This is a genomic window from Flavobacterium sp., from assembly GCF_004211145.1.
GTDB lineage: Bacteria > Bacteroidota > Bacteroidia > Flavobacteriales > Flavobacteriaceae > Flavobacterium.
The window spans coordinates 1-57,671 of record NZ_SEBS01000030.1; the positions used below are offsets into that span (position 1 = coordinate 1).

Annotated in this window: 48 protein-coding genes (1 of these 48 running past the window's edge); 24 read left to right on the plus strand and 24 right to left on the minus strand. The window is 47.4% G+C overall.

What is annotated here, in order from left to right:
• Window positions 1–127: 127 nt before the first annotated feature.
• The 3 genes from EOO50_RS13110 to EOO50_RS13120 form a co-directional block, all read right to left on the minus strand.
• Window positions 128–493, minus strand: coding sequence for a hypothetical protein (locus EOO50_RS13110; RefSeq protein ID WP_290840726.1), 366 nt, complete (start codon window positions 491–493; stop codon window positions 128–130).
• 303 nt (window positions 494–796) lie between these two features.
• Window positions 797–1,096, minus strand: a complete 300-nt coding sequence (locus tag EOO50_RS13115) for an Imm27 family immunity protein (protein WP_290840727.1) — start codon at window positions 1,094–1,096, stop codon at window positions 797–799.
• A 126-nt stretch (window positions 1,097–1,222) separates the two neighbouring features.
• A complete protein-coding gene (locus tag EOO50_RS13120; RefSeq protein ID WP_290840728.1) occupies window positions 1,223–2,335 on the minus strand; it encodes a tyrosine-type recombinase/integrase in 1,113 nt (370 codons plus the stop codon).
• A 294-nt stretch (window positions 2,336–2,629) separates the two neighbouring features.
• Here EOO50_RS13120 and EOO50_RS13125 point away from each other — a divergent pair, with 294 nt between their 5' ends.
• Both EOO50_RS13125 and EOO50_RS13130 read left to right on the plus strand, forming a co-directional pair.
• Window positions 2,630–3,652 carry a quinone-dependent dihydroorotate dehydrogenase gene (locus tag EOO50_RS13125; protein WP_290840787.1) on the plus strand — a complete coding sequence of 341 codons (1,023 nt, stop codon included), beginning with the start codon at window positions 2,630–2,632 and terminating at the stop codon, window positions 3,650–3,652.
• 37 nt (window positions 3,653–3,689) lie between these two features.
• On the plus strand, window positions 3,690–4,553 hold the full coding sequence (locus EOO50_RS13130) for a hydroxymethylglutaryl-CoA lyase (RefSeq protein WP_290840729.1): 864 nt from the start codon (window positions 3,690–3,692) through the stop codon (window positions 4,551–4,553).
• A gap of 415 nt (window positions 4,554–4,968) precedes the next feature.
• Here the strand turns inward: EOO50_RS13130 and EOO50_RS13135 are convergent, their stop codons facing one another.
• Together EOO50_RS13135 and EOO50_RS13140 are read right to left on the minus strand one after the other, a co-directional pair.
• The gene (locus tag EOO50_RS13135; RefSeq protein ID WP_290840730.1) at window positions 4,969–5,628 is read right to left on the minus strand and encodes an endonuclease/exonuclease/phosphatase family protein; all 660 of its coding nucleotides are present in this window, start codon (window positions 5,626–5,628) and stop codon (window positions 4,969–4,971) included.
• 82 nt (window positions 5,629–5,710) lie between these two features.
• The gene (locus EOO50_RS13140; protein ID WP_290840731.1) at window positions 5,711–6,805 is read right to left on the minus strand and encodes an MBL fold metallo-hydrolase; all 1,095 of its coding nucleotides are present in this window, start codon (window positions 6,803–6,805) and stop codon (window positions 5,711–5,713) included.
• Window positions 6,806–7,111: 306 nt separating this feature from the next.
• Here EOO50_RS13140 and guaB point away from each other — a divergent pair, with 306 nt between their 5' ends.
• Window positions 7,112–8,584, plus strand: coding sequence for an IMP dehydrogenase (gene guaB / locus EOO50_RS13145; protein ID WP_290840732.1), 1,473 nt, complete (start codon window positions 7,112–7,114; stop codon window positions 8,582–8,584).
• A 91-nt stretch (window positions 8,585–8,675) separates the two neighbouring features.
• Here the strand turns inward: guaB and EOO50_RS13150 are convergent, their stop codons facing one another.
• The 4 genes from EOO50_RS13150 to purB all read right to left on the minus strand — a co-directional run bounded on the left by EOO50_RS13150 (window position 8,676) and on the right by purB (window position 14,576).
• The gene (locus EOO50_RS13150; protein WP_290840733.1) at window positions 8,676–9,368 is read right to left on the minus strand and encodes a hypothetical protein; all 693 of its coding nucleotides are present in this window, start codon (window positions 9,366–9,368) and stop codon (window positions 8,676–8,678) included.
• Between the two features lie 144 nt (window positions 9,369–9,512).
• A complete protein-coding gene (locus EOO50_RS13155) occupies window positions 9,513–10,490 on the minus strand; it encodes a DUF6624 domain-containing protein (protein ID WP_290840734.1) in 978 nt (325 codons plus the stop codon).
• Between the two features lie 380 nt (window positions 10,491–10,870).
• A complete protein-coding gene (locus EOO50_RS13160) occupies window positions 10,871–13,108 on the minus strand; it encodes a cation:proton antiporter (RefSeq protein ID WP_290840735.1) in 2,238 nt (745 codons plus the stop codon).
• Between the two features lie 127 nt (window positions 13,109–13,235).
• Window positions 13,236–14,576: an adenylosuccinate lyase gene (gene purB, locus EOO50_RS13165; RefSeq protein ID WP_290840736.1), complete on the minus strand. Its 1,341-nt coding sequence runs from the start codon at window positions 14,574–14,576 to the stop codon at window positions 13,236–13,238.
• A gap of 326 nt (window positions 14,577–14,902) precedes the next feature.
• On the opposite strand from purB, the gene EOO50_RS13170 reads away from it, so the two are divergent.
• Entirely contained in the window at window positions 14,903–17,614 is a 2,712-nt protein-coding gene (locus EOO50_RS13170) for a gliding motility-associated C-terminal domain-containing protein (RefSeq protein ID WP_290840737.1), read from the plus strand.
• Window positions 17,615–17,685: 71 nt separating this feature from the next.
• On the plus strand, window positions 17,686–22,377 hold the full coding sequence (locus tag EOO50_RS13175; protein ID WP_290840738.1) for a T9SS type B sorting domain-containing protein: 4,692 nt from the start codon (window positions 17,686–17,688) through the stop codon (window positions 22,375–22,377).
• A 3-nt stretch (window positions 22,378–22,380) separates the two neighbouring features.
• Here EOO50_RS13175 and EOO50_RS13180 read toward each other — a convergent pair whose 3' ends face one another.
• The gene (locus EOO50_RS13180; protein WP_290840739.1) at window positions 22,381–23,004 is read right to left on the minus strand and encodes a peptidylprolyl isomerase; all 624 of its coding nucleotides are present in this window, start codon (window positions 23,002–23,004) and stop codon (window positions 22,381–22,383) included.
• Between the two features lies 1 nt (window position 23,005).
• Window positions 23,006–23,773, minus strand: a complete 768-nt coding sequence (locus EOO50_RS13185; protein WP_290840740.1) for a LexA family transcriptional regulator — start codon at window positions 23,771–23,773, stop codon at window positions 23,006–23,008.
• An 80-nt stretch (window positions 23,774–23,853) separates the two neighbouring features.
• On the opposite strand from EOO50_RS13185, the gene EOO50_RS17715 reads away from it, so the two are divergent.
• The 5 genes from EOO50_RS17715 to EOO50_RS13205 all read left to right on the plus strand — a co-directional run bounded on the left by EOO50_RS17715 (window position 23,854) and on the right by EOO50_RS13205 (window position 27,460).
• A complete protein-coding gene (locus EOO50_RS17715; RefSeq protein ID WP_363331756.1) occupies window positions 23,854–24,252 on the plus strand; it encodes a hypothetical protein in 399 nt (132 codons plus the stop codon).
• A complete protein-coding gene (locus EOO50_RS17720) occupies window positions 24,212–24,475 on the plus strand; it encodes an alpha-ketoglutarate-dependent dioxygenase AlkB (protein ID WP_363331758.1) in 264 nt (87 codons plus the stop codon). The genes EOO50_RS17715 and EOO50_RS17720 overlap by 41 nt, the downstream gene beginning before the upstream one ends.
• 401 nt (window positions 24,476–24,876) lie before the next feature.
• Window positions 24,877–25,860 (plus strand): bifunctional methionine sulfoxide reductase B/A protein, encoded by a 984-nt coding sequence (locus EOO50_RS13195; RefSeq protein ID WP_290840741.1) that lies wholly within the window; start codon window positions 24,877–24,879, stop codon window positions 25,858–25,860.
• Window positions 25,857–26,360 carry a peptide-methionine (S)-S-oxide reductase gene (locus tag EOO50_RS13200; RefSeq protein WP_290840742.1) on the plus strand — a complete coding sequence of 168 codons (504 nt, stop codon included), beginning with the start codon at window positions 25,857–25,859 and terminating at the stop codon, window positions 26,358–26,360. The genes EOO50_RS13195 and EOO50_RS13200 overlap by 4 nt, the downstream gene beginning before the upstream one ends.
• Before the next feature lie 284 nt (window positions 26,361–26,644).
• Complete coding sequence (locus tag EOO50_RS13205; RefSeq protein ID WP_290840743.1) at window positions 26,645–27,460, plus strand: mechanosensitive ion channel domain-containing protein; 816 nt, start codon at window positions 26,645–26,647, stop codon at window positions 27,458–27,460.
• A gap of 565 nt (window positions 27,461–28,025) precedes the next feature.
• Here EOO50_RS13205 and EOO50_RS13210 read toward each other — a convergent pair.
• The gene (locus tag EOO50_RS13210) at window positions 28,026–28,718 is read right to left on the minus strand and encodes an NAD-dependent deacylase (protein ID WP_290840744.1); all 693 of its coding nucleotides are present in this window, start codon (window positions 28,716–28,718) and stop codon (window positions 28,026–28,028) included.
• A gap of 58 nt (window positions 28,719–28,776) precedes the next feature.
• Here EOO50_RS13210 and EOO50_RS13215 point away from each other — a divergent pair, with 58 nt between their 5' ends.
• A complete protein-coding gene (locus tag EOO50_RS13215; protein ID WP_290840745.1) occupies window positions 28,777–29,430 on the plus strand; it encodes an RNA methyltransferase in 654 nt (217 codons plus the stop codon).
• A 220-nt stretch (window positions 29,431–29,650) separates the two neighbouring features.
• On the opposite strand, the gene EOO50_RS13220 is transcribed toward EOO50_RS13215, so the two are convergent.
• The 4 genes from EOO50_RS13220 to EOO50_RS13235 form a co-directional block, all read right to left on the minus strand.
• Complete coding sequence (locus EOO50_RS13220; RefSeq protein ID WP_290840746.1) at window positions 29,651–30,418, minus strand: carboxypeptidase-like regulatory domain-containing protein; 768 nt, start codon at window positions 30,416–30,418, stop codon at window positions 29,651–29,653.
• Window positions 30,419–30,595: 177 nt separating this feature from the next.
• Entirely contained in the window at window positions 30,596–32,437 is a 1,842-nt protein-coding gene (locus tag EOO50_RS13225; RefSeq protein ID WP_290840747.1) for a DEAD/DEAH box helicase, read from the minus strand.
• A 164-nt stretch (window positions 32,438–32,601) separates the two neighbouring features.
• Window positions 32,602–33,174, minus strand: coding sequence for a non-canonical purine NTP diphosphatase (locus tag EOO50_RS13230; RefSeq protein WP_290840748.1), 573 nt, complete (start codon window positions 33,172–33,174; stop codon window positions 32,602–32,604).
• Window positions 33,175–33,446: 272 nt separating this feature from the next.
• Window positions 33,447–34,547, minus strand: coding sequence for a fatty acid desaturase (locus EOO50_RS13235; protein WP_290840749.1), 1,101 nt, complete (start codon window positions 34,545–34,547; stop codon window positions 33,447–33,449).
• A 239-nt stretch (window positions 34,548–34,786) separates the two neighbouring features.
• On the opposite strand from EOO50_RS13235, the gene EOO50_RS13240 reads away from it, so the two are divergent.
• On the plus strand, window positions 34,787–35,461 hold the full coding sequence (locus tag EOO50_RS13240) for an OmpW family outer membrane protein (RefSeq protein ID WP_290840750.1): 675 nt from the start codon (window positions 34,787–34,789) through the stop codon (window positions 35,459–35,461).
• A 50-nt stretch (window positions 35,462–35,511) separates the two neighbouring features.
• On the opposite strand, the gene EOO50_RS13245 is transcribed toward EOO50_RS13240, so the two are convergent.
• Both EOO50_RS13245 and EOO50_RS13250 read right to left on the minus strand, forming a co-directional pair.
• Entirely contained in the window at window positions 35,512–35,958 is a 447-nt protein-coding gene (locus EOO50_RS13245) for a response regulator (protein WP_290840751.1), read from the minus strand.
• A 243-nt stretch (window positions 35,959–36,201) separates the two neighbouring features.
• Window positions 36,202–37,119, minus strand: a complete 918-nt coding sequence (locus tag EOO50_RS13250) for a T9SS type A sorting domain-containing protein (RefSeq protein WP_290840752.1) — start codon at window positions 37,117–37,119, stop codon at window positions 36,202–36,204.
• Window positions 37,120–37,413: 294 nt separating this feature from the next.
• On the opposite strand from EOO50_RS13250, the gene EOO50_RS13255 reads away from it, so the two are divergent.
• On the plus strand, window positions 37,414–38,682 hold the full coding sequence (locus tag EOO50_RS13255; RefSeq protein WP_290840753.1) for an aminotransferase class I/II-fold pyridoxal phosphate-dependent enzyme: 1,269 nt from the start codon (window positions 37,414–37,416) through the stop codon (window positions 38,680–38,682).
• Window positions 38,683–38,845: 163 nt separating this feature from the next.
• Complete coding sequence (locus EOO50_RS13260) at window positions 38,846–39,322, plus strand: hypothetical protein (RefSeq protein ID WP_290840754.1); 477 nt, start codon at window positions 38,846–38,848, stop codon at window positions 39,320–39,322.
• A 384-nt stretch (window positions 39,323–39,706) separates the two neighbouring features.
• On the opposite strand, the gene EOO50_RS13265 is transcribed toward EOO50_RS13260, so the two are convergent.
• A complete protein-coding gene (locus EOO50_RS13265) occupies window positions 39,707–40,828 on the minus strand; it encodes a GNAT family N-acetyltransferase (protein ID WP_290840755.1) in 1,122 nt (373 codons plus the stop codon).
• Complete coding sequence (locus EOO50_RS13270; protein WP_290840756.1) at window positions 40,828–41,820, minus strand: transporter; 993 nt, start codon at window positions 41,818–41,820, stop codon at window positions 40,828–40,830. Before EOO50_RS13270 ends, EOO50_RS13265 begins: the two co-directional genes overlap by 1 nt.
• Window positions 41,821–41,927: 107 nt before the next feature.
• Between EOO50_RS13270 and EOO50_RS13275 the strand changes: the two genes are divergently transcribed.
• The 4 genes from EOO50_RS13275 to EOO50_RS13290 are packed head-to-tail and all read left to right on the plus strand — an operon-like array spanning window position 41,928 to window position 47,415.
• Window positions 41,928–42,200: a DUF4834 family protein gene (locus tag EOO50_RS13275; RefSeq protein WP_290840757.1), complete on the plus strand. Its 273-nt coding sequence runs from the start codon at window positions 41,928–41,930 to the stop codon at window positions 42,198–42,200.
• A gap of 48 nt (window positions 42,201–42,248) precedes the next feature.
• The gene (locus EOO50_RS13280) at window positions 42,249–44,669 is read left to right on the plus strand and encodes a YfhO family protein (protein WP_290840758.1); all 2,421 of its coding nucleotides are present in this window, start codon (window positions 42,249–42,251) and stop codon (window positions 44,667–44,669) included.
• Window positions 44,670–45,947, plus strand: coding sequence for a glycosyltransferase family 4 protein (locus tag EOO50_RS13285; RefSeq protein ID WP_290840759.1), 1,278 nt, complete (start codon window positions 44,670–44,672; stop codon window positions 45,945–45,947). It abuts the gene before it with no gap.
• Window position 45,948: 1 nt separating this feature from the next.
• The gene (locus EOO50_RS13290; RefSeq protein WP_290840760.1) at window positions 45,949–47,415 is read left to right on the plus strand and encodes a lipopolysaccharide biosynthesis protein; all 1,467 of its coding nucleotides are present in this window, start codon (window positions 45,949–45,951) and stop codon (window positions 47,413–47,415) included.
• Between the two features lie 194 nt (window positions 47,416–47,609).
• On the opposite strand, the gene EOO50_RS13295 is transcribed toward EOO50_RS13290, so the two are convergent.
• Window positions 47,610–48,245, minus strand: coding sequence for a hypothetical protein (locus tag EOO50_RS13295; RefSeq protein ID WP_290840761.1), 636 nt, complete (start codon window positions 48,243–48,245; stop codon window positions 47,610–47,612).
• 248 nt (window positions 48,246–48,493) lie between these two features.
• On the opposite strand from EOO50_RS13295, the gene EOO50_RS13300 reads away from it, so the two are divergent.
• Both EOO50_RS13300 and EOO50_RS13305 read left to right on the plus strand, forming a co-directional pair.
• A complete protein-coding gene (locus EOO50_RS13300; protein ID WP_290840762.1) occupies window positions 48,494–49,681 on the plus strand; it encodes a M28 family peptidase in 1,188 nt (395 codons plus the stop codon).
• Window positions 49,682–49,773: 92 nt separating this feature from the next.
• Entirely contained in the window at window positions 49,774–50,256 is a 483-nt protein-coding gene (locus tag EOO50_RS13305; RefSeq protein ID WP_290840763.1) for a low affinity iron permease family protein, read from the plus strand.
• A gap of 165 nt (window positions 50,257–50,421) precedes the next feature.
• Here the strand turns inward: EOO50_RS13305 and uvrA are convergent, their stop codons facing one another.
• Complete coding sequence (gene uvrA / locus EOO50_RS13310; protein WP_290840764.1) at window positions 50,422–53,208, minus strand: excinuclease ABC subunit UvrA; 2,787 nt, start codon at window positions 53,206–53,208, stop codon at window positions 50,422–50,424.
• Between the two features lie 326 nt (window positions 53,209–53,534).
• On the opposite strand from uvrA, the gene EOO50_RS13315 reads away from it, so the two are divergent.
• From EOO50_RS13315 to EOO50_RS13325, 3 genes are all read left to right on the plus strand, one after another.
• Entirely contained in the window at window positions 53,535–54,119 is a 585-nt protein-coding gene (locus tag EOO50_RS13315) for a sigma-70 family RNA polymerase sigma factor (RefSeq protein ID WP_290840765.1), read from the plus strand.
• Between the two features lie 48 nt (window positions 54,120–54,167).
• Window positions 54,168–54,311 (plus strand): hypothetical protein, encoded by a 144-nt coding sequence (locus EOO50_RS13320; RefSeq protein WP_290840766.1) that lies wholly within the window; start codon window positions 54,168–54,170, stop codon window positions 54,309–54,311.
• 64 nt (window positions 54,312–54,375) lie between these two features.
• Window positions 54,376–55,005 carry a hypothetical protein gene (locus EOO50_RS13325; RefSeq protein WP_290840767.1) on the plus strand — a complete coding sequence of 210 codons (630 nt, stop codon included), beginning with the start codon at window positions 54,376–54,378 and terminating at the stop codon, window positions 55,003–55,005.
• On the opposite strand, the gene nth is transcribed toward EOO50_RS13325, so the two are convergent.
• Window positions 55,002–55,664, minus strand: a complete 663-nt coding sequence (gene nth / locus EOO50_RS13330) for an endonuclease III (RefSeq protein WP_290840768.1) — start codon at window positions 55,662–55,664, stop codon at window positions 55,002–55,004. The two genes, EOO50_RS13325 and nth, sit on opposite strands and share 4 nt — an antisense overlap.
• A 135-nt stretch (window positions 55,665–55,799) precedes the next feature.
• Between nth and bcp the strand changes: the two genes are divergently transcribed.
• Complete coding sequence (gene bcp, locus EOO50_RS13335; protein ID WP_290840769.1) at window positions 55,800–56,252, plus strand: thioredoxin-dependent thiol peroxidase; 453 nt, start codon at window positions 55,800–55,802, stop codon at window positions 56,250–56,252.
• A gap of 152 nt (window positions 56,253–56,404) precedes the next feature.
• Here bcp and EOO50_RS13340 read toward each other — a convergent pair whose 3' ends face one another.
• Window positions 56,405–57,671, minus strand: the 3' portion of a protein-coding gene (locus EOO50_RS13340) for a TonB-dependent receptor (RefSeq protein ID WP_290840770.1). It continues 200 nt past the right edge of the window; only the last 1,267 of its 1,467 coding nucleotides appear in the window; its start codon lies off the right edge, out of view; it ends in the stop codon at window positions 56,405–56,407.

Consider the following 57,671-nt stretch of genomic DNA (forward strand, 5'->3'; position numbering starts at 1 on the left):
TAACAAAACTGATGTATTTTTCAAGCTTGACAAAGCAGAAAAATTCATAGTTTTGTGACTTGTGGAAATGAGAATTTCACGCTAACGTATTGCGGCAATGGCGATTAGCGGCGGTTACCTGCAGGTTCTATCTTAATTTAATAAACTTCCCTGTATTTGGAACCACGGTCAAATCATTCGATTTTGGAATTGTTATATCTTCCACACCGAAATTTATAGTGTCATTTTTTAATTGACTTTTTGAAATTAGGATTCGATATTTGGAATTTTCGTCTTGAAGGAAAAACACAAATTTTTTGTCATCAATTTTTCCCATAATTGTTTTTCCGCTTGGTGAATATTTACTATAGCTGCTTCCAGTTATCGTTAAAATTCCATCGAGTTCTTTATGTTCTTTATTATTTAACATCATGTATTTTCCTTGCAAAGTATTTTGAGGAGTTGAGAAAGCGCAAACTACAATAAACAAGAAGGAAACGGTGATTATTTTCATTTTTTTGGTTTGTTTGAATGGTCGAATTTGATTCGATTTTTTTTTCGGAACTTGCAGGTAACGTTAGGCGTGTGACGGCCGTTGCGGAAATTCGGAGAGAGTTCTCTCTGCCGAACGAAAGCGAAGTTAAGGAAAATGGCGTTCACACTACCGAAAACCAGCAATGGCTCGCCACACGCGGTTACCAGCGGTGTTTGTTTTTTAACATTTTGGCCCTTTTCGAAATATTTTTAAAAAATAATGAATCACTGTTTACTTCCTCTGATGATTTTCCTAAAATTTCTCTTCTATTAAATTCTGAAGTTAGAATTGTAAACTTAATAATTTGACTGACCCTTTCCATGCAGCTTCACATTCATCTTCGTAATCTGAATTAATAGCTAATATTATCAAATTTTCTGTTGTTGGAATTGGAGATTTATATAGAATTTTATTTCCTCCACCGTGATATTCAGTGTTTGGATGAAAAGTTATCCATTCATTTGATTCTGAGTCTATAAAAATTTCGGTCCAATTTTCACGTTTAACTAATGATAATTTTGATTGAAGTTCAATAATCTTAGTCTGATCAGAAATTATATATTGATTTTTTAAGATTGTCATTTTATGGATTTTGTGTTTCAACATCGCTGGTAACTTGTATATCCCAGCCAAAAACACCCCCAAACCATCCCAATAAAGCAGGATAACGGAAGTTTCACCAAAATATAAAACAATAATACCCAATAATCAGATCATATCCAAAGGGTTCCGAATGTTCTGTACGGATGAATCCGAAACATGCGTATAAATCATCGTAGTTTTTGGGCTGCTGTGTCCAAGGAGATCCTGGATATAGCGTATGTCGGTACCGTGTTCAAGCAGGTGAGTGGCGAAACTATGCCGTAAGGTGTGAAGGGAAATAGACTTTTTAATTCCGGCGCGAGCAGCCGCATTTTGCAAAACCGATTGGGCGGCGCGCGAAGAATATTGCCCTCCCGACGGTCCTTCAAACAAAAAAACCTTCGGTTGGTAAACCACAAAATACTCGCGCAACAACACCAACGCCTTCTGCGACAGCAACGTATATCGGTCTTTTCGTCCCTTCGCGTTTCGCACATGGATCAACATTCGGTCACTGTCGATATCGGCCATCTTCAAATTCAAAACCTCGCTGATCCGGAAACCGCCCGAATAAATCAAACTCAAAAGCGCCTTGTGTTTCAGGCTAACCGCCGCCATCATGATCCGGCCGACTTCATCCATACTCAGCACCGTCGGCAATTTTTTCTCTTTTCTCGGGCGTTCGATGTCTTGGATGTCGATATCAATCTGCTTGTAATTTACGAACTGCTTAATCGCATTTATCGCCTGATTCTGATACGAAATCGACTTTTTCGGCAATACGATAAATTCATAATTAAACTGGGCGACAGTACGCGGATTTATTTCCGTTAGCCCTCTTCTTCGTAGGTATTTCAGAAAGAATTCGGCTAAACCGCAATAGGTGTTGATCGTCGCATCACTGTATCGCCGAGTCTGCATCCAACGCCTGAATTTCTGCAAATCGGCATATTCAGTTTGAGAAAGCATGATCTCATTGAAATTCTCTTTCATTCTTTTCTCTTTGGCATCAAGCCTCGTTCTATCCACAAAAGCAATTTTTCCGAGTAACATCTGCGCGTGTGCTGCGTTTTCCAACGAATATGAAACATACCAAAACTCGCGCGACTGGCTCCAGGTCGCGTCGATTTCATGACTCACGACATGTCGAAGGGTTGTTTCATTTTCAAATTTCAGGGAAAGGACATCCATGTTTCGGTGCCAGACAATGTCCAAAATAACGGTAGGTAAAGGCTGCATATTCTAACTATTTGGCGTGTATAAAGCATAAATATAACAATTATTTTTTGAAGCTGATCCTGCTGTCCGCTTTTACTCCTCGCAATCCACGCCGTTTTTGCACGCGTCTCGTCGGGCTTCCTATGGTCGCCGCGCGCCGTCGGCAAAAACTGGCGTCGCTTGCTGTGGGGTAACCGCTTCCATCAGGGCTAGGCGGAATTTTCAAAACAACGCATTCGTTAAAAACCATACATGAACTTGCATCCAAATCCACTATTTTTGCAAAAGGCAATGCCGATCCAACAACAACACAGCATGTACAAATCGATTATCCGACCGCTGCTCTTTCGTCTCGATGCTGAAGAAGCGCACCATTTCACCTTTTCCTGGGTTCGAAAACTCTCCAAGATTCCCGGATTTCTCTCCATTGCGCGCTCACTCTACAATGTGAACGACAAACGCCTGGAACGCGAAGTCTTCGGCCTGAAGTTCAAAAATCCCGTCGGTTTAGCCGCAGGATTCGACAAAGACGCCAAACTCTACAACGAGCTTTCAAATTTCGGGTTCGGGTTTATCGAAATCGGAACCTTGACCCCGAAACCACAAGACGGCAATCCCAAGAAACGCTTGTTCCGACTGCGTGAAGACTCGGCCATCATTAACAGAATGGGCTTTAATAACGGCGGAGTCGATGCCGCTGTCGAACGATTGAAAAAAAATAAAAACGTGCTCATCGGCGGAAACATCGGCAAGAATAAAATCACGCCGAACGAAGATGCGGTTTCAGATTACGAAATCTGCTTCGACGCGCTTTTCGATCACGTCGACTATTTCGTCGTCAACGTAAGTTCGCCAAACACGCCCAACCTGCGCGCGCTTCAGGACAAAGAACCGCTTACGGCATTGCTACAAACGCTGCAGGATCGCAATTCGGCGCGTCCAAAATCAAAACCGATTCTCTTAAAAATCGCACCCGACTTGACCGACGACCAACTGCTCGACATCATCGACATCGTCAACCAAACCAAAATCGCGGGCGTCATCGCCACGAACACGACCATTTCCCGCGACGGATTGCTGTCGGAAAATAAAGGCGAAATGGGCGGATTGTCGGGAAAACCATTAACGCAGCGTTCCACCGAGGTCATTCGATTCCTCTCGCAAAAAAGCAACGAAAGCTTCCCGATCATCGGCGTCGGAGGAATCCATACCGCCCAAGATGCGCTCGACAAACTCGAAGCCGGAGCCAGCCTCGTGCAATTGTACACGGGATTCATTTACGAAGGCCCGGATTTGATCAGACAAATCAACAAAGCCATTCTCGCCAAAAAAGTCTAAGAAAACGTTTTCGTAAAAACTGTATCTTTGCCCACCTATGAACACGGTCAAGATCATCGAATGTCCGCGCGACGCCATGCAAGGCATCAAAACCTTTATCCCGACGGAGCGCAAGATCGCGTATCTTCAATCGTTGTTGCGCGTCGGTTTTGACACGCTCGACTTCGGGAGTTTCGTGTCGGCCAAGGCGATTCCGCAAATGCAGGACACGGCTGAAGTCTTGGCGAACCTCGATTTGTCGGCCACCAAAACCAAACTGCTCGCCATCGTTGCCAACACCCAAGGCGCGCAATCGGCGTCGCAGCACAATGAAATTCGATATTTGGGTTACCCGTTTTCGATTTCCGAAAACTTCCAGATGCGAAATACCCACAAAACCATCGCTGAATCGCTCGTCACGTTGCAGGAAATCCTCGACATCGCCGATCAATCGAACAAAGAAGTCGTCGCTTATCTTTCGATGGGATTCGGAAATCCGTACGGTGATCCGTGGAACGTCGAAGTGGTAGGCGAGTGGACGGAGAAACTCGCGGGAATGGGCGTGAAAATCCTGTCGTTGTCAGACACGATCGGCAGTTCGACGCCCGACGTAATCGAATATCTGTTCTCGAATTTGATCCCGAAATATCCGCAAATCGAATTCGGAGCGCACCTGCACACGACGCCCGACAAATGGTTCGAGAAGGTCGACGCGGCCTACAAAGCGGGTTGCCATCGTTTTGACGGCGCGATCCAGGGTTTCGGCGGCTGTCCGATGGCAAAAGACGAACTCACCGGGAACATGCCGACCGAGAAATTATTGTCGTATTTCACCCAACAAAAAGCCGCGACGGGAACAAGCCCGATGAGTTTCGAAAGCGCGTACAACGAAGCGACGAGAGTTTTTGGGGAGTTTCATTGAAGGTACAAGGTGCAGGGCGCAAGGCTCAGGGCACTAGATCGCGGTAGCCTGATGAGTCGTCATGGGATTTGTGTCTGCCAATCTGCTATCTGTAAATCTGCCATCTTTTTAGAAGCTGATCCGGCTGTCCGCTTTTAGCTTTCTTCAAAACGCCATTTTTGCCGGGTTTCCCAAGAGCTTCCTTTGGTCGCTTCGGCAAACCTGCAAAAAGAGCCGTTCTGTGTGAAAGGCTAACCGCTTCCATCCGGGCTAGGGAGTCCGTTAGAGGTAATAAATCATCGTTAAGGAGGCATAGTAAGTTATAGCAATCCGCACAAAGCACTTCCTTGCCAAATTGCGAAATAAGTTACCGAGAGAAGATCTCGAATCTCCATGAAACAGCGACATTTTGTATGTTCTGGCGCCGGCTGGGCAATCAGATTATTTCTATTGCGATTCCTATGTGGTCACTCAATTTTTTATCCAGATTCCAAACGGTTTCGTTCGTCTTTCTGTCTTTTAAAATTGATTTTGAAATAACGATATGATCGATGTTTTCAGGAATGTTTTCAGTTGTAATTTCTAAATCCAAATTTTGAAATGTTCTGCAGAAATTCTCGCGTCCTGATTTTGTAAAATAATAATTATCGCAAAATGAAATATTCAAATCTCCCGCATATATAATTGGAAGATTTACCTCAAATAATGTGGTTAAATCTTCTAGTTGTTGTTGCTGGTCAACTAAAAAATCATCACGCCTGTTTCCAAAAATTCCTACAATCGTCGCATAAACAATAAGATTTCCCAGCGGTGTTTCAAATTCAATTGATAAACTTGTTTTGTCATCACGCGTTTGAAAAGATCTTACGATTCGATATTTCGACAAAATGCTCGTTCTTCTTTCTCCTGATAAATAAAAATCTTCGGGTAGTTCTGCGGAATGCGAATAATTATATTCTTCGCCAATGTATATTGATCGGTTAGTCTCGGTTAGAATAATTATATCCGCGTCGATACTTTTAAGGATTTCTACAATCTTCGAAATCCGTGAAGAATTTGATTTAGGCCTTTCGAGATTCCAAGTCGCAATTTTCATTCTCGTTCTTATTATTTTGATTAGGCAGATAACGCACCTGTGGTTCTGAAACTCATTAATCTGAATTGTAAAATCCCTAAATCTAAACTATGCCAATCCACCACTGATGAAACGCCCCTGGATTATCGACAAAAACCTTTTCCCCAATCATCGGCGTCCATAAATCAATCCCGCTGCCTTTCACTGATTCCGAAACCTTGAGGATCGGTTCGTCCCAGGCGTGAGGCGCGAGCGAGAATTTGCCCCAATGGACGGGCAAAAGCGCTTTCGTATTTAAATTTTTTGCAGCCGGGATGATTTCCGACGGCAACATGTGAATGTACCGCCAGTCGGGATTGTATTGGCCGCATTCCAAAATCGCGAGATCGAACGGCCCGAATTTTTCCCCGATTTCGGCGAAATGCGTATCGAACCCGCTGTCGCCGCCCAAATAGATTTTTCTGTTTCCGATTTCTAATACGAACGAAACCCAGATCGCGCCGTTGCGTTTGAAACCTCGGCCCGAAAAATGACGCGCAGGCGTGATGTGGAAACGCGCATTTTTGAATTCAAATGATTCATTCCAATCTTTCTCGATGATTTTTTCAGGGTCGTAACCCCAGGATTTCAAATGAGCGCCCGTTCCCAGGCCGGTCAAAACGGTATCAATTTTCGGTCGCAACTTCGCAACGGTCTTGTAATCCAAATGATCCCAATGGTCGTGAGAGATCAGCAGCAGATCGATGTCGGGAAAATCCTCGACCGCATACACGTCGCTTCCCGCAAAACTGTTCGTCGTGCCGTTTACAGGCGATGCCGAACCGCTGAAAACCGGATCGACCAAAATTTTCAGGCCGTCGATTTGCATGAAATACGACGAATGTCCAAACCAGACCAACACGTTTTCGTTCGGATCGAGACGTTTCAAATCGGTTTTTTGCGATGGGATCCTGTGTTTTGGCTTCGTCCGCGGATTTTTATTGAACAGGAATTTATAAAGTACTTTGGGCATCGTCGAACCCTCGGTCAATTGAGGCGTGAACGAAAGATTCTGGAACTGTCCGTCGCGAAAATTCGGAGATTTTTTGATTCGCTCAAGGGTTTCCGCTGACGGTTTTTTCCCGAATTCGGCGCGCTGCATGAACGCGTAGACAGCCAAAATGAAAAGCAAAATCAACGATAGCAAAGCGTAAAGCATGGAAAATTGTGTTTGTTCGGCTAAAGATAGAACGAAACGAAAACGTGTTCGTCGCTTTAACGTAAATTTCTGATTACCGCTCCAAATTTTGTGTTGTTAAAAAACGTATATTTGCACGCAATTTAACCGAGAACTTGTTTAACCTTTCACGATTGGCTGCAAAATAATCTTTTTCGTTCCTTTCCCACATTTTTCTCGACCCATAGCGCTGCTATGAATCTCAAAAAATCTGGAAAATGAACAAAAAATCTTTATTTTTCGCTTCAACCGCAAAAGACCAAACCAGTTCGACAACCTTAATTGCAAATGAACGCACACACAACTAAAATCATCGGCGAAGGTCTTACTTACGATGATGTCCTGCTGGTTCCCAATTATTCTTCAGTACTTCCGCGCGAAGTCAGCATACAGTCAAAATTTTCACGCAACATCACGCTCAACGTTCCCATTGTTTCGGCGGCGATGGATACCGTAACTGAAAGCGCCATGGCGATCGCAATGGCACAGGAAGGCGGAATCGGCGTATTGCACAAAAATATGACGATCGAGCAACAGGCCGCGAAAGTGCGTAAAGTAAAGCGAGCCGAGTCGGGCATGATCATCGATCCCGTCACGCTGCCGCTCACTTCTACGGTCGCCGACGCGAAAGCCGCGATGCGTGAATTCGGAATCGGGGGAATTCCCATCGTCGACGAAGACAAACAACTCAAAGGAATCGTGACCAACCGCGATTTGCGTTTCGAGAAAAACCAGCAACGCGATATCGTCGAGGTCATGACCGCGATGCCACTCGTTACGGTTGCCGAAGGAACGTCGCTTCAAGAGGCCGAAGTCATCCTTCAAGGCCATAAAATCGAAAAACTTCCAGTCGTCAATTCCCACAATACGTTGGTCGGTTTGATCACGTTTCGGGATATCACGAAACTCACGCAAAAACCGATCGCGAACAAAGATTCACTCGGGCGTTTGCGCGTCGCGGCTGCCATCGGTGTTACGGGCGACGCGGTCCTGAGAGCCGAAGCACTTGTAAACGCAGGTGTCGACGCGATCATCATCGACACGGCTCACGGACACACGAAAGGCGTCGTCGAGATTCTGCAGCAAGTGAAAGAGCGTTTCAAACAAGTCGACGTGATCGTCGGCAATATCGCGACGCCTGAAGCCGCAAGATATCTGGTAAACAATGGTGCCGACGGTGTAAAAGTCGGTATCGGACCGGGTTCGATCTGTACGACACGTGTCGTGGCCGGAGTCGGGTTTCCACAATTCTCGGCCGTGCTTGAAGTCGCCGCCGAACTCAGAGGTTCAGGTGTTCCGGTCATCGCCGACGGAGGAATCCGTTACACAGGCGACATCCCGAAAGCACTCGCAGCCGGAGCCGACAGCGTCATGATGGGATCGCTTCTCGCGGGAACGAAAGAATCTCCGGGCGAAACGATCATCTTCGAAGGCCGAAAATTCAAGTCCTACCGAGGAATGGGTTCGGTCGAAGCGATGAAAGAAGGCTCGAAAGACCGCTATTTCCAGGACGTAGAAGACGATATCAAAAAATTGGTTCCTGAAGGAATCGTCGGGCGCGTGCCGTACAAAGGCGAACTCAACGAAAGCATGCAGCAATTCATCGGCGGGCTTCGTGCCGGAATGGGATATTGCGGTGCGAAAGACATTCCGACGTTGCAGGAAACCGGGCGTTTCGTCCGCATCACATCGAGCGGAATCACTGAAAGCCATCCGCATAATGTTACGATTACGAAGGAAGCTCCGAATTACTCACGATAATTGGCTTTAGGCTTTAGGCTTTAAGCTTTAGGCTGTAAGCAACGCGATGGGAAACCGTCGCGTTTTTTGTTTTATGGAAACTGTGATAACGTCAATTGATAAGGGTTCGTTTTACGATTTGCCAGATCAGGAATACGACGATGAGGGCGATGTAGAACGGCCATCGCGATTTTTTCTCGAGCGTGGATTTCAGCATATCCGATTCGTCGGATTCAAAAGTGTATGAATAGCCCTGCAATTTCGTATCGAACAGGTCATCGCGGGCTTCGTCCAACGGTTTGCCCAAGAAGCGCGAGCAAAATGCAAACGTGATGCTTTCCCCGTCGAATTCGTTTTCTTCATGGTCATGAGCCGGACCTTCGTAGAATTTCGTCTCTTCCATGAGCGGTTTTCCTTCATCGGCGAAAATTCCTTCGTCGGACGTGCCACCGAAACAACGGATTTTCTCACGATTTTTTACAAGCGAGAATCCCCACAGATCAACGACGCTGTGTAAAACGACCGACCCGATTTCAGCAGTCGGAAAACTGTCGCACAAAAACGATTCGGCTGTCGTCAATTTTGTAGGCATCGACAAACTTTCCATCGGCAAATCGTGTGTGCAAATGATAAGATTGTTTCTGTATGTTCCAATGTAAACTTCGCCTTTGAGAGGATTGATTACCGATTCGAATGCTTTTGACCCGATTTTTTCCACGCCTGAAAACCCGAGTCCCGACAAGAGTTGTTCGTGGTTTTTGGAGCCTGAATCCGATATCGCGATGAATGATGCTTTCCAACCCATTTTTGAAGTTTAGATTTTAGATTTTAGACTTGGGCGATGATGAATTGATACCTATTTTCGAAAACAAAACGCAAACTAATTCAGTAACATTTAGTGTGTAAATTTCGGAGATTTGACGTTGGTTAATTCGCGGTCGAACAAAAATCATTTCCCTTTAAATTGCTTGTTTTCGTAGGCTTCGATTTCGGGCAAATCCAAAATATACTGCTTTGAATCCCAATCGATACCAAAGCCTTTCAAATATATTTTCAATGGTTCGAGTCCGACCGATTCTCGTCTTTTGTCCACGTTTTCGGGATCTTCGAGCGGACGGAGGTAATTCTTTTGAGTCTCCGAATTCGTCCCGATCTGGCTTCCGTATATTTGTTTCCGACCATTTTCAAGTGCCGTGCGATCTTCGAGAAGTGCGAGGCTCGAGGCTTCGGCATTTCCTTTTTTGACGGCGTCGCGCATGATGGGTAAATACTTTTCGTGGGTTTTCCTGTCGGCGTGCTGGATTACGAGAAATAGGGCCGAACTACCGCGAACGGACTCACGACTCGGCCAGCCAAATTCGTCGATTATCTTGGTAACTTCAATCAAATTGATCGAATCGGTCTTTTTGATGCGTTCCCAAAGTGCGTCGATCTCGGGCGAATTTTTTCCATATTTGGTTTCGACGCTGGAAATCAGCTTGCGATATCGCTGGTCTTCGCTATGAATTCTCTCGAGTTTTTCGACAAGCGGCCAATTGATTTTGGCTTTGGAAATCTCGCCGTTCCTGCGTGCGTTCTCGAGAAAATTTTGCCAGCGCACGTCGTTTTTGAGATTCGCCATATCGGCATCGGTCGAGGCGTGGAAAGAATCGGTAAAACCATCGCTTATTATTTTGTCCAATTGAACGAACGCCGAATCCGGAATATTGGCCAAAGCCCAGGAACAGGCGGCGTTATAACGGTCAGAAGATATGCTTTTGGTTTTCAACGCGAATGCTTCCGAATATGCGACTGCCGATTCGCGGAACGATTTCGCCTCATAAAGCGAGTCGGCTTTTTTGACCAACGTCGAATATGTTGACGATTTGGGTTGCGCCAAGGTGAATGTGGCGCACATGCAAAAAGCGAAGATTGGAAATCGGTTCATAAGGTTTGTTTCGGGCAGGCTGTTCCGGCAGAAGCGTGCGAGAGTTCATTGCCGAGATTTAAAAATTATACAATATACGATTGTCCTTTGCGATATAAATGAGAATTTTATTTATTGATTCTCGAGTACGCAAACTCATGGCGCAACTAACCGCTGGCCGCTATTTTTCCAATTGAACGAACGACGAATCGGAAAAATTGGCGAGCGACCAAGAAAAGCGGAAATTGTAAGGCGCCATTCCGTTGGTTTTCGGACATAATTGGAATGCTTTCGACTACGTCAGTCCCAAATTCTTATTGTGCTTATTACGAAACCACTGCGCAGATCGAAGTGGCGAACAATAATCTGTTTTTCATGTGTTGAAGCCGGGTTATCGACCGCTATTCATGCTCGAGAAGCAGCGTCGCAAGCAATTTCTTATCGCCCACGATCCAAAGGATGTCGTCCTTTTCGAGAATGAGATGCGAATCGGGATTCAAGATGCGATTTCCTTTTCGTTCGATGCCAACGACGAGACCTTTCGTTTTTTCGCGGATCTGCGACTGTCGGATGCTGTGCCCGATGTAATCCTGATTGTGCAATTCGAGTTGCTGTAACGCGATGTCCGGCAACGTCCCGGCTTCAGGCAAATCCATTTCATTTCGGTCGAGATACGCCTTGAATTCCAAAACTTGTGCGTCGGTGCCGATCACGCAGATCTCGTCCCCGGGAAACAACCTTTCGTTTCGGCTCGGGATGTTTATGTTGATCTCGCCTCGTTTTATGAACGCGACGTTGATTCCCATTTGTTCGCGCAACTGCAATTCCTCGAGCGTCTTGCCCGCGATGTTCGATTCCTTGGCGATATCGAAAATCGTCATGTGGCCTTCCCAAGGCGTCAAATCGCTGCGTTGGCGTTTGCTCCTGATAATTTCGCGAGCGTTGAGGTTTTTCATGAAACGCGTCTCGATCTTATGGTATTGCCTGTTGAGCTGTTTCGGGAAAATCGAATAGATGATGATGACGGCGCAGAACGCTACGAACGCGATTTCAGGCGAAAAAAAGTTGTCGAGCAAAAATCCGATGTAGAACAATGCGAGCACGAATCGGAACAATACCATCATCACGATCGGGCCGCGGTATTTGCGTTCTTCCATGAGTTGCTGCACTTCCTCGACGGCGACGCGACGCAGCGACAACGCCCAAAAGAAAGGCGCGAGGATGAACAGCGTGATCAACGCCGCCAAGCCGTGTCCGAAACGATATTCGCCGACCAAAGGCAATAAGTAATTCGCCGACAATAAAATCCCGCCGATGATGATGAACGAATGGATCACGACTTGGACAAGATATGCGCGGATCACGATCTGCCAATTGCTCGCCGACTTGATCGACTGGGCATTCGCGCTGTAACGTTCGATGCGCTTGATCCATTTACGCGGCAGCTTCCGTTGCAGGAAAGCGGCCGTCGGAGTGGAAAGTTTTACCATAAATGGCGTCGTGAACGTCGTGATGGCCGAAACCGCGACGACGATCGGATACAGGAATTTACTCGTCACGCTTAACGAAGCGCCCAATGTCGCGATGATGAACGAGAATTCCCCGATCTGCGACAAGCTCATGCCCGTCTGCACCGATTGTTTCAAAGGTTGTCCGGCGAGCAAGGCACCGAGCGTCGAGGTCAACGGTTGGCAAATGATCACGACGAAGGTCAGGATTGCGACGGGCCACGCGTGTTCGATCAAAGCGTCGGGATTGATCAACATTCCTACCGATACGAAGAAAACCGCGGCGAACAAATCCTTCACGGGTTTCACGAGGTGTTCGATGTGTTCGGCCTGGGTCGTTTCGGCGATTATCGAACCCATGATGAACGCCCCCAAAGCAGGCGAGAAGCCAACGTTCGATGCGAGCATGACCATTCCGAGGCACAATGCGATCGATATGATCAACAGCATTTCGTCGGATATCAGATGTTTGGCGCGCTTTAGTAACGTCGGGATGAAAAATATGCCGCCCACGAACCAGATCGTGAGGAAGAACGCAAGTTTGCAGACCGACATGATCAATTCGCTGCCCGAGAATTGTCGGCTCACGGCAAGCGTCGAAAGCAAGACCATCATCAAGATCGCCACGATGTCCTGCACGATCAACGAACCTATTACGATTCCCGCGAATTTCTGCGCTTTCACGCCGAGTTCCTCGAACGTCTTGAGAATGATTGTCGTCGAAGAGATCGACAGGATCACGCCCAGGAAAATACTGTCCATTTGTCCCCAATCCATGAGTCGGCCGGCTCCGTAACCCACGCAGATCATGAGCACGATTTGCGTGATGGCCGTGATCGATGCGGTTCCTCCGACCTTCATGAGTTTCTTGAAACTGAATTCGAGCCCGAGGCTGAACAACAGGAAGATGATCCCGATCTGCGCCCAGACCTCGACGCTGTGCATGTCGGTCACACTCGGAAAAAAGTCAAAATGATTGCCTGCCAAGAAACCCGCGATCAGATAACCCAGAACGAGCGGCTGCTTGATTCTTTTAAACAGCAAAACGGCGATTCCGGCTGTCATCAGGATCAGTCCGAGGTCGCTGATAAGCGGGAAAATCTGTTGTGTGGTTTGGGCTGCGGCACTCATTTCGGCGGATATGATTTAATGGAAACGTGAATATAGAAAAAATAAAAAACACTAAAAGCATTACGTCCATCAAGAGTATGATTTCTTAATGAGCTTAACGCTTTTAATGCCAAAAATGTTCTAAAAATTAGATGCCGATGTAGTTCGAAGGTGTGATTTTCATCAACTCCGCTTTTATTTCGTCTGAAACCTCAAGCGTTCCGATAAAATCATGGATGGCTTTCTTGTCGATTACGGTATTCGTTCGCGTGAGGCCTTTGAGCGCTTCGTAAGGATTCGGGTAAGCTTCGCGGCGCAGGATCGTTTGGATCGCTTCGGCCACGACGGCCCAGTTTTTCTCGAGGTCTTCGGCGAATTTGCCTTCGTTGAGCAACAGTTTGTTAAGTCCTTTCAATGTCGCCTCGAATGCGATCAACGTATGTCCGAAAGGAACGCCGATATTGCGCAACACCGTACTGTCGGTCAAATCACGCTGCAGACGCGAGATCGGTAATTTGGCCGAAAGGTGTTCGAAGATGGCATTCGCGATTCCAAGATTTCCCTCGGAGTTCTCGAAATCGATAGGATTCACTTTATGCGGCATCGCGCTCGATCCGACTTCGCCTTCCTTGATCTTCTGCTTGAAATAATCCATGGAGACGTACGTCCAGATATCGCGGTCCAAATCGATCAAGATCGTATTGATGCGTTTCAAGGCGTCGAAAAAAGCTGCGAAATGGTCGTAGTGTTCGATTTGTGTGGTCGGAAATGAATGTTTCAATCCGAGTGTTTCCTCTACGAAATCACGCCCGAATTTCTGCCAGTCGGTGTTCGGATACGCGACGTGGTGTGCGTTGAAATTCCCCGTCGCACCGCCGAATTTGGCAGCGAACGGCACGTTGAACAACAAACGCATCTGCTCTTCCAGACGCTCTACGAAAACGAGGATTTCCTTACCCAAACGCGTCGGGGAAGCGGGTTGGCCGTGCGTTCTGGCGAGCATCGGGATGTGTGCCCATTCCACGCTGAGCTCTTTTAGTTTCGCGATGACTTGGATCAGCAATTTGAGATATACATTCTCGAACGCTTCTTTCGTCGAAAGCGGGATCGCGGTATTGTTGATGTCCTGTGAGGTTAATCCGAAGTGGATGAATTCCTTGAAGTCCTGCAATCCGAGCGCGTCGAATTCTTTCTTGATGAAATATTCCACGGCTTTCACGTCGTGGTTCGTGGTCTTTTCGATTTCCTTTATCGACTTGGCGTCATCGGCTGAAAAGTTCGTATAGATGTCGCGCAACTTCGCGAAGAGGTTCTTGTCGACGCCTGCCAACTGCGGCAATGGCAGCTCGCACAATGCTATGAAATATTCGATTTCGACCAGAACGCGGTAGCGGATAAGCGCTTCCTCAGAAAAATAAGGCGATAGAGAAGCGGTTTTGCTGCGGTAGCGACCGTCGATTGGCGAAATGGCGTTTAATTCGGTGAGCATGTCGTTTTGTTTAGAAGTTGGCAAAGATAGGGTTTCAGGGGTTAATTTGAAAATGAATATTCTGCGGTGTTCCGATCGTTCTTGGATTTTTCGATACTCATTTGCGCAAGAACACAAGTACACGAAACGAGCATGAATTGTTAAAATACCGCTTCATAATGTTTTCATAAACCGCCAACAGCTGTTCAAAAATAAAATTGATGTAATTTGCGCCGCTTTTCAAAATCGATATGCGACTAAAAAACACCTGTATTGCCGTTCTTATTTTATTTTTCAGCGTTGTTTCGACACCTGTTTTTTCCCAATGTTTCCAAATAGAAAGTATTTTGGTCGACGCTTGCGGACCGCAGGAAGGCTTGAATGAAATGGTGCGTTTTAAAGTCGGCGCGACCGCGGTCAACACGTCGAATCTTAGCGTGGATTGGCCCAACAACAACTGGCAGGGATTGATCCAGAACGCCGTGACGAACCAAAAAGTCGCGACGCTCAACGCCGACATCCTTGACGCCGGAGGTTGCGGACAACTCATCCAGCCGACCGGAGGCGTTTTGCCGGCCAACGCGAGAGTGATTTTAGTGACGAGCCATCTGTTCGATACGGCGCTCAATCAATTCGGTCCGATTACCGAAGATATCTATATTCTTTTCCAAAATAACACGAATGTTACGTCAGGTCATTTCGCCAATTCGGGAACGGGTTTGCGCACTCTCGAGATTTCATTCGGAAGTTGCTCCGATTCGGTCACCTACGACCGCGAATTGCTTATCGATGAAAATGGTGTGACAACCGCAGGCGATGGCGCGACCGTGGAATTTACTGCGGCCGGCGTAGCGACATACACGAATTACGGCTGTTCGGCCCCGGTTCCTCCGTTTACGGTTCAGGCGGGGTCGAATTTGAACGCTTGCGCAGGAAGTACGATTTCGCTCGTCGGGCAGGCGCAAGGCCAGCAAAGTGTGAGTTGGGGCGCGGCTTCGGGGAGTTTTTCCTCGGGATCGGCTTTGACTACGAATTATACGATTCCGGCGAACGCGACGGGTTCGGTCGTGTTGACGTTGTCGGCGACCAATACGTGCGGCGCCGTGATCTCGGATACTGTGACGATTACGATTACGTCGGCAATCACGCCGAATTTCGCGACAACATTGACGCTTTGCCAAAACGCGACGGCTCCGGTTTTAGCGACGACTTCCCCGAACGGAATCGTCGGAACTTGGAATCCATCGGCAATTAACAATACGGCAAGCGCAACCTATGTTTTCACTCCGACCGCGAACCAATGCGCGTCTCCGATTACATTATCGGTCACAGTTACGAATTCGATCGTTCCTGATTTCGCGACGACATTGACGCTTTGCCAAAACGCGACGGCTCCGGTTTTAGCGACGACTTCCCCGAACGGAATTGTCGGAACTTGGAATCCGTCGACAATAAATAACACGGCGAGCGGAACGTATATTTTCACTCCGACCGCGAACCAGTGTGCGGCTCCAATTACGTTGTCGGTCACCGTTACGAATTCGATCGTTCCTGATTTCGCGACGACGTTGACGCTTTGCCAAAACGCGACGGCTCCGGTTTTAGCGACGACTTCTCCTAATGGAATTGTCGGAACTTGGAATCCGTCGGCAATAAACAACACGGCGAGCGGAACGTATGTTTTCACTCCGAACGCGAACCAATGCGCGTCTCCAATTACGTTGTCGGTCACAATTACGAATTCGATAGTTCCCGATTTCGCGCCGACATTGACGTTGTGCCAGAATGCGACGGCACCGGTTTTAGCGACGACTTCCCCGAACGGAATTATCGGAACTTGGAATCCGTCGACAATAAACAATACGGCGAGCGCGACGTATATTTTCACTCCGAATGCAAACCAATGCGCGGCTCCAATTACATTGTCGGTCACAGTTACGAATTCGATCGTTCCTGATTTTGCGACGACGTTGACGCTTTGCCAAAACGCGACGGCTCCGGTTTTAGCGACGACTTCCCCTAATGGAATATCGGGAACTTGGAATCCATCGGCAATAAACAACACGGTGAGCGGAACGTATATTTTCACTCCGACCGCGAACCAATGCGCGGCTCCAATTACGCTGTCGGTCACAATTACGAATTCGATCGTTCCTGATTTCGCGCCGACATTGACGCTGTGCCAAAACGCGACCGCTCCGGTTTTAGCGACGACTTCACCGAACGGAATTATCGGAACTTGGAATCCATCGGCAATAAACAACACGGCGAGCGCGACGTATATTTTCACTCCAACCGCAAACCAATGCGCGTCTCCGATTACATTGTCGGTCACAATTACAAATTCGATCGTTCCTGATTTCGCGACGACATTGACGCTTTGCCAAAATGCAGCGGCTCCGGTTTTAGCGACGACTTCCCCGAACGGAATTACGGGAACATGGAATCCGTCGACCATCGACAACCAAAATAATGCGACGTACGAATTTACTCCTGATGCGGGACAATGTGCGCAAAACGTGACCTTGACGGTAGCAGTTGGAATTCTTTCGTTTGAAATCGAAGGCAATTGCCAAAATGGGGATTTCGTGCTTTTGCCGACGAGTTTGACACTTGGCGCGCAAAACGTTTCGTATGAATGGACCGATGCTTCGGGCGCCGTCGTCGGACAGGAGGAAACCCTAAACATAACGGATCTCGTAAATGGCACGAATGCCGAATTCCCGATGCAGTTTACGCTGACGGTCGAATTGGCGTCGGGTTGTTCGGCCTTCCGAAATTACACTGTGGAAAGTATTTTCTGCACGGTTCCGAAAGGTGTTTCGGCGAACGGCGACGGGCTCAACGACAGTTTCGATCTGACCGGCCTGAACGTGAAAGAGCTAAAGATCTATAACCGATTCGGGGCCGAAGTGTATAGCCGACGCGATTATACGAACCAATGGGTCGGACAATCGAGCAACGGAAACGAATTGCCCGACGCCACGTATTTCTATGTGATGACGACCACCGACGGAAAATCCCGCACCGGTTGGGTGTACTTGATACGACGTTCGTAGATTTTGATATTTTTGTAAGCTAATTTTTTGATATAATGCCGATTGCCACAATGGATGTACGCTTTACTTACTTGAAAACTCTTTTTTGCCTGCTCGTATTCTCGTCGATTTTCACGACCGATGCAAACGCCCAGGTTTATCGACACGAATTCGGTACGACCGCGATCAATGCGCATCCATATACCGCGGCTCCGAACGCAATCGACACCAACCTATCGACTTCAGGTTGGAGCAACTCGACAGGCGTGTGGACGAGTGCTGCGGGCAATGCAGGGCAAGCCATACGGCTTACATCTACGGGTTCGGCGACGATAACTTTGGCACTCAATGTGGCGCCGAATTACGCGCTCAACGTTACGTCTTTCGATTTTTGGAGAATGCGTAGCAATACGGGCGCGACGAACTTTACCCTCGCGATAAACGGTACGCCGATAGGAGCGGGCACGATCGGAACTACCGGAGCCGCTTTGGGAAACACACCGGTGTCGAACACCGCATCAGGATTTACGGGCGCGGTGACGGTAACTTTGACGGTTACGGGTGCGACGGGCGGTACGTTCCGGCTTGACGATTTTACGTTGTACGGAAGTGTCGTGACGACGTGTACGGGCTCGACAGTCACATCGATTTTTCCGACGACTGGCCCCGAACATACTTTGGTCAATATTTCAGGCAACGGGTTCCAATCGGGAAGCGGCACGACATCGGTAACTTTCAATGGAGTCGCGGCCGCGTTCACCGTCATCTCGAACATGTTGATACAAGCGTACGTTCCGGCCGGAAACGCTACGGGATTGATTGGCGTGGTTACGAATGCGTGCCCGGCTTTTTCAATTCAACCTTTTACGGAGATCGTTTCGGTGGCCTTGCCCAATTATTCGACCGACATTTACATCTCTGAGGTGTACGATGCGCAGGCCGGCGACGGAGGCGTGATCGAAATTTACAACGGCACCAACGCCACGGTGAATCTTTCTAATTATTCGATCCGACGATACGGCGATGTAGGCGGATCAACTTTTTACGAATTCAACCTTGTGGGAACGCTCGCGCCGGGCGGCATTCATCTGGTTGGCATCGGAGTGGGAACGGCGCCTTGCAGCATCGTCGAAGGCACGCATTACGACACTGGTTTCAACGCCGACGATGATTTGCAGTTGCTGAAAAACGGGTCGATAATAGACGACGTGCACGCGCCCAACAACGTTGGTTTTTCAATCTTGAGAAATCCCGACGCGATTGCGCCGAAAGTGATTTTCGATGCCGCCGACTGGACGATCAACGATACCGAAAGTTGTACCGATATCGGGCAATTCAGTCCACCGTTGGCGCAACTTCCCGCGAGTCCGCAACCAGCCAGCGTCGTGATTTGCGAGAATGGCTCGGCGAGTTTTTCGGCTATCGTGCCGAATCCTGCAATATATACGTATCAATGGAAAATGCTCAATTCGGCGGGCGCTTGGGTAAATGTGCCCAACGCGGCTCCGTATTCGGGCGCAAATACGGCGACACTGACTATCACCTCGACTCCGGTTTCACTCGACAATTCACAGTTTTACTGCGCGATCGGCATCAACGGAAGTGTCGCGGTCAGCAATGCGGCACAACTCGAAGTCAATCCCGGACTCGCTCCTGATTTCCCGACGACGGCCACGATCTGTTCCGGAGACACGGCCCCGATTCTGGCGACGACATCTCCGAATGGCGTGACGGGAACCTGGTCGCCAGCAGTCGTAAGCAACACGGCAAGTGGAACATACATATTTACGCCGGGTGGTTCGTGCGGCGTGCCATTTGTGTTTACGGTTACGGTTACAACGCCGATCGTTCCCAATTTCGCGAGCTCGGCGACAATCTGCCAAAATATGGCGGGTCCGAGCCTATCAACGACTTCGCCCAATGGAATTACGGGAACGTGGAGTCCGTCGGTCATGGACAACCAGAACAGCGGCACCTATGTTTTTACGCCGACTGCGGGCCAATGTGCGACACAAGCGACTTTAGTAGTGACGATTACGCCGAACGTCGTTCCCAATTTCGCGACGACATTGACGTTGTGCCAAGGATCGACCGCGCCCGTTTTGGCGACGACTTCCTCGAACGGGATTTCGGGAATTTGGAATCCATCGACGATAAATAATGCGGCAAGCGGCAACTATATTTTTACGCCGAATTTGGGTCAATGCGCGACATCGGTCACGCTCGCAGTCACGGTCACGAACAGCATCGTTCCTGATTTCGCATCGACACTGACATTGTGCACGGGTTCGGTTGCAACGACTCTCGCGACGACTTCTCCAAATGGAATCACGGGAACTTGGAATCCGTCATCGATAAACAATACTGCGAATGGAAGTTATGTTTTCACGCCGAATTCAGGCCAGTGCGCGGTTCCATTTACGCTCGCGGTAACTGTGACAAATACGATTGTTCCAAACTTCGCCACGACATTGACGCTCTGCCAAGGCTCAACGGCTCCCGTTTTGGCTACGACTTCACCGAACGGAATCGTCGGGACCTGGAATCCTGCAGCGATCAATAATACGACGAGTGGCAGTTATGTGTTTACGCCGAATCCAAATCAATGCGCGACTCCGATTACGTTGGCCGTTACGGTTACGAACAGCATCGTTCCTGACTTTGCGACGACGTTGACGCTTTGTCAGAATTCGGTCGCTCCGGTGTTGGCGACGACCTCTCCAAATGGGATTTCGGGAACTTGGAATCCGTCGGTGATCAACAACCAGACGAGCGCAAATTATATTTTTACGCCGACTTCGGGACAATGTGCGACTCTAATTACTTTGGCGGTTTCGGTCACAAACCAGATCGTTCCGAATTTCGCGACGACGTTGACGTTGTGTAACGGCGCGACGGCTCCGGCTTTGGCGACGACTTCCCCGAACGGGATTTCGGGAACGTGGAGTCCGACGACAATCAACAACACTTCGACGGCGAGTTATATTTTCACACCGACTTCAGGTCAATGCGCCACTTCAGTCACGCTCGTGGTTACGGTCACGAATACGATCGTTCCAAACTTCGCCACGACGTTGACGCTTTGCCAAGGAACGACGGCTCCCGTTTTGGCGACGACTTCACCCAACGGAATCGTCGGGACCTGGAATCCTGCAGCGATCAATAATACGACGAGCAGCAGTTATGTGTTCACGCCGAATCCGAACCAATGCGCGACGCCGATTACGTTGGCCGTTACGGTGACGAACAGCATCGTTCCTGATTTTGGGACGACGTTGACGCTTTGCCAGAATTCGGTCGCTCCGGTTTTGGCGACGACTTCCCCGAACGGGATTTCGGGAACTTGGAATCCGTCGGTGATTAACAACCAGACGAGCGCAAATTATATTTTTACACCGACTTCGGGACAATGTGCGACTCCACTTACTTTGGCGGTTTCGGTTACAAACCAGATCGTTCCGAACTTCGCGACGACGTTGACGTTGTGTAACGGCGCGACGGCTCCGGCTTTGGCGACGACTTCCCCGAACGGGATTTCGGGAACCTGGAGTCCGACGACGATCAATAACACTTCGACGGCGAGTTATATTTTCACACCGACTTCAGGTCAATGCGCCACTTCAGTCACGCTCGTGGTTACGGTCACGAATACGATCGTTCCAAGCTTCGCCACGACGTTGACGCTTTGCCAAGGCACGACGGCTCCGGTTTTGGCGACGACTTCCCCGAACGGAATTGTCGGAACTTGGAATCCGGCGACAATCAGCAATACGACGAGCGGCAATTATGTGTTCACGCCGAATCCAAATCAATGCGCAACTCCGATTACGTTGGCCGTTACGGTTACGAACAGCATCGTTCCTGACTTTGCGACGACGTTGACGCTTTGCCAGAATTCGACGGCTCCGGTTTTGGCGACGACTTCACCGAACGGGATTTCGGGAACTTGGAATCCGTCGGTGATCAACAACCAAATAAGCGCGAATTATATTTTTACGCCGACTTCGGGACAATGCGCGAGTCAAGTAACGTTGGCCGTTACCGTGAACGCGTTGCCAAATCCGAGGATCAACGACGGCGCAATCTGTTTGGACGACGCAGGCCAGCCGATCACGACTCACTTGCTATCGACAGGACTTCCGAACTCGGGTTATACATTTGTCTGGACTTTGAACGGCGCGCCGCTTCCGACCACGACGAACGCGCACACGGCGACCGAGGCCGGGACGTATGAAGTTACGGTGACAAATGCGGCGACAGGTTGTTCGAATTCGGATCAGGCGACCGTGACCGCTACGAGTGGAATCACAGTCAACGCGAACACGCCGGCTGATTTTACGGGTGGAATTGTGACCATACAAGTTTCGGGAGGTTCGGGCAATTATACGTTTACGCTCGACGGTGAAATCGCGCAGACAACTGGTGTTTTCTACGGATTGCAGTCGGGCGAGCACACGATCTTCGTGCAGGACGTGAACGGTTGTGATTCGGAAACGGTTACGATTTTCTTGCTCAATTATCCGAAATTCTTCACTCCGAACGGCGACGGTTATCACGACATCTGGAACATTTCAGGACTTGATGACCAGCCTGATGCGAGAATTCACATTTTCGACCGATACGGGAAGCTGCTCAAAACCTTGCAACCGTCATCGACGACGGGTTGGGACGGAACCTACAACGGACATTCTTTGCTCGCGACCGATTATTGGTTTTTACTCGAATATCGCGACCGCGTTGGGACGAGAAAGGAATTCAAGGCGCACTTTTCTTTGAAACGATAAGTTTTATTCGGAAATCAGATACGCTTTTTTGATGACATCAAGCGCGGGAAACGTGCGTAAAAAGTCGTTTCGGTCATTGTACATGATCTCCGACGCCTGCATCGATCGGTCGCCGTAACCTGAATGTAACGACTCTACGACGTCCATTCCTTTGACGACATTCCCAAACGCGGGATAACCTTTTACGCCGTCGACGACCGTGGTATCGAGTTCGGGATTGTTGTTGAGGTTGATGAAAAGCTCGAGGTCGCGCGAATCTTTGCCGTAACGCGCAAAACTGACCGTACCTTTTTTATTGCTCAAGACAACAGGTTCGTCGGGAATCCTGACCGCTTGCCACTGCTTCATGATCGCGGTATTCGTGTTTCCGAATTGCGCCAGATACTGCGGCAGCACCCTATAAAAAATCGCGTTGTCGTAATAATCGTGGCTGACGAGCTGGAAAACCCTGTCGGCGGCCGCGGGCGATAGTTTGCGTTCGACTTCGATATCGAAATTTCCTTTCGTGGTCTCGAAGCGCGCGGTGAATTTTTCGGGCGCTTTTTCAGTCGTCCAGTCGGGATCGAACGTCGGTTTGGAACATCCGAAAACGAACATTATTATAAGGAAGGAAACTATTTTTTTCATTTCAGTTTATTTTCGATTTGATCGATGCGATCTCATTGCGCAGCCCGAGTAGGATGTCCTTCATATTTTCCATGCTCGCGTCGAACGGTTCGGCTTCGTTGAGGTCGAGGCTGCATTCGAATTTCCAGATTTCGAGAATGTCCGACGCCTTGATCTGGTAGGGTTCGTAAAATCGGTTGTCCGACTCGAGCAACAACGTGTTTTTCCCGTTTCGATTGAGTCTTTTGTACACGATTCCTTCGCTTTTCGTGAGTAAAATATACGTTTTTCCATCGAGAACATCGCCAAGTTTCTCCACATAACGCCCGATCACATACGAGCCGCTTTGGTGTGGCGGCATGGAATCTCCGTCGATGGGGAACGCCCTGAATTTACCGTTTCGCAGGAATGGAAGCGAAATGTGCTGCAGGTTTTCGATGAACTCGGGATCGGCATAACCCAATGCATATCCGGCCTTCGCCTTGTGCGGAATGATCTCGATGAGGTTTTCGCCGAAATTGTCGACCTTGATAGGTAATAAAATCCGGTTGTCGGGCAACTTCATCAAGTCATCGACGGAAATTTTCCGGATGTCGACCGTGAGCAAAAGATCGATGCTCAGATAGAAAAACCGCGACAACGCCACGAGGATTTCGGGCGGTGGCGAGTTGACTCCATCCTCATATTTTGCGTAGCGATCGCGTGATATGGACAATGTTTCGGCCACCTCGCGCTGGGAGCGTTCGCGCTTGATACGCAGGTGCTTGATGTTATCTGAAAATAGCGACATATAAATTTGTGATGATTCGTCACAACAAATATATTAAAATTTGTGATATATCGTCATATATTTGCGACAGAGGAATTTACATGAGATTATTTGACGACCACGAGCTTTTTTTAAGCGGAACCCAACGCAAGACGTTCGATGTTCCCGACGCCGAACTGTTGCTTGATGAAGGTTTCTTTTCAAAGACGGAATCCGACGAATATTACGAGCATCTTTTCAATCGGACGCCTTGGAGAGAGTTTGAAATGGACCTATACGACAAGACCGTGAAAGTGCCGCGCATGGTCGCCTGGTATGAAGATAAGACGAACGTTGGTGCCGACCCCGACGGGCTCGATTGGACAACCGAATTGCTCGAGATCCGCAGCCGTGTTGAAAAGGAAACGGGAATCGCTTTCAACAGCGTGCTACTCAATTTGTACCGTGACGGACGATGGCGTGTCTTGGCACAGCGACCGCGAAGATACGATTGGAAGTAATCCGGCAATCGCATCGGTTACGTTCGGTGATTCGCGTTTGTTCCGATTGCGGCACAAGGTTCGGAAAGACGTGGAACAGGTAGAGATTAAGTTGCATCACGGATCTTTCCTGCTAATGTCGGGAACGACGAATACGTATTGGCAACATCAGGTTCCTAAGACAAAGCGCGAGGTGTTGCCACGCATTAACCTGACGTTTCGGATTGCGAAGCGAGCAGTTTGAGAATTAGATAATTTGAAAATTAGATAATTGGATAATGGCGTTTGGGTCATTGGGAACGACTCGTCTTAGAAGCGGGTTTGTGTAGTTGTAAATAGGTTGTTGATCGCGAATTGTTTTTTTAATGAATTTATTGGATACCAAATCGTCGAATTTTATGTCAATCAGATCGCCTTTTACCTTTCCGACAAGTTATTTGATTATTTTGTTTTCAAGGAGTGAGGAAATGACGAATCGTCGTTGGTAATCAGATCAACCATCTAATCCCCAAATTTAATTGTCCATGACAAAACCTGCCAAGCGGCCTGACAAACAACCCGTCGGCATTATGTTTGCTTTTCAGAAGCGCCCAAGGAAACGAAATCCGATGGTAAAAAAGTCAACAACTAAAAGAAAGGAAACAAATGCTAAAGTGGATTGACGTTATCAAATTTACTGGTCAGGGCAACCCAAAACCTGAACAAAAAGTAATAAAATCCGACGCCGAATGGGTGCAGGTCCTGGCGCCCGAAGAATTCCGCGTCACGCGACAAAAAGGAACGGAGCGCGCGTTCAGTTCTGAAATGTGCTCCTATTTCGAACCCGGAATTTACGCCTGCGTTTGCTGCGGCACGCCGTTGTTCGACAGTGGCGAAAAATTTGAAAGCGGAACGGGTTGGCCGTCGTTTACGCAACCTTTAACCGAAAATGCAGTGGCGTACCACAAAGACATCAGTTTCGGAATGGTCAGGATCGAGGCGCTTTGCAATACGTGCGACGCTCACCTCGGACACGTTTTTCCTGACGGTCCCGCGCCGAGTGGATTGCGTTACTGCATGAATGCCGTCGCATTGAAGAAAGTAGAAAACGGTTTGAAGAAAGCGACGTTCGGCGGAGGCTGTTTCTGGTGTACCGAAGCCGTCTTCAATCAACTTAAAGGCGTAACAAAAGTCGAAAGCGGTTACAGCGGCGGACAAATAGATAACCCGACGTATCGCGAAGTCTGCAGCGGGAAAACCGGCCATGCCGAGGTGGTGGAAGTGACTTATGATCCCGTAGAAATTTCGTTCGAGGATTTATTGCGGATTCACTTGGTCACGCACGACCCGACGACGTTGAACAGGCAAGGAGCCGACGTCGGAACACAGTACCGCAGCGTGATTTATTATCGCGATGAACAGGAAAAACAAAAAGCGGCTGCGATTGTCCAGGAGCTGCAACCAGCTTACGACAATCCGATCGTGACCGAAATATCTCCTTTGGAATATTTCTACAAGGCCGAAGAATATCATCAGGACTATTACAAAAATAATTCGGAAGCGGGATATTGCCAGGCGGTCATCGATCCGAAGCTCAAAAAATTCAGGCAGTTGTTCAGCGACAAACTTAAAAAACAAGTAGACGCGTGATCAAGACTGCTGGATTTGGCGGCGGTTGTCATTGGTGTACCGAAGCGGTTTTTGCCTCTTTGAAAGGTGTGAAAGCCGTTCGTCAGGGATGGATTTCATCGACCGGAGAAAACGACTCGTGGTCAGAAGGCGTGCTCGTCGATTTCGATACGTCGGAAATCAGTTTTGAAACGCTTGTCGAAATTCATCTTTACACGCATGCGAGTACGTCCGAACATTCTATGCGCGATAAATATCGGTCGGCGGTATATGTTTTCGATGCGCAAGATCTGAACGAGGTGAACAGTATTCTTGGACATTTACGTTCCGATTTCGAAGGATTGGTCACCAAGGCGTTGCCATTCGTCGCGTTCGAATCGAGTCGCGATGAACTCGTCGATTACTATTACAGCGATCCGAATCGCCCGTTTTGCGAGTTATACATCAACCCGAAATTGAAGCTGCTGCTCACTCGTTTTGCGTCGTATGCAAACGAAGCGAAGATCGGCACGTTGGAGTAGTCGGACGAAAGGGTTCGCTTACTACGATCCAAGTCAGGAGAGATATCGACTCCGAGGTCACAATCGCTTAGCAAAAGAGTAATCGAAATTTAGGTCGCTTGATGATTCGATTGGGGAATTGCGCGTGATCAAACGATAATTTTCAAGATGTTGCTTTTGAAGCCCTTTCGCAGTGGAAGGGCTTTTTTATCGACATTTCGGAGCAAAAAATCCTGCAAATTTTTCAAAATTCTACATAAGACGCGAATCAGCGAACATCGGTAATTTTAGCAAAAATCGAAATCATGCAGGAATTCATAAACGATTTGCTCAAAAATCTGGAAAGTTATTACAACAAAATCGTCGACGTGACACCAAAATTATTGTTGGCACTCATCGTAATCGTTCTCGCTTGGATGATCGCCGCTCGTGTCAAGATGTTTGCCGACGTCCGGCTTAAAAAACGCATGCACGATGCGCTATTGGCGACGTTCATTGCGAATTTGCTCAAGGCGGTTTTGATCATCATCGGATTTTTTATCATGTTCCGGATCGTCGGACTGACTTCGATCGCAAGCAGTATTTTGGCCGGCGCCGGAATTTCAGCGTTTATCATCGGGTTTGCGCTCAAAGATATAGGCGAGAACTTTCTTGCTGGGATTTTATTGGCATTCAAGCGTCCGTTCAGCGTCGGCGACATCATCGAAAGTACAGGCGTGAAAGGCAAAGTCATTGCTTTGAACCTGCGCGATACGCAAATCAAGAGCGACGGGAAAGACATCTATATCCCGAACGCGGTACTTATAAAGAATACGTTAATCAATTATAACCGAGGCGGATTTCTGTTGCAGGATTTTACCGTGGGGCTTGAATACGGATCGGATTATAACAAAGCAATTGCGCTTGTAAAGAGCGTGCTTGAGGCTGAGAATGACATTGTGAAGGAAGGTTTTAAGAATGTGGTCGTGATTTCGGGAATCGTGGGCGCGGCACCTCAATTGAATGTGAGATATTGGGTGAAGACGGATAGCATGTTTTCAGATGGAAGGATACGGTCGGAGGTTTTGATTGCGATTTTTACGATTTTGAAGGAGAATGGGTTTGTGATTAAGAAGGAGTAGCGTTTTTTGCTGAGGCTTTTGCCGCGGATTGGCTTCGGCCGTTCGCGGTTAGGGATTATTGTCTCTAGTGGATCACGGGTTTTGGTTTTAACATGCGACTTAATTTTTTAGCCACGGATTACACGGATTTCACGGATTATACGGATTTTGCTACTCCAGTTCGCTACCATTGAGTCACGGGTTTTGCAGGGTGTTGAGAATTTTTATCGGCGTGTATTTTTAGGATCTTTTTTAATTCGAGGTAGATTTTTTAGCCACGGATTACACGGATTTTGTTAGGATTGGGTCACGGATTTTTGCCTCGTGTGGATTACGGGTTCTGGTTTTAACTTGCGACTTAATTTTTTAGCCACGGATTTCACGGATTACACGGATTTCCATGGACCTTCTAAGCTGTCGCGGATTTCTTTTCGCGTGGAATTTTCGGCTGTCTTTTTTAGTTCGACGGAAATTTTTTAGCCACGGATTGCACGGATTTCGCTTCGCCCGTTCGCTACGATTGGGTCACGGATTTTTTGCGGTTTGTTGGATCTTGGCGAACCAATTAAAATTTAAAATTCAAAACTTAAAACAACTCCTTCAGTTTTTGCCTCATAATCTCGACTCCTTGCGTTGCGCTCGTAGCGATAATTTCAATCGGGTTCGGCAATCCTGGAATTCCGATGGGTTTGGGGTCGATGTAGAAAATCGGGACATTGGGTTGGGTGAACGAAACCAATCCGGCCGCGGGATAGACTTGCAGCGACGTTCCGATTACGGCGAAAACGTCGGCTTGTTGTGTGATGTGGACGGCCTCTTCGAGAGCGGGAACTTCTTCGCCGAACCAAACGATATGCGGCCGCATTTGATGTCCGTTTTCATCGAGATGCGAGGAAGTCAGGTCGTCTTCCCAATCTAAAATAAAGTTTGGATTTTGCGTACTGCGTGCTTTTAGGAGTTCGCCGTGCAGATGCAGCACGTTCGAGCTTCCGCCTTTCTCGTGCAAATTGTCGACATTTTGCGTAATAATGTGAACGTCAAAAAGTTTCTCGAGTTCCGCTAGTCCGATGTGTGCCGCGTTGGGTTGCACTTGCTTAAGCTGGCGTCGGCGTTGGTTATAAAAATCGAGCACGAGTTCTTTGTTACGTTGCCAGCCTTCGGGCGACGCAACATCCATTACGTCATGTCCTTCCCACAATCCGTCGGCATCGCGGAAGGTTTTGATTCCCGATTCGGCCGAGATTCCTGCGCCCGTAAGCACTACGAGTTTTTTCTTCATATTTCTAAAGTACGAAGTTTTGCTATCATTGTGAACTGCGAGATTGTTAACTTTGCGCATGACCGATATCGACTATCTGAACTATCTCGAAGGTTTCCTGACCGATAACCGAAAGGCAAAATTCCTCGACGTGCTTTCGCGTCGGACAAATCATTTCACGGTCGCGATCGAGGACGTTTTCCAATTGCACAATACGAGCGCCGTGATGCGCAGCTGCGAGGTTTTCGGCGTGCAGCAACTCAGCGTGATCGAGGAGAAATACACGAAAACCATCGACAAGGAAATTGCAATGGGCGCCGAGAAATGGGTCGACATCAATCGATTCGGCAGTATTTCCGACTGCATCTCAAGCCTCAAATCCCAAGGTTATCGAATCATTGCTACGACGCCACATCACGACGATTGCACGCTCGACGATTTCGATATCACGCCAAAGTCGGCGTTGTTCTTTGGAACCGAACGGCTTGGGTTGTCGCCTGAGATCATCGAGAACGCCGACGGGTTTTTGAAGATCCCGATGGTTGGGTTTACTGAGAGTTTGAACATTTCGGTTTCCGCAGCGATTATTTTGCAGAATTTGACGTCGCGTTTGCGTCGGTCGGAAATTCATTGGCGATTAAGTGAAGCGGAAATTTTGGATAAGCGATTGGATTGGGCCAAAAAGTCGATCAAGGATATTGAGGGAGTCGAGCGTCGGTATTTTGAAAAATAAGTTTTTGAATTCTTTTGAATGCTCCATACAGTTGAGCTGCCTCTTGTCTACACGTGATTTTTTACGCCCGAATTCGCAAGTCGCCGACCAATCAGAAGTGTTTATTTGTAATTTTGCGCCGCTGCACTTTGCAAAATCGGGTTCTGGCAAACGATTATGTTAGAGGGAATGAGAAATATTTCGGGCGCAAAAAAAAGGCCTGCCTAAGCAAACCTGATTTTTATTTTTTCTTAAGGATTTTATATTCCTCGTAACACTCGCTGATCGCTTCCATAACCTGCAAATCGTTCGCAGTTTTCGCAAATGATTCCGAGTAATTGCAACGCGCGAGGATTTCAGGGATGTCGGCTTTGTTTATGCCCAAAAGCGCGGCGATCGTTTCACGGTCGTATTTGGATTCGAGAAGATTGCGGATGTTGTCGTCTTTCTTGAATTCCTTGAGTTTCTTGAGTTCGGTCGGTTTTTTTCCGAAGAAATTATAAAGCGCATCTCCTGGATTGAAAATCGATCCCATGATCTTGCCGAAAGCACCCGGAGAGAAAGCCCCCGCTTCGTAAGCCGAATTAAGCCCTGAAATGCTGTAACGGTGGTCTTCTTTTACAGGAATGAGCTTGGTGTCGACTTCGAGATATCCGGTAAGCCTGTACGGTTGTATGATGAGTTCCTCGAGTGCGATCGCTTTCTCGGTAAGGTGGATCGCGTTCACTTTGTTCTTCGTCCAGTCGTTGCCCACGCGGATTTTGAGCGATTGGAAACCTATGAGCGAGAACAACAACGTATCGTTTGCCTCGGCTTCAATCTCGAAACGTCCGAAATCGTCACTGATAGCACCTTTTACCTTGTTGAGATTCACGATATTCACATTGCTCAAAGCGAGCGATGTGTTATCGTTGGAGACAATACCTGAGACCTTTTGTGGTGCTTCAGATTTTTGCGCAACGATATGAAGTGAAAGGAATAAAAAGAGTAAGACTGTAAACGATCTCATGTTTGGTTTTAAAACGTTAAAAGTAGTAAAACACACCAAGATTACTTACTGTGTTCTTTTAATTATTAGAAAATTAACAGATTCCGATTTTGTTGAAAAAGTTTAAGGTTTAGCATTTAGCGTTGAAACGATCGGCGTCAACGCTAAATACTAAACCCTAAACTAAATTTTCAATTATCAGTCCTTGCGTGTACGACGTGGTTTCGGTGCATCGAAACTGTCAGAACGGCGCGGTGAACGCGGTGCGAAACTGTCAGGTCTTTTCTTGTCCGAACCCTCGTTTTTGGCGAAAGGTTTTTTATCCCCGAAAGATTTTTTCTCCCCGAAAGGCTTCTTATCGCCAAACGATTTTTTGTCACCGAACGATTTTTTCTCGCCCTTGAATCCGCCGCCGAAAGAACCGCCGCGTGGTGCGAAACCGCCGCCTGAGCGCCCGTTGTGGTCGCGACGGGAATTGTTCGAGCTGCCTTCGTTCTTGGAAACCTCGACATTGATACGGCGTCCTTCGAGCGTCACGTTGTTGAGTTTTTCCATGACCATTTCAGTATGTTCGGCATCGGTGTTGAAGAAAGAGAAACCTTCCTTGACATCGACTTTGTACACGTCGTCGCGCCCTAATTCAAGCACTTCTTTCAAGAAATCCTTCAATTGCATCCAATCGAAATCGTCGCGTGATCCGATGTTGATGAAGTAACGTACGGCTGCACCGTCCCCGCTTGTGGAAACCGTGTCGCGACGCTCGCGATCGTTTGTCTGTGCCGACAAATCGCGTGTCTTTTTATAATAGGTGATGAATCGGTTGAATTCTACCGACACCATTTTCTTGATCAATTCTTCTTTTGAAAGATCTTTCATCACTTCATAGATCGCAGGCAAATAGCTGTCGATCTCATGATCCACTTCGACATCCTTGATCTTGTTGGCCAAGTGGAACAACTGGATCTCGCAGATTTCAATTCCCGATGGAACTGGTTTTTCTTCGAATTTCTGGCGGATGATACGCTCGATCATAGAAATCTTACGCAATTCGCTTTTCGTAATGATCACGATCGACGTTCCCAGTTTTCCTGCACGACCTGTACGGCCTGAACGGTGGTTGTAGGTTTCGATCTCGTCTGGAAGTTGGTAGTTGATGACGTGCGTGATGTTGTCGACGTCGATTCCGCGTGCCGCAACGTCAGTCGCAACGAGCATCTGGATCGAACGGCTACGGAATGATTTCATGACCGAGTCGCGTTGCGCCTGGGACAAATCCCCGTGCAAAGCCGCGGCGTTGTATCCGTCTTCAATAAGTTTTTCGGCAACGTGTTGCGTATCGCGTTTCGTACGACAGAAGATAACCGAGAAAATGTCAGGGTTAGCATCGGCCAAACGCTTCAACGCTTCGTAACGGTCGCGTGCGTTCACCATGTAGAATTCGTGGGAAACGGTCGCTGAACCTGAGTTCTTAGTTCCGACGGTGATTTCAGTCGGATCGCTCATGAATTCTTTCGCGATGCGCGCCACTTCAGCAGGCATGGTCGCTGAGAACAACCATGTTTTTTTCTCGTCGGGCGTCGTAGACAAAATCGCAACGATGTCTTCGTAGAAGCCCATGTTCAGCATTTCATCGGCCTCATCGAGAACGCAATAGTTGATTTGTGTGATGTTCACCAAACCACGATTGATCATATCCTGCATACGTCCCGGAGTCGCCACGATAATCTGTGCGCCTCTGCGTACTTCGCGTGCCTGTTCGGTTATCGAAGCGCCACCGTAAACGGCAACGGTATTTAAACCTTTTACGTATTTCGAGTAATGTTTGATCTCGTTTGTGATCTGCAAACAAAGTTCGCGTGTCGGAGCCAAGATTAGCGCCTGAGTATTTTTATTGGTAACATCCAGCTTCTGGATCAGAGGGAAACCGAATGCCGCTGTTTTACCAGTTCCGGTTTGCGCAAGTGCGACGATGTCGATATCATCGGCCAACAATAGGGGAATCGCTTTTTCCTGTACGTCTGAAGGAGTTTCAAATCCCATGTCCGCGACAGGGTTTATTATTGGTTTATTTTTATTGTTATTATTTATTTGGGAATGAGCGACTTAAAACCGGTTTACGAGCGATCGCAAGGCGCGTTGTAATTGACTTTCGCCGTGTTCCGCATCAGAATGTAATACCGATAACAATTAAAAATAACGATAAATCACCTATTCAAGAACGCCACGAGTTTCGAAATTGCGATGCCCCGATGGCTCATCGTGGCCTTTTCTTCCATCGGAATCTGCGCAAAAGTCAAGGTTTTTCCTACCGGCATAAAAATCGGGTCGTATCCGAATCCCTGATCGCCAAATTTATCGAACGTGATGTCGCCGCGGATTATGCCTTCAAACAAATGCTGTTCGCCGTTAAGATTCAGCGCGATTACGGTTTTGAACTGGGCGCCTCGGTTTTCGTTGCCTTCGAGTTCGCGCAACAGCTTATTCATGTTCGCATTCGCGTCTTTTTGTTCGCCCGCGTATCTGGCTGAAATTACTCCCGGAGCGCCGTTCAACGCATCGACTTCGAGGCCGGAATCGTCCGAAAAACAATCGAAACCATATTTTTCAGTCACATAATTCGCTTTGAGGATCGCGTTGCCTTCGATCGTATCGGCGGTTTCCGGAATGTCTTCGAAACAGCCGATATCTTCCAAACCCAGGAGCTCAATGTCGGGCGGAAGCATTTTTTTGATTTCGAGGATTTTGTTTTTGTTGGATGAGGCGAAGATGAGTTTCATTTTTTTGGTTCAGGGTTCAGGGTTCAGGGTTTGGGCGTTGCGTCGGCTGGAAGGTTTTGAGTAAGAGGATGATTTTTTTAGCCGCCGCCGGGCTTTCCGTTCCAATCTTTTTGTCTGCTTAGACAAGCTCAGCATGACAAAAAGGATTTCCACTTCAATCCCTAACGCAACTACCGTCAATCAAAACCAACTCGCCAACGGAAGGCATTAATTCAAATCAACAAATCAACAAATCAACAAATAAACGAATCAACAAATAAACAAACCAACAATCAAATTTCTCCCGTAACCAAAATATTCTCCACATTCCCGCTATTCTTCAACAACCTGAAATGCGACCTAACGGCTTTCGTAAAAGGGTAACACGTGTACGGCAAATCGTATTCCCGCGCGTATTTCTTGATTATCGGAGTGATTTTAGGATAGTATGTGTGAGCGACCGCCGGGAACAAGTGATGTGCGACGTGATGCGTAAAACCGCCGTAGATGAAATTCGCGATCGGGCTGTCGGCGCTGAAATCCTTGGTCACGAGCATTTGGTGTTCGGCCCAGGTCGTTGGCATTTTGCCGTCTTCAGGCGCGACCGGGAAATTCGCTTCTTCATCGACATGAGTCGAAACCAGCGCGATCACCGCAAGCAAGCTCGCCGAAACGTGCATGCAAATCCACGCTCCGAATATTATATACCAAGGTTGGCCAAGTAACAACATCGGAAGGAACAAAATATAAAACAAATTGAACGCCTTCGCGATGAACATCTTGAAGATTTCCACCGTCGGAATTTTCGTAAGCTGCTTCACGTAGTTGTCTTTTCGTCCGAAGAAATCCTTGAAATCACGAATATACAGCCAATTCAACGTGTAAAAAGGATAAATGAACCACATATAAATGTGCTGGTATTTGTGAAGGCTCAGCAACGGACTTGTCGGGAAAATCCTGATGATGTCGCTCTGCTTGATGTCGATGTCCCAATCGGGCACATTGGGCAACGGATGGTGCAACCCGATATGACGTTTCGCCCACAGCCAATTGTTCGTGCCGTATAATTCAAGCACATACATAAACATATGATTGTATTTCGGTTTGCTGAAAAGCGCGCCGTGGGCCGCATCGTGGAACGAATTGATGAAGAGTATCGTCGTGGTAAGCCCAAGCAAAATATAAAAGCCGAAAAGCCACAACGTCGAATCCCCGAAAGCGATAATTCCCGCGTACAAACCAAAATAGAGCGCAACGAGCAAAAAAGCCTTTACGATATTATACCGCTGCATGCGTTTGTCGCTCAAGACAGTTTCTTCTACTTCGCGATGCAATTTCAGGTAGAAGTCGTCCGGTTTTGGTTTTTGGAAAACCGGCCGTTTTATTTTGTCCATTGTGTTGTGTTTTGTCAGCATAAAAATACGCTTAGCGTTCAACAACTGCAAAAACTCTCTTGTTAAAAAAAGGTAAAAATTGCTTTCGGCCGTCTATTCCTAAATATGGAGCGGTAGCTGACATAAATGAATTACAAGCGACCACATCCTCAAAAAAAAAACAAAAGTTCTATGATTTTTATCACGATTCACGCTTTTTTAAACGAATAATTTTGACCTGTAATCATAAAACACCCATCATGAAAAGAATGTTGCTTACGCTGTTGGCCATCGCTTCGATAAGTACGGTTTCAGCACAGGGAGAACAAAAGGAAACCTTGAAACACTGGCAGATCCGGCTTCGCGGCGTCGGCGTGATTCCCGATGAAAGCGCGAACATCGGCATTATCGGCGGCGACGTAAGGCTTTCGAATACCTTCATCCCTGAACTCGATTTCACGTATTTCTTCACGCGAAATTTCGCTGCGGAACTTATCCTCGGAACCACAAAACACAACGTGAACACCGTTTCGAGCGATATCTCGGCTGTCGGAGGCCCGACGTCGGCCAATGTCGATCTGGGAAGCGTGTATTTATTGCCGCCTACGTTGACGTTCCAATATCATTTTTATCCGACCGGGACCGTTTTCAAGCCCTACGTCGGAGCGGGCGTTAACTATACGATTTTTTACGGGATCGATGAAGGCGAAACGGTTCGCGATGTTTCGTACGACAACGCATTCGGGTTCGCGGCCCAGGTCGGGTTCGATCTTTTCGTGACCGACAACATTTTCATAAACGTCGACGCCAAGCAAATCTGGCTGGAAACCGATGTCGATGTCGATGCGTCGAACCTCGCGGCAGGTTTGTCGATTCCTGCGAAGGTAAAGATCAACCCGCTGCTTTTAGGATTCGGGGTCGGAATGCGCTTCTGACCTGAAGTTTGGATTGTTGTGTTGAAGAGCGGCTCCGGCCGCTTTTTGATTTAAATATTGAGAAGGAAATTTTCTTTGGAGAAACCAAGTCGTTGGCTCCAATCGGTTTTGAGGACGGTGTTGATGATCGTCTTTAATTTGTTGTAGTCGTTGGGTTTCTTGATGTAGAGATTCGCGCCTTTCCTGAACGTGGAATCGATGTCTTTCTCTGACGATGAAGTCGAGTACACGGCGATCTGTATCTCGCTGAAACGCTCGTCGGCACGGATTTCCTCGATACATTCGAAACCGCTTTTCATGGGCATATTCAGGTCGAGGAACAAAAGTCCGGGCGCGGATTCGCACGAACGCAAATAGTCCATGAGTTGCGTCCCGTCCGAAAACATGAACAATTCTCCCGACATTTTCAATTCGGCGAACGCGTCGCTAAACACGCTGCGGTCGTCGGCGTCGTCGTCGGTCAATAAAATCCGGGTTGAAGGCTTGTTTGGCATCATGGCACGCGAGGTTTGACGCTTTCGGTGTGATCTGGCTACGAAAGATCCTGCAAAATCGTGATTGATAGGCGTAAATTTAGGGATAATATATTGCAGTTTGCCGAGTTATTGAAAATAAATTATCGATTAAGCCAATTCATTATCAAATCGTTACGACAATTAGCCGTTATTGTTAAGTCGGCGATGGAAGCCACAAAAAAGCCGACTTGTCAGGTCGGCTTTTATATAAGTATTTTCTGAAAATTACTGGACGACCAACTTGCGCGAAACGCCTTTGTCGGTCTTCACGATGTAGATTCCAGGTCGGAACGAACGCGCATCGATCGTAGACGTATTCTGTGCTTTCAACACCACTTTTCCAAGGATATCGTACACTTCGATGTTTTGAGGCTGGCTCAGGTTCACGATCTCGCTCTTCGTCGGATTCGGATACATCTTGAAGCTTTGCGGCTGGAATTGCGCAACGCCAAGCGACGATTGTGCGATAACGGTAACCATGTCGTAACGAACGGTTCCGCCAGCATATGTAGAAGTGGAACGCGCTGCGAGGTAATTTCCTGTACCTGGATCGAATTCGCTAACCACGCGAAACGCCGCGTTCGGATTGTCGTTCAATGCCGTGACCGCTTGAAGATTTACCGTGCGATCGTTATACCAAGTGTCGCCAGTTCCCGTAGCCGCCGGCGTGAACGTGAATTGTTGGGCGTCGACCCAAACAGGCGTAGTCGCGCTCGCATCGGTCGTGTATTGAACCTGGTATGTGTTAGCCGCCGTATTGCTCAGGCGCTGTTCGAATCGGAACGTGATTCCAACATAGTTCGTAGTGTTTACGTTGAACTGCACGCCGCGTGATTTGTTTTCAGTTCCTGATGCGGGATAGGTCGTGGAGTTCCAGCCGAAGTTCGGCGGGCTTGTCGTCTCAGTCTCGGTCGTTCCTGCAGTCGTGTTTCCGTTTGCGAAAGTCGCGGTCGTTCCTCCGACCAGTGAAGCTGAAGCCTCGGGAACTAAAAGAATGCTCGTCGTCGGGGATATCGCGCCTCCGGGAACGGTTTCGGTCGTCTCGCCATTAAAATTCCACTGCGCGATCGTGATTTGGCCGAATGAGGTAGCCGAAATCAACAACGTCGCCAACAGCGTAAAAAAAGAGTAGTTTGTCTTCATATCTGAATAGGTTTAAATTTCGTTACGAAACTATTGATTTTGTGTGAATTGATTCGCGTTTGCGGTAAAATTTAAATGTATTTAACCTTATCTTAATGTTGGTGGGGAAGTGCTTGTGCTTAAGTGCTGAAGTGGTTAAGTTGGAAAACGCATTCGGAAGACAAGAACTCAAATCAACAAATCAACAAATCAACAAATCAACACATAAAACAACTAACAAACAATTTTTCCGTTTACACTAAATGATTATTTTTGCACGCGAACCCAAATCCGGTTCCATTTACTTCACTCATTATGGTAAAAGATCTTTTCGAAAGAATCCAAAGCAATAAAGGCCCGCTGGGCAAATGGGCGTCACAGGCCGAAGGTTATTACGTATTCCCGAAACTCGAAGGAGATTTGGGCCCGCGCATGCAATTTCACGGCAAGGAAATCCTCAACTGGAGCATCAACGATTACCTCGGGCTTGCGAACCACCCTGAAGTCCGAAAGGCCGATGCCGACGCGGCGAAAGAATACGGAGCGGCTTACCCGATGGGAGCGCGCATGATGAGCGGCCACACGTCGGTCCACGAACAGTTGGAGAATGAATTGGCTGAATTCGTAGGTAAGGAATCGGCTTATTTGCTCAATTTCGGATATCAGGGCATGGTTTCAACAATCGATGCTTTGGTGACCAAAAACGACATTATCGTTTACGATGTCGATTCTCATGCTTGTATCATCGACGGCGTTCGTCTGCACATGGGCAAACGTTTCACATACAAACACAATGACATTGAAAGCATAGAAAAAAACCTTGGCCGCGCTACGAAAATGGCATTGGAAACAGGCGGTGGAATACTTTTGATCACCGAAGGCGTTTTTGGAATGCGTGGACAACAAGGAAAACTTAAAGAAATCGTCGAACTTAAAAAGAAATACAATTTCAGGCTTTTGGTCGATGACGCACACGGTTTCGGAACACTTGGAAAAACAGGTGCCGGAGCAGGCGAGGAGCAAGGTTGCCAGGATCAGATCGACGTTTATTTCTCGACGTTCGCGAAATCGATGGCTTCGATCGGAGCATTTATCGCCGCCGACAAAGACATCATCGATTATTTGAAATACAACTTGCGTTCGCAGATGTTCGCCAAAGCGCTTCCGATGATCCTGACCAAAGGCGCGTTGAAACGTTTGGAAATGTTGCGCACGATGCCTGAACTCAAAGACAAATTGTGGGAAAACGTGAACGCGTTGCAAAACGGTTTAAAGGAACACGGTTTCGACATCGGCGACACGAACACTTGCGTCACGCCGGTTTACCTCGAAGGTTCGATCCCTGAAGCGATGATGCTCGTGAACGACTTGCGCGAGAACTACAATATTTTCCTATCGATCGTCGTGTATCCGGTAATCCCGAAAGGCATCATCCTGTTGCGCATGATCCCGACGGCTTCGCACACGTTGGCCGACATCGAGGAAACATTGAAAGCGTTCGATGCGATCCGCGAGAAATTGGTCAGCGGGAAATATTTGGAGTTGGCGCAGAAACATACGGTTGATGTTTCGGATGAACGTTGATTGATTTAGATTTCAGATTTTCAGATTTCAGATTTCAGATTTTCAGATTTTTAGAAATTAGGATTATAGAAACCGTTTCCGATTGGGAGCGGTTTTTTGTTTTTGTTAACCCGAGGATTCTTTTTTTAGGCGTACTTTTAGGTAAATGACAAAATAGATAATCATGAAAAACGCAATGATATTATTGATTTCGGCCGCGGGTTTGCTTTCGTGCAACAAGAAGTCTGAGGAAACCGCACAACCGGAACCACCAAAAATAGATTCGATTGTCGCATCGGATAAGGCGCTGTCCGACGTCGGGCAATGCTACGAATTCGTACAGCAAAAAGATACGATTTCGCTTTCGTTCACGCAAAACGGCGCGGACGTTAACGGGAAGTTGCGATTCAAAAATTACGAAAAGGACAGCAGCAGCGGACCGGTTACTGGTGTTTTTGCGGGCGATACGTTGAAGCTGACATATACGTTCCAGTCAGAAGGAATGGAATCGGTCCGTGATGTTTACCTTTTAAAAAGCGGGAATTCGTTGGTCATGGGAACGGGCGAAATGAAAGAGGAAAAAGGTAAGCAGGTTTTTTTGAATCCGAAAGCGTTGAAATATGATAAGTCTATCGTGCTTGTTAAGACGGCTTGTAAATAACTGTAGGCCGTAAGCTTTAGGCTGCAGTCGCGTTCGATTAAAATGTTTTCCTTCGAAGCTCGGTGTGAATGCGGTTGAATAGGCTTGAACAATTTAGGAAATATTCGGAAGTTTTTAACCTATAGTATTTTATTTAAACCATTAAGAGCATTAAGGTCATTAAGCGTAAAACCTAAATGAACTTAATGCTCTTAATGTTCTTAATGGTGAAATTAAAAATTACTTGAGTGATCAAAAAAATTACTTGAACGATTAGATCGGTGGTTTTCAAACCACAAACGAGAAAAATGAAGTTCCGATAATTCAGTTTTAAAACCATTAAGAAGTTAAGCGTAATTAAGATAAAACTTAACTATTCTTAACTTCTTAACTTGTTAAAGAATATTACAAGTCCTTTATAAAAGTAGCGCGTCTTTTCGTAACCGGCGAATTAAAGAATTTCCAAAGGTTGTGGATCGAATGGTTTTCCTCAAGTTCAGGCGTTCGAACACAATATTTGATGCCATTGTCGCGGAACGACCGGAAATATTCCGCCATGATAATCGCCGTCAAACCTTTGTTCTGCCACTCGGGATCGACGCCGATGAGATAAAACAACACTTCATCGGTGTGTTTTTTTGCCCACCACAAACGCAGCCAACCGAACGGGAACAACTTTCCGTCCGAATCCTTGAGCGCTTTGGTCATCGACGGCATGCAGATGCTGAACGCGATGAGTTTTCCGTCTTTGTCCTCAATGAATTTAAGGAACTCAGGGTTGACCAAGTCGATGTATTTGTCTTTGAAGAATTGCTTCTGCCGGTCCGAAATTCCAACGAATGATGTGAGTTTCGCATACGCGTCGTTGAACAGGTCGAACATCGGGTTGATGAACGGCAGGACTTCGGCGATCGTCGTCGGATTATAGACTTTAAGATTGTAACGTCGTCGGATCAACGGATCGGCTTTTACGTATGGCGCGACCTGTTCCTCGTTCGGGAAAATAAATCGGCTCTCGACAAATTCCTTTTCCTTCGTGAAACCGAGTTGCTTGAAATGGTCGATGTAATATTCGTGGTTGTACCAAGTGATCATCGTGCTCATCTGGTCGAAACCGTAAATGAGCGCGCCGACCTTGTCGAGATTCGAGAATCCCATCGGGCCTTCGATGTTGTCGAGGTTGTTCTTCCTGCCGAGTTCTTCGACGATCGCCAACAATGCTTTCGTGACCTCGATATCGTCGATCACGTCGAACCAGCCGAAACGCACTTTCTTCTTCGAAAGATCGTTGATTTCGTTCCAGTTGATGATCGCCGCGACGCGTCCAACGGCTTTTCCATCGCGATACGCCATGTAAAAATAGGCTTCGGCATATTCGAAGACCGGATTGACTTCCTTGTTGAACGACATGAGTTCCTCGGCGATGAGCGGCGGAACCCAATATGGATTTTTTTTGTAGATCGAAAATGGAAATTCGATGAATTCGGTCAGTTCCTTTTTCGTTTTTTTCTCTTGAATGCTGATCATTATGGTGTCTCGGGCGTTTCGTTTTCGATCGCGTCCTTGCGTTTCTTGTCTTTCTTGTTTTTCTCTTTTTGCTTTTTCTTGTCTTCCTTGCTCATTTCTTTTTCTTCGCCGGGAAGTCGTAAAATGACATCTTCATAATTGCCGTCGAATCGCCATGAAACGCCGACGCCGATTTGAAGCACCGACGGCGTGTCCTTCACGTTCGTCCCAAAATTAATGTCAAGCTGCAGGTTCTTCTCCATCAGATACGCCGCGCCCGCACGGAAAATCAAATCGCCGTAAACGTCCGATTGCAGCCCTTGGTTTTCCACGAATGCCGACCAGCGATCGTTGAATCCGCGCGTCAACGTGACGACGTAACCAAACGTTTCATAAGGTTTCCCGAAATAATCGGCGTAGATATTACTGACCAAGACGTAACGGCCGAGTTGGTTTTGCGTGATCAACATCGCTTTTCCGCTGAAAGCCTTGTCGTACGTCGGGAAGAATTTCTCCGACAATCCGATGTTTCCGCCCACGTAAACGCCGACCGCAGGAATCAAATTTCTCCATTTGAATTTGTGGTTCGCCCTCCAGCTATACAGGTTCGGCTTTCGGTCGACATAATTCTTATTGGGATCAAACACGAGATATTTCGCGCCTATGTTGAAGCTTTTGAACGCGCTGTTCGTCTCGCCTGAAACGCCGATCGCGGGATAATTGTATCGGTCGTACTGATATTGCAATTCGCCTATGAATTCGAGTTGTTCGAAAAACGCCCCGTAGCGGATCGCAAGTTCGGCATTCACGCCTTTCGTGTCCCAGCCTGCGAGTGCGTGATCCATTTTCACGGCCGTGAATCCCAATTCTCCCTGGATTACGGTTTTCCCGACCGAGAACGCCGACATGGATTCGCCCGGGCGGTTGGAGTTGATCACATCGGTGAATTGGGCCGACGCAATTGCCGAAAACGACAACAGAACGAACGAAAACAGGGATTTTGATTGGAGCATAAACTATCTTTTACAGTTTCCCAAAAGTACTATTTTATTATTTATTTATGAGCGAAAATCCTCGCCCGAACGTTGTTATTCGTAATTTTGAAAAAATTATTCTAAACATGGAAATGGCGTCTTTCAGCAACTTCTTACGAACGCTGGTCTACATCATCGCTTTTTATTACATCTTCAAGTTTCTTGCAAGGATCTTTTTCCCGATTCTCGTCAAGAAGGCCGTGCAGCACGCCGAGGACAATTTTCGCCAACAATACGGCCAACCGCGTGATACGAATCGCAAAGCAGACGGCGAAGTCACTTTCGACGCCAATCAGGCCGCACGTTCGCGCGAGACCAAAAAAGTGGGCGAGTACATCGATTACGAGGAAATTGAGTAAGCCGCTCTCGTTGTTTTTGACTATTTTTGGGCTGAATTTTATCCCGTCATGAAGCAACTGAACAGATTTATCCCGCACATTTTGGTGCTTATCGGCTTTGTCCTTATTTCCCTTATTTATTTTTATCCGGTCCTTCAGGGCAAGAAGATATATCAATCCGACATCGCGCAGTACACCGGGATGGCAAAGGAGCAGAATGATTTTCGCGCCGCCGGCAAAGGCGAACCGTATTGGACGAATTCGGCTTTCGGTGGAATGCCGACATACCAACTGGGCGCGAACTACGAGCACGATTACATCGGGAAACTCGACGATTTGTTGCGCTTTTTGCCTCGTCCCGCCGATTACCTATTTCTATACTTCTTAGGTTTTTACAGTTTGTTGTTGGTTCTCAAGACCGATCCGCTCAAGGCATTTTTCGGGGCGTTGGCGTTCGGGTTTTCGACGTATTTGATCGTTATCCTTGGCGTCGGACACAATGCGAAAGCACATGCGATCGCGTATATGCCGATGGTCGTGGCGGGCGTTTTGCTCGTCTTCAGGCGGAAATACATTTCGGGCGGTTTATTGACGATGGTCGCCGCGGCGCTTGAAATCAACGCGAACCACTTCCAGATGACGTATTATTTGTTGTTCCTGCTTTTGGCGATCGTCGTATTTTTCATCTACAAAGCCATCAAATACAAGGAATTCAAACCGTTGCTGACATCGTTCGGCGTTTTCGCGATTGCGGGAATACTTGCCGTCGGAGTAAATGCCTCGAATTTGCTTGCGACCGCCGAATACACCGATTTCTCGATCCGCGGTAAAAGTGAACTCACGTTCAATCCCGACGGCTCGAAAAACACGACCACGGCATCGATGGATTACGATTACATCACCGAATACAGTTACGGCGTCCTCGAAAGTTTCAACCTGATCGCCCCGAAACTTTTCGGCGGTTCGAACAATGAAACTCTCGATGAAAAAAGCCATATGTATGAATTCATGATCGGCCAGGGCGTTCCAGAAGCCCAAGCACGCGAAGGTTTGCAAGGCATGCCGACATATTGGGGCGACCAGCCTATCGTTGCGGCTCCGGCCTACATAGGCGCGGTCGTATTTTTCCTGGCGATCCTGGCTTTCTTCATCGATAAGCGCAGAATAAAATACGCATTCCTGGCCGGTGCGCTGATTTCGTTGTTCCTTTCTTGGGGCAAGAATTTCCCGTTACTGACCGATTTCTTTATCCATTATGTGCCATTATACGACAAGTTCCGGGCAGTTTCGTCGATCCAGGTCGTACTCGAGTTGTGCGTTCCGGTGCTCGCGATCATGGGCTTGCAATCGTTTTTTGCCGCCGATAACGACGAGCGTAAGAAACCGTTGTTGAAAGCGGCGGGCACGTTCTTCGGAATTATTGCCATACTCGTTTTGTTCAAGGGACAATTCAGTTTCGCGGGCGGAAGCGACGCGGCGATGCTAAAAAATTACGGGCCCGAATTCGTCGATGCTCTAAAAGCCGATCGCAAAAGCATGTATTGGGCTGATTTGCTGCGCTCGGCATTTTTGGTCTTGCTCGCGGCCGGCGCACTGTGGCTGCTCTATAAGAACAAAATCGCACAGAAAACCGCGTTGATTATCGTCGGGATCGTGATGATCGGGGATTTGTTCTTCATCGACAAGAATTATGTGGATGGAGATGATTTCGTGGATGCGCGTGCCGTCGATGTTCCGTTCGAGCCGTCTCCGTCGGATCAATTCATCTTGAAAGACACGAGCCATTACCGCGTGTTCGAGATCAATGCGATCCACAATGCGAGAACGTCTTATTTCCATAAATCGCTTTCGGGTTACAGCGCCGTTCGTCCACGCAGGATGGAAAACTTACTGGAATATCAGATCGCTAAAAACAATCTTGAAGTGCTGAATTTGCTCAATACGAAATATGTGATCCAAGTCGATGAGAAAGGCGAGGAGTTCCCGATTCCGAATCCGGAGGCGAATGGAAACGCGTGGTTCGTAAAATCGACCAGAACCGTTACGACTGCCGATGCCGAGATGAAAGCGCTCGACAAGATCGATTCGAAAAACGAGGCCGTCATATTCAAAGATCCGTCCATGAAAGGCGTCGGCGTTCCGGCTACGTTTGCAAAAGACAGCGCAGCTACGATCACGGTCGAAAAATACGAACCGAATTACCTCAAATACCAAAGTAATAATGCGAACGATGGTTTCGCCGTATTTTCGGAAATCTATTACCCGAAAGGTTGGAAGGCGACGATTGACGGCAAAGACGCCACGATCTATCGCGCCGATTACACATTGCGCGCACTCCAGGTTCCGGCCGGTAAACACACGATCGAGTTCAAATTCGAGCCTCAGGTCGTGAAAACCGGAGGCACGATCGCGCTCGCAAGTTCCATAATTATGGCACTGCTCGCGGCGGGCGGAATTTATTACGAAAGAAAAAAGAACACCGAAATCTAATTGAAAAAGGTACTCATCATAACGTATTATTGGCCACCGGCCGGCGGTCCGGGCGTGCAACGCTGGCTGAAATTCGTGAAGTACCTTCCTGAATTCGGCATCGAGCCAATCGTCTACATCCCTGAGAATCCAACGTATCCGATCGTCGATGAAGCGCTTTTGGAAGACGTTTCCCCAAACGTTACGATCCTTAAAAAAAAGGTATTCGAGCCCTATGCGATTGCGGGCATGTTATCGAAAAACAAGGTAAAGAAAATGAGCGCGGGGATTATCCCGAACAGCAAAAAGCAAAGTTTTGCCGAGAAGATCGCGCTCTGGATCCGCGGCAATCTTTTTATTCCCGATGCGCGTGTATTTTGGGTAAATCCATCGGTGCGCTATCTTTCGAAATACATCGTCGAAAACGGCATCGACACGATCATCACGACCGGTCCGCCGCACAGCCTGCATCTCATCGGGCGCAAATTGAAGAAGAAACTCAACGTGAAATGGTTCGCCGATTTTCGCGATCCGTGGACGACGATCGGTTATCAAAAAGACTTGAAGCTTACGTTATTTTCAGAAGGCCTGCACAAAAAAATGGAGCGCAAGGTGCTGACATCGGCCGACCATATCATTGTTACCAGCGAAACCACGAAACGCGATTTCTCGGCCATTACGCGAAAGCCTATCGAGGTGATCACGAACGGTTTCGACAACGAGAAGTTCGCGCCCATGCCGCTTGACGACAAATTTTCGTTGGCGCACATCGGTTCGTTGCTGTCCGAACGAAATCCTGTGTTCCTGTGGCATGTCCTGACCGAACTCATCGATGAAATCCCGGGGTTTTCGGAGCATTTCGAATTGAAGCTCATCGGTACGTTAAGTCCCGAAGTTCTCGAATCGATCCATATATATCGACTGGACGAATTCGTGAACAATCCGGGTTACATTCCACATTCGCAGGCGATCGCGCAACAACGAAGTTCGCAGGTTTTGTTGCTTATCGAAATCAATTCGCTGCATTCCAAAAGCATCATTCCCGGGAAATTGTTCGAGTACATGGTTTCGGGCCGTCCGATAATTGCGATCGGTCCAAACGGTTCCGATTTCGCCCACATCATTACCGAAACCAACACAGGCGTTTTCATCGACTACGGCGGCAAGGAAAAACTCAAGGAAACGATTCTTTCGTATTATGAAACATTTCTCGAAGGAAACCTGAAAGCGGAACCTATCGGCCTGCAGAGATTTTCACGCCACGATCTTACTCAAAAACTCGCGCAACTGCTGCAATAATATGGGAATCGTCATCAACCAATCGATACGGAATACGGTCATCACCTACATTGGTTTTGGGATCGGCGCGGCGAATACGCTGTTCATGTATCCGCATTTTTTGGGTAAGACGTTTTATGGTTTGACGGGATTCTTGCTGTCGTCGGCGAATATCATCATGCCGTTGATGGCGTTCGGCGTCCACAATACGTTGGTCAAATTCTTTTCGGAGTACAAGACCGAAGATGAGAAAAACCGTTTCCTGACGTACATTTTACTGCTGCCGTTGCTGTTCATGGTTCCGCTTACGATCGTCGGTCTTTTAGCGTACGACGAAATCGCGGGAATCTGGTCGAAGGAAAACCCAATCATCCACGAATATTTCTGGCAAATTCCTGTAATCGGCATCTGCATGGGCTATTTCGAGATTTTTTACGCTTGGGTAAAAGTGCATCTGCAATCGGTTTTCGGGAGTTTTACGAAGGAAGTCTTGCTGCGGATTTTTATCACGATCGCTTTGTTTGCGGTATATTTCAAGGTGTTGTCGCCCGAAGAGTTCATCACGGCCACGATGTTCATTTACCTTTTGATTACGTTCGTGATGTTGTATTACGCGATGAAAGTCCGTGCGTTCAAAGTCGATTTGCGTTTCCCCGACAATAGAAAAGCGGTGTTCCGATATTCGATTTTCATCATTCTATCAGGCAGTATCGCCAATATGTTGCTCGACATCGACAAGAACATGATCGCGTACTATATGCATTTGGACAATATCGCGATCTACAGTGTGGCGATTTTCATTGCGACCGTGATTTCGGTTCCGAGCCGCGCCATGCACCAAATCACGTATCCGATTACCGCGAAACTCATGTCGCAAAACAAGATGGACGAGCTCAACGACCTGTACAAAAAGACTTCGATCACGCTGCAGATTGCGGGAGGTTTGGTGCTCGTCGGGATTCTGGTCAACATCAAACAGCTTTATCTGTTGTTGCCCGAATCGTATAGCGGTGGGATTTTCGTGGTGTTCGTAATCGGACTATCGAAGTATTTCGACTTGATTCTCGGAAACAACAATGCGATCATCTTCAACTCGAAATATTATCGCGCCGTGCTGGTCCTGGGCGTGTTGCTCGCAGCTACGATGATTGGATTGAACCGATATTTCATCCCCGAAATGGGAATCGACGGAGCCGCGATCGCGACATTGATCTCGATCACGCTTTACAGTCTGGCGAAGTTGATGTTCGTGGTTTTCAGGATGAAGTTGTATCCGTTTACCGTGCAGACGCTGTATTCGTTTGGGATTTTGGGCGTGACGTTCGTGTTGTTTTACTTCTGGGAATTTCCATTTCATCCGATACCGAATATCATTTTGAAGTCGATTCTGGTCGGCACTTTTTTTACTGCGGTAAATTATTGGCTTAGGATTTCGCCCGAAGTCAATCTGGTTATTGAGAAGGCGTTTTCGTTGTTGAGGAGAAAATAGTTTGTTCGAATACTGAGAAATTTTGGAACGATTTTCCGAACCGTTCTTTAGACAACGTAACACGTAACGTTTGGTCGAATCAGCGTGTTTTTCCGAACGAAAAATCCAAACTATCTCAATTGTTTTAGGGGTAAAAAAAAATCCCCGGAATCACTTCCGAGGACTTCACAAACCAACCAATCTAAACTACACTACTATTTTTTGACTTGCGTCTTGTTTTCAATCTTGTCTTTCGTGCCGTCGGCCTTGTAATAGTAATAATCTTCGTCATCACTATCGTTGTCGTATGAACCGCCTTGGTACTGACCGCCGTTGTTGTGCGGTTGGTAACTCCAAGAGCTTCCGTTTACCTGGCCTGTCGTTCCGATGATTCGGCCCCAGCGGTCATATTGGATACGCAATCCACCAATTTGGCTCAACGCGAAACGGTTGTAACTCATATAAACCGAACCGATTCTCTTGATGCGGCCGTAAGCATCATAATTCATGAACGTGTTCCCGATGCGTCGGATGCGACCTTGTGCGTCGTGCTCGATGCGGACTCCACCGTAGTTATCTTGTCCAGGGGCGCCATAAGTCGTATTGACTGTGTTGCGGCGACCTTTGTAGTAATACGTCGTCGTCTGGTTTTGGGTTGGGACGGTGTTGAAATCGAACTGACCGTCGGCGAAAACAAAGAACTCAATGCCTCTTTCGCGGAACACGATTGGTTCTGCATCGGCGATGGCTACCGGATTGTGGTTCGCTTCAAGAGAAATCATTTTCTCTGAGGCCTTCACTGAGCTTCCGATAAAGAAGACAGCGGTTACGAAAAGGGTAATTTTTTTCATGATCTTCAATCTTTGTGATTTGCCTACTCATTCGCTTTTCGGCTTTCGCGATCTGGTTGTTTTCTCAGATGTTTGACGCATTTCAAGTTGCGTGCCAAAAAAAATGCATGCGGTTTGAGTTATCCGTCGACAATCGGTTAAAAACGTTTGTAATCGTTTGTTTTTCAGAAAAATATCTAATCATAAAAAAATATTTTGAATCCTGATGTTTTAGTATATTCGCGTCGCAAACTACTATTACGACTACTATGCCCCGATTACTCCGAATTGTTCCTGCAGCGCTTGTCTTGCTGTTTTCAGGATTCGTGAACGCCCAGGCTTTCATTCCCAACTACAACGCCGTCGTGCAACAATGTTCCCAATCGAACATATTGACTTCGCTTACCGAATTTCAAAGTTTCGGAATTAAATACCGTGGAACGATCGCTCAGGCGAATGCGTTGAACTGGCTCAAAAATAAATACTTGAGTTACGGCTACACGGTTTCGCAAATGGTCGAGGATCCGTTTACGTATAGCGGCTCGACTTGCAAGAATTTGGTCGTCACTAAAATCGGGACCACGTATCCGAACACTTTCGTGATCATCGATGGCCATTATGATACTGTAAACGGCCCGGGAACGAACGACAATGGCAGCGGAACTGCCGTAATTCTTGAGATTGCACGTCTATTGAAAAACGTTCCGACGGAATACTCGATCAAGTTCATACACTTCGCAGGAGAAGAAGACGGTCTCATCGGCAGCGAACATTATGTGAATAATGTGGTGAACGCGACAACTCCTAAGATGGACATCCGATTGTTGCTGAACCTCGACCAGGTCGGGGGCGTCGCCGGAGAAACCAATAACACGATTACCTGCGAGCGCGACCAAAGCAATAGTCCGAGCACAAATAACGCGGCTTCTGATGTCATGACGACCCAACTTGCGAACTGCATGGAATTGTATTCGGTGCTTGAAACGAATATCTCATTCGCCTATGCTTCCGATTATATACCGTTTGAAGACAACGGTGAAATCATCACGGGCCTGTATGAAACCAACGAATCGCCTTTTCCGCATACGGCCAATGACGTGCTCGCGAATATGGATCCGACGTTCGTTTATAACGTCGCGCAAGGTACGATCGGAGCGGCTTTGCACTTCGCCGTTGCGTGCCCGACTTGTAATCTCGCAACGGAATCGGTTACGGTCGACGCTGGCCTTTCAGTATATCCGAACCCTGCAAACAACGTGCTTTTCATCAATAAAGGTCAACTGAACGACTATTCGTATAAGCTCGTGAATGTGCTGGGGCAAACCGTCGCATCCAAAAATTTTAGCCAACCGCAACCTGAAGAACAACTCCCCGTCGGCAGTTTTGAAAAAGGACTTTACGTTTTGGTTGTAGAGTCGCACGGAAAAACGATCACGAAGAAAATAGTGCTTCAGTAAAAGTAGCACAATCGTAAAAAGGCTTTCTCACGGAGGCTTTTTTTGTGCCTCGTTGTTGCGTAACTTTAAGCGAAATAATTAAATCTCGCATCATGGGCAAAAAGAAGAACAACCAAAGTGTTTTCGAAATATTCGCATCTAAAGTCACAAAAGCTACAGGAAGTACGGGCGCGTTTTTGGTCGCGTTCGCCGTGGTGATCGTTTGGGCGGTCACCGGGCCTGTTTTCAATTACTCTGAAACCTGGCAACTCGTGATCAACACCGGAACTACGATCGTCACGTTCCTGATGGTCTTCCTGATCCAGAAGTCGCAGAATAAAGATTCGATGGCGATTCAAATCAAACTCAATGAACTCGTCGCATCCCACGAATTTGCGAGCAACCGATTGATCGATGTCGAGGATTTATCGGAAAGGGAACTGCAAACGATCCACAATTACTATATGAAATTGAGCCATTTGTGCAAAAATGAGGATTCGCTTTTTCAGACGCATTCGATTGAAGAGGCTGAGGAAATCCATGAGATCAAACATAAGAAGCGCAAGAAACTCAAAACCGATTCGGGTAAACTTTGATTACCGTTGAGATTTTTGGACGTAAGCCCATTCAATATTTTACTCTTTGTTGAATTGATAGAATTCTTCGGTAAGATTTTTAACATTTAGAACATCAAGAGCATTAAGTTCGGTAAGAAATCTAATCCTTGATGAACTTAATGCTCTTAATGGTTAAAAAACAGATTAAAGTTTGTCCTTGAGATATTTCCCTGTGATCGAAGCCTTGTTTTTCACGACTTCCTCAGGTGTTCCGACGGCTAAAATCTTACCGCCGTTTTCACCGCCTTCAGGCCCGAGGTCGATCAGGTAATCGGCGCATTTTATCAAATCGAGGTTGTGCTCGATCACGATAATCGAATGTCCCTGGTCGATCAACGCGTCGAATGATGCCATTAATTTATTGATGTCGTGGAAATGCAATCCGGTCGTCGGTTCATCGAAAACGAACAATGCCTTTTCTTTCGTCGCGCCTTTCACGAGGAACGATGCGAGTTTGATGCGTTGTGCTTCTCCGCCCGACAATGTCGACGACGATTGCCCGAGTTGCACGTAACCCAACCCGACATCTTGAAGCGGTTGCAGTTTCTGTGTGATTTTCGTCTGCTTGTGTTCCTTGAAAAAGGCGACTGCATCGTCGATCGTCATCGTCAAAACGTCATCGATGTTCTTTCCTTCAAAATTGACTTCGAGGATTTCTTTCTTGAATCGCTTGCCGCTGCAGGTTTCGCAAGGCAGTTGGACGTCGGCCATGAAAACCATTTCGACGTTGATAGAACCTTCGCCTTTGCAGGTTTCGCATCGGCCTCCATCGACGTTGAACGAGAAATGTTTGGCTTGGTAACCGCGGATTTTCGAAAGTTTTTCTTTTGCAAACAAATCGCGTATGTCGTCGTAAGCCTTGATGTACGTGACGGGATTCGACCGTGAACTGCGTCCGATCGGATTTTGATCGACGTATTCGATATGTCGGACCTTATGGTAATAACCGCGCATTTCCGAGAATTGTCCCGCTTTTTCACCCGCGCCTTCAAGCTGTTTTTGCATGGCCGGAAACAGGATTTTCTTGACGAGCGTACTCTTTCCCGAGCCCGAAACGCCCGTGATTACGGTCAACACCTCGAGCGGAAATTTCACGTCGACGTTATGCAGGTTGTTTTCTCGCGCTCCGAGGATTTCGATATAATTGTTCCACTTGCGGCGCGTTCTCGGTGTCTTGATCTCGAGTTCGCCGTTCAGGTATTTGGCCGTGAGCGAATCGGCTTTGAGGATTTCGTCATAGGTTCCGTAAGCGACGAGTTCACCGCCGTGCGTTCCCGCTTCCGGCCCGATGTCAATGATTCTGTCGGCGGCCTTCATGATGTCTTCGTCATGTTCGACGACAATTACAGTATTGCCCAGATCGCGAAGTGAAATCAGGACTTTTATGAGTCGTTCGGTGTCTTTCGGATGCAGGCCGATGCTGGGTTCGTCGAGAATGTACATCGACCCGACGAGCGAACTTCCAAGCGATGTCGCGAGATTGATGCGCTGCGATTCACCGCCCGACAACGAAGCCGAATTTCTATTTAACGTCAAATAATCAAGCCCCACTTCCTGCAGGAAACTCAAGCGGCTGTTGATTTCGACGAGCAGTCGTTTGGCCACTTTCTGGTCGAATTCCGACAGCTTGATTTCGGTGAAAAACGGCACCAATTTCTTGATCGGCATGTCGACCAAATCTGAAATCGTCCTGCCGTCGATCTTCACGTAATTCGCTTCGGGGCGCAGGCGTTTTCCTTTGCACGACCAACATTTCGTCTTTCCGCGATAACGCGACAACATCACGCGGTTTTGGATCTTATAGTTTTTTTCCTCGAGTTCCTTGAAGAACGCATGCAATCCCGTAAAGTATTTGTTGCCTTTCCAAACGAGCTCTTTTTGGGCATCAGTGAGTTCGAAATACGGTTTGTGGATCGGGAAATCGAAATGGTAGGCGTTGTTCACCAATTGATCGCGGTACCAGCCCATGCTTTCGCCACGCCATGCGTAAATCGCGTTTTCATAGACTGACAACGTCGTATTCGGGATGACCAACTCTTCGTCTATGCCGATCACGTTTCCATAGCCTTCGCAAACCGGGCACGCGCCGTACGGGTTGTTGAAACTGAACAAATGCACGTTCGGCTCCAAAAACGTCATCCCGTCGAGCTCGAAATTGCTGCTGAACGTGAATCGTTTTTCGCCGTCGGCCTCTTGAAGGTAGAGTTCACCCTTTCCTTCGTAGAATGCGGTTTGGACGGCGTCCGACAATCTATTGTAAAATTCTTCCTCGTCTTTCACGACGATTCGGTCAATGACGAGCAACACGTCTTTATCATCGAGACTGTGTTGGTCGATTTCGTCGAGCCTCAGTGTTTCCTTGTCGACCAAAATCCTTGAAAAGCCTTGTTGGAGCAACACTTTCAGCTTGTCTTCGAGCGCGCGCCCGTTTTCGAGATGGATGGGCGCGAGTAGGAGCAGGCGCGTTTCGTCGGTGTAACTCTTAACCGCATCGACGACATCGCTCACCGAATCTTTCTTGACTTCGAGTCCGGAAACCGGTGAATAGGTCTTTCCGATTCGCGCGAAAAGCAGTTTCAAGTAATCGTAGATCTCTGTCGATGTTCCCACGGTCGAACGCGCATTGGTGGTATTGACTTTTTGCTCAATCGCGATCGCGGGCGCGATTCCTTTTATGTATTCGACTTTCGGTTTGTCGAGTCGGCCCAAAAACTGGCGCGCATACGAGGAAAGACTTTCCACGTAACGGCGTTGCCCTTCGGCATACAAGGTGTCGAAAGCCAGGCTCGACTTTCCTGAACCTGAAAGTCCGGTGATCACGACGAGTTCGTTTCGCGGTATGGCGACGCTCAAATCCTTTAGATTGTGGATTTGCGCGCTCTTTATAATGATGTTCTTTTTGGGTTCTAAGGTGCTGAAATCAGGCTGCATAGTCAATTTTCGATAGGAATGCAAAGGTAGCGAATTCCGATGCCATTAAAAATTGCCATTAACACCATTTTGGTACGGTTATAGATTGTTAAAAATGCAATGTTGTTCGTCGAACTTCGTCGATTATGAGCAAAAAGACCATAAAATCAAGTTAATTTGCCGCTTTATTGTCCAACACTTGTTAATTTTTCAGTTTTTATTTGCACATTAAAAATAAATAGTATTACATTTGGTTATTCATTCACTTTAATTTAACAGACGCCTATTACGCAAAAATACTTTTTAAGAGATTCTTAGATTTCAACCAAAAACTAAAAGGTATTTTTATGGCTACTGTTAACACCCCCGACGCAATATTGGTCAAGAACTACGTAGCTGGCGACGAAAACGCTTTGGCTACTTTGATCAACAGGCACCAATCAAAGATTTATGGTTTTATCTATTCGAAGATTTCCGACAGGGATATTTCGGACGATATTTTCCAGGACACATTCATCAAAGTCATCAAGACGTTGAAGTCGAATTCGTATAATGAAGAAGGAAAATTCCTGCCTTGGGTCATGCGGATCGCGCACAACCTCATCGTGGATCACTTCCGTAAGACGAAGAAAATGCCGATGTTCCGCGAAACCGAAGAGTTTTCGATCTTCTCGATCATGAGCGACAACGCGCCGAACATCGAAAGCCAAATCATTACGACGCAAGTCGAGGACGATCTTAAGAAACTCATCCACGAGCTTCCGAAAGACCAGCGCGAGGTACTTGAAATGCGGATCTATCAGGATTTGTCGTTCAAGGAAATCTCTGAAATCACGGGCGTGAGCATCAATACAGCTCTTGGGCGTATGCGCTACGCACTTATGAATTTGAGAAAAGTGATAGACAAGCATCAAATTATTTTGACGAATTAACAATATTCCGGAAGCTCGTGCGTTTTATTGGAAACAAACGCATATAACATGGCAAAAATTTACACTTCAAAACCATTAGCAGCTTCTAAAATGTTACCAAAAAAAGAGACCATCAACTTTTTGCTGAGCTATTCGAAAGCTTTGACCATCCAGAAAAAAGGAAATATGGTTTTTGAAAGCATTGCTAATTAAAATTTGGATCCCGCGGCATGAAAATGTTAGCGGGATTTTTATTTCTTAACCAACGCGACGCATCATGAAAAAAACACTTGCGATTATCTCGGCTTTTTTGGTTCTGGGTTGTGCATCCGATGATTCGTCCAACGACGTTTCCATGTTGCCCGGCCTTAATTATTACAAATTCACTTCGGCCCATAACGCCCGTCTGTTGAACACGACCTTGAACAAAGGAAAGATCATTTCGTTCAGCAATCAGTCGGGCCAAATGATACGTTATAAAGTCGCGGCGCGTTTCAAAGGGAGATCGGCTGACGTTTCCGGGGATTTTTCAGGCGGCGGGATCACGAATTTTTATTACGACGAGCAACGGGTCAGTCTTGAATCGCTGGATTTCGTTGAAAGCCAAAATTCGGGTATGAGCTTCACGATCTTCAAAAACAGCGCGTCGGGTTTGAAGGCGAGATTCTTTTTGGATCGTTGGAACGGGCAATCCGAGGATTTCGTGATTTCGAATATCGATGGTTTGCTCCAGGCTTTTTCGGCCAATGGCAAAACTTATCCGAAAGTGATTGTCATCAATTCCAATTCTGACGATTCGGTCGTCGTCGACGGTTTTCCTAAAAATGCGATCACGGTTTATTACGATCTCAATTACGGAATCGTCGGTTTTGATGACCTCGATGGCAACGAATGGCGTCGGAACTAATTTTTAAGGTGCTTCTTATAATAGTCGTTGAGCACTGACTTTCGTCCGATGGTGCGCGTTATGATGTCTTTCTCAGGATTCCAGCCGCGCGCCGGCGAATATTGCCTTCCGTAGTAAATTATCTGTAAATGCAGTTTGTTCCACAATTCCTCCGGGAACAACTTCTTGGCGTCGCGCTCGGTTTGCTCGACGCTTTTTCCATTCGACAGATTCCAGCGATACATCAATCTATGGATGTGCGTATCGACAGGGAACGCAGGATGCCCGAACGCCTGCGACATCACGACGCTCGCCGTTTTATGTCCGACGGCGGGAAGTTCTTCAAGATCGGGAAAGTTGCTCGGGACGTTGCCGTCGTGTTTCTCGAGCAAAATTTTCGACAGGCCGTGGATGCCTTTTGATTTCATGGGCGACAAGCCGCACGGACGGATGATGTCCTGGATTTCCTCGATCGACAATTTTACCATTTCCTCAGGCGTATCGGCTTTCGCGAACAACAAGGGTGTGATTTGGTTCACGCGCACGTCGGTACATTGGGCCGACAACAAAACCGCGATCAATAATGTGTACGCATCTTTATGGTCGAGCGGAATCGGAACTTCGGGGTACAATTCCTCAAGGGTTTTTATTACAAACGCGGCGCGGTCCTTACTTGTCATTTCACTACTTTTGGGCAAATGTAATTTTTAGGCGCGAACGCGCAAAGGCGAACTCGATTTATGTGGACAAGCATTTTTAGATACATGTGGAAAACGGCCCGAAACTCGCGACGCGCCAAAAGCAACGACAACACTATGACAACACTCAAAAAAGGCGACGAAGCTCCGGATTTTTCGGCCGTCGACCAAAGCGGAAACACGCACAAACTCTCGGACTACAAAGGTAAAAAACTGATCGTTTTCTTTTATCCGGCCGCGAATACGCCGAGCTGCACGGTCGAGGCCTGCAATTTGCGCGATAATTATCAAATGTTGAAGGACAAAGGGTATGAATTGCTCGGAGTAAGCGCCGATACGCAAAAGAAACAGGCGAATTTCATCTCAAAGTTCAACCTGCCGTTCCCATTGCTCGCCGACGAAGACCACGCGGTCATCAAGGCGTTCGGTGTCTGGGGCCCGAAAAAGTTCATGGGACGCGAATTCGACGGCATTCACCGCACGACGTTCGTAATCGATGAAAAAGGCGTCGTTGAGAATGTGATCGAGAAGGTTGTGACGAAGGATCATGCGGCTCAGATTTTAGGGTAGACGAATGACTAAAGACGAATGACAAAAGAGCAATGAACTTTCTGTCGGTTAGGTTTTAGAAAATAAAAAAACGGAAGATCTAATCAGGTCTTCCGTTTTTCTATTATATAAGACGAGTATCGTTAGTCATTCGTCTTTAGTCGTTCGTCAATTTAATTCGTCTCCTCCAAAATCTTATTCGGATCATACCCAAACAAATGATGTTCCTTGATGAGTTCCGCGATACCTTTCGGCAGCATTTCCTCCCAGCCGTGTTGGCCTTTCGTAATCATCTTGAGTACGACGCGTGAGAAAACTTCGAGGTTGTGCGGATCGAAATCGTCGATGTCGATGACCTTTCCGTTGAACTTGAAGAACTTGTAAAGCTCTTTCATTCGCGGATGTACTTTGAGGTTTTCAGACGTGATCAATTCTCCGTCTTCGCCGATCATCGGATATAGGAAAACCTTCAAATCGCGGTAGAACAATTTTCCGAACGCTTCGAGGATTCCGCCGCTCAAATGGCGATAATATTTTTCGTCGAAGATGTCGACCAGGTTGTTCACGCCCATGGCCAATCCCATACGCGCCTTTGTGTAGTTCGAGAAATATTCGACCACTTTGTAGTATTCCTGGAAGTTCGAGATCATTACGGTTTGTCCGAGCGAACATAAAAGTTCGGCCCTGTCCATAAAGTCGCGCTCGTCGATTTCCCCGTCGGAACGCAGGTTCGAAAGCGTAATCTCGAAAATCACGAGTGTGTTTTTTGAATCGACCTTGCTTTCCTCGAGGAACATCTTGAGCGATTTCTCGTACATGTCCATGTTCACGACCGTTACCGGACGGAAACTTCCTCTCAGTGCAAGTATATTTTTCTTGTATAAAATCGAAGCGGGAAGAATGTTGTTTCCGTCGGGATCGAACATCACCGCGTCGGTCATTCCGTTTTTAACGAGTTGGAGCGACATTAATCGGTTGTCGACATCGGCGAAACGCGGCCCGGAAAAGTTGATCGTGTCGATCTCCAATTGGTCCTTATCCAAATGATCGTACAGGTAACGCAACAATTTCTTCGGATCGTTGTGTTTGTAGAACGCGCCGTAAATCAGGTTCACACCCAGGATTCCAAGCGTTTCCTGTTGCAGGCGCGCGTCGGTTTCCTTGAATCGGATGTGGATAATGATTTCGTTATAATCTTCGTCAGGCTCGATCTGGTATTTGATTCCGACCCAACCATGGCCTTTGAACTGTTTCGCGAAATCGATCGTCGCGACCGTGTTGGCATATGAAAAGAAGAGTTTGCTCGGGTGTTTTTCACGGCTCAAACGCTTTTCGATGAGCATGACCTCGTGCGAAAGCATTTTCTTGAGGCGGCTTTCGGTTACGTAACGTCCGTCGTTTTCAGATCCGTAGATCGCGTCACTAAAGTCTTTGTCGTAA

Bases quoted from the DNA above. Each gene is read 5' to 3' on its own strand.
- EOO50_RS13295 (WP_290840761.1), bottom strand. From the start codon at position 48,245: ATGAAAAAAATTACCCTTTTCGTAACCGCTGTCTTCTTTATCGGAAGC.
- EOO50_RS13205 (WP_290840743.1), top strand. From the start codon at position 26,645: ATGCAGGAATTCATAAACGATTTGCTCAAAAATCTGGAAAGTTATTAC.
- EOO50_RS13325 (WP_290840767.1), top strand. From the start codon at position 54,376: ATGAAAAAAACACTTGCGATTATCTCGGCTTTTTTGGTTCTGGGTTGT.
- uvrA (WP_290840764.1), bottom strand. From the start codon at position 53,208: ATGCAGCCTGATTTCAGCACCTTAGAACCCAAAAAGAACATCATTATA.
- EOO50_RS13270 (WP_290840756.1), bottom strand. From the start codon at position 41,820: ATGCTCCAATCAAAATCCCTGTTTTCGTTCGTTCTGTTGTCGTTTTCG.
- EOO50_RS13210 (WP_290840744.1), bottom strand. From the start codon at position 28,718: ATGAAGAAAAAACTCGTAGTGCTTACGGGCGCAGGAATCTCGGCCGAA.
- EOO50_RS13140 (WP_290840731.1), bottom strand. From the start codon at position 6,805: ATGCTTTACGCTTTGCTATCGTTGATTTTGCTTTTCATTTTGGCTGTC.
- EOO50_RS13300 (WP_290840762.1), top strand. From the start codon at position 48,494: ATGCCCCGATTACTCCGAATTGTTCCTGCAGCGCTTGTCTTGCTGTTT.
- EOO50_RS13135 (WP_290840730.1), bottom strand. From the start codon at position 5,628: ATGAAAATTGCGACTTGGAATCTCGAAAGGCCTAAATCAAATTCTTCA.
- EOO50_RS13250 (WP_290840752.1), bottom strand. From the start codon at position 37,119: ATGAAGACAAACTACTCTTTTTTTACGCTGTTGGCGACGTTGTTGATT.
- EOO50_RS13110 (WP_290840726.1), bottom strand. From the start codon at position 493: ATGAAAATAATCACCGTTTCCTTCTTGTTTATTGTAGTTTGCGCTTTC.
- EOO50_RS13265 (WP_290840755.1), bottom strand. From the start codon at position 40,828: ATGATCAGCATTCAAGAGAAAAAAACGAAAAAGGAACTGACCGAATTC.
- EOO50_RS13115 (WP_290840727.1), bottom strand. From the start codon at position 1,096: ATGACAATCTTAAAAAATCAATATATAATTTCTGATCAGACTAAGATT.
- nth (WP_290840768.1), bottom strand. From the start codon at position 55,664: ATGACAAGTAAGGACCGCGCCGCGTTTGTAATAAAAACCCTTGAGGAA.
- EOO50_RS13150 (WP_290840733.1), bottom strand. From the start codon at position 9,368: ATGGGTTGGAAAGCATCATTCATCGCGATATCGGATTCAGGCTCCAAA.
- EOO50_RS13195 (WP_290840741.1), top strand. From the start codon at position 24,877: ATGCTAAAGTGGATTGACGTTATCAAATTTACTGGTCAGGGCAACCCA.
- EOO50_RS13290 (WP_290840760.1), top strand. From the start codon at position 45,949: ATGGGAATCGTCATCAACCAATCGATACGGAATACGGTCATCACCTAC.
- EOO50_RS13280 (WP_290840758.1), top strand. From the start codon at position 42,249: ATGAAGCAACTGAACAGATTTATCCCGCACATTTTGGTGCTTATCGGC.
- EOO50_RS13255 (WP_290840753.1), top strand. From the start codon at position 37,414: ATGGTAAAAGATCTTTTCGAAAGAATCCAAAGCAATAAAGGCCCGCTG.
- EOO50_RS13315 (WP_290840765.1), top strand. From the start codon at position 53,535: ATGGCTACTGTTAACACCCCCGACGCAATATTGGTCAAGAACTACGTA.
- EOO50_RS13305 (WP_290840763.1), top strand. From the start codon at position 49,774: ATGGGCAAAAAGAAGAACAACCAAAGTGTTTTCGAAATATTCGCATCT.
- bcp (WP_290840769.1), top strand. From the start codon at position 55,800: ATGACAACACTCAAAAAAGGCGACGAAGCTCCGGATTTTTCGGCCGTC.
- EOO50_RS13160 (WP_290840735.1), bottom strand. From the start codon at position 13,108: ATGAGTGCCGCAGCCCAAACCACACAACAGATTTTCCCGCTTATCAGC.
- EOO50_RS13120 (WP_290840728.1), bottom strand. From the start codon at position 2,335: ATGCAGCCTTTACCTACCGTTATTTTGGACATTGTCTGGCACCGAAAC.
- EOO50_RS13215 (WP_290840745.1), top strand. From the start codon at position 28,777: ATGACCGATATCGACTATCTGAACTATCTCGAAGGTTTCCTGACCGAT.
- EOO50_RS13230 (WP_290840748.1), bottom strand. From the start codon at position 33,174: ATGAAACTCATCTTCGCCTCATCCAACAAAAACAAAATCCTCGAAATC.
- EOO50_RS13155 (WP_290840734.1), bottom strand. From the start codon at position 10,490: ATGAACCGATTTCCAATCTTCGCTTTTTGCATGTGCGCCACATTCACC.
- purB (WP_290840736.1), bottom strand. From the start codon at position 14,576: ATGCTCACCGAATTAAACGCCATTTCGCCAATCGACGGTCGCTACCGC.
- guaB (WP_290840732.1), top strand. From the start codon at position 7,112: ATGAACGCACACACAACTAAAATCATCGGCGAAGGTCTTACTTACGAT.
- EOO50_RS13260 (WP_290840754.1), top strand. From the start codon at position 38,846: ATGAAAAACGCAATGATATTATTGATTTCGGCCGCGGGTTTGCTTTCG.
- EOO50_RS13245 (WP_290840751.1), bottom strand. From the start codon at position 35,958: ATGATGCCAAACAAGCCTTCAACCCGGATTTTATTGACCGACGACGAC.
- EOO50_RS13225 (WP_290840747.1), bottom strand. From the start codon at position 32,437: ATGGGATTTGAAACTCCTTCAGACGTACAGGAAAAAGCGATTCCCCTA.
- EOO50_RS13220 (WP_290840746.1), bottom strand. From the start codon at position 30,418: ATGAGATCGTTTACAGTCTTACTCTTTTTATTCCTTTCACTTCATATC.
- EOO50_RS13275 (WP_290840757.1), top strand. From the start codon at position 41,928: ATGGAAATGGCGTCTTTCAGCAACTTCTTACGAACGCTGGTCTACATC.
- EOO50_RS13235 (WP_290840749.1), bottom strand. From the start codon at position 34,547: ATGGACAAAATAAAACGGCCGGTTTTCCAAAAACCAAAACCGGACGAC.
- EOO50_RS13185 (WP_290840740.1), bottom strand. From the start codon at position 23,773: ATGTCGCTATTTTCAGATAACATCAAGCACCTGCGTATCAAGCGCGAA.
- EOO50_RS13180 (WP_290840739.1), bottom strand. From the start codon at position 23,004: ATGAAAAAAATAGTTTCCTTCCTTATAATAATGTTCGTTTTCGGATGT.
- EOO50_RS13130 (WP_290840729.1), top strand. From the start codon at position 3,690: ATGAACACGGTCAAGATCATCGAATGTCCGCGCGACGCCATGCAAGGC.
- EOO50_RS13125 (WP_290840787.1), top strand. From the start codon at position 2,630: ATGTACAAATCGATTATCCGACCGCTGCTCTTTCGTCTCGATGCTGAA.
- EOO50_RS17715 (WP_363331756.1), top strand. From the start codon at position 23,854: ATGAGATTATTTGACGACCACGAGCTTTTTTTAAGCGGAACCCAACGC.
- EOO50_RS13320 (WP_290840766.1), top strand. From the start codon at position 54,168: ATGGCAAAAATTTACACTTCAAAACCATTAGCAGCTTCTAAAATGTTA.
- EOO50_RS13240 (WP_290840750.1), top strand. From the start codon at position 34,787: ATGAAAAGAATGTTGCTTACGCTGTTGGCCATCGCTTCGATAAGTACG.